Source organism: Microbacterium luteolum (genome assembly GCF_039533965.1).
Taxonomy (GTDB): Bacteria; Actinomycetota; Actinomycetes; order Actinomycetales; family Microbacteriaceae; genus Microbacterium; species Microbacterium luteolum.
In genome coordinates this window covers 168,546-226,216 of sequence record NZ_BAAAUN010000002.1, presented here as the reverse complement: position 1 = coordinate 226,216, position 57,671 = coordinate 168,546, and the positions used below count along the sequence as shown (strand labels likewise).

52 protein-coding genes (2 of these 52 cut by a window edge) are annotated in these 57,671 nt (G+C 69.5%); 27 read left to right on the top strand and 25 right to left on the bottom strand.

Annotation, left to right across the window (positions count from 1 at the left end; genetic code table 11):
- Positions 1-1,480: the 3' portion of a non-homologous end-joining DNA ligase gene (gene ligD, locus ABD648_RS19880; RefSeq protein WP_282216653.1), read on the top strand. The gene continues 494 nt to the left of window position 1, outside the view; 1,480 of the gene's 1,974 nt are visible here — the last part of the coding sequence; its start codon lies beyond the left edge, outside the window; it ends in the stop codon at positions 1,478-1,480.
- Positions 1,481-1,483: 3 nt separating this feature from the next.
- On the opposite strand, the gene ABD648_RS19875 is transcribed toward ligD, so the two are convergent.
- The 4 genes from ABD648_RS19875 to murI form a co-directional block, all read right to left on the bottom strand.
- Entirely contained in the window at positions 1,484-2,404 is a 921-nt protein-coding gene (locus ABD648_RS19875; RefSeq protein ID WP_282216652.1) for a cation diffusion facilitator family transporter, read from the bottom strand.
- 96 nt (positions 2,405-2,500) lie between these two features.
- A complete protein-coding gene (gene rdgB, locus ABD648_RS19870; protein WP_282216651.1) occupies positions 2,501-3,094 on the bottom strand; it encodes an RdgB/HAM1 family non-canonical purine NTP pyrophosphatase in 594 nt (197 codons plus the stop codon).
- Position 3,095: 1 nt separating this feature from the next.
- The gene (gene rph, locus ABD648_RS19865) at positions 3,096-3,842 is read right to left on the bottom strand and encodes a ribonuclease PH (protein WP_282216650.1); all 747 of its coding nucleotides are present in this window, start codon (positions 3,840-3,842) and stop codon (positions 3,096-3,098) included.
- 33 nt (positions 3,843-3,875) lie between these two features.
- Positions 3,876-4,712, bottom strand: a complete 837-nt coding sequence (murI, locus tag ABD648_RS19860; protein ID WP_282216649.1) for a glutamate racemase — start codon at positions 4,710-4,712, stop codon at positions 3,876-3,878.
- Positions 4,713-4,749: 37 nt separating this feature from the next.
- On the opposite strand from murI, the gene ABD648_RS19855 reads away from it, so the two are divergent.
- Positions 4,750-6,075 carry a nicotinate phosphoribosyltransferase gene (locus tag ABD648_RS19855; protein WP_282216648.1) on the top strand — a complete coding sequence of 442 codons (1,326 nt, stop codon included), beginning with the start codon at positions 4,750-4,752 and terminating at the stop codon, positions 6,073-6,075.
- 6 nt (positions 6,076-6,081) lie between these two features.
- Here the strand turns inward: ABD648_RS19855 and ABD648_RS19850 are convergent, their stop codons facing one another.
- The 3 genes from ABD648_RS19850 to ABD648_RS19840 are packed head-to-tail and all read right to left on the bottom strand — an operon-like array spanning position 6,082 to position 9,735.
- Complete coding sequence (locus tag ABD648_RS19850; RefSeq protein WP_028503536.1) at positions 6,082-6,348, bottom strand: DUF3039 domain-containing protein; 267 nt, start codon at positions 6,346-6,348, stop codon at positions 6,082-6,084.
- Between the two features lie 40 nt (positions 6,349-6,388).
- Positions 6,389-7,954 carry a hypothetical protein gene (locus ABD648_RS19845; protein ID WP_282216647.1) on the bottom strand — a complete coding sequence of 522 codons (1,566 nt, stop codon included), beginning with the start codon at positions 7,952-7,954 and terminating at the stop codon, positions 6,389-6,391.
- A complete protein-coding gene (locus ABD648_RS19840; protein WP_344709944.1) occupies positions 7,930-9,735 on the bottom strand; it encodes an ABC transporter ATP-binding protein in 1,806 nt (601 codons plus the stop codon). The genes ABD648_RS19845 and ABD648_RS19840 overlap by 25 nt, the downstream gene beginning before the upstream one ends.
- Positions 9,736-9,986: 251 nt before the next feature.
- Here ABD648_RS19840 and ABD648_RS19835 point away from each other — a divergent pair, with 251 nt between their 5' ends.
- The 4 genes from ABD648_RS19835 to ABD648_RS19820 all read left to right on the top strand — a co-directional run bounded on the left by ABD648_RS19835 (position 9,987) and on the right by ABD648_RS19820 (position 13,682).
- The gene (locus ABD648_RS19835; protein ID WP_282216646.1) at positions 9,987-10,679 is read left to right on the top strand and encodes a phosphocholine cytidylyltransferase family protein; all 693 of its coding nucleotides are present in this window, start codon (positions 9,987-9,989) and stop codon (positions 10,677-10,679) included.
- Positions 10,680-10,760: 81 nt separating this feature from the next.
- On the top strand, positions 10,761-11,762 hold the full coding sequence (locus tag ABD648_RS19830) for a hypothetical protein (protein WP_282216645.1): 1,002 nt from the start codon (positions 10,761-10,763) through the stop codon (positions 11,760-11,762).
- 91 nt (positions 11,763-11,853) lie between these two features.
- Positions 11,854-13,443, top strand: a complete 1,590-nt coding sequence (locus ABD648_RS19825) for an acyl-CoA carboxylase subunit beta (RefSeq protein ID WP_425561736.1) — start codon at positions 11,854-11,856, stop codon at positions 13,441-13,443.
- Positions 13,440-13,682 carry an acyl-CoA carboxylase subunit epsilon gene (locus tag ABD648_RS19820; protein WP_282216643.1) on the top strand — a complete coding sequence of 81 codons (243 nt, stop codon included), beginning with the start codon at positions 13,440-13,442 and terminating at the stop codon, positions 13,680-13,682. Before ABD648_RS19825 ends, ABD648_RS19820 begins: the two co-directional genes overlap by 4 nt.
- On the opposite strand, the gene ABD648_RS19815 is transcribed toward ABD648_RS19820, so the two are convergent.
- From ABD648_RS19815 to ABD648_RS19790, 6 genes are all read right to left on the bottom strand, one after another.
- Positions 13,670-16,705, bottom strand: coding sequence for an alpha-mannosidase (locus ABD648_RS19815; protein ID WP_282216642.1), 3,036 nt, complete (start codon positions 16,703-16,705; stop codon positions 13,670-13,672). The genes ABD648_RS19820 and ABD648_RS19815 overlap by 13 nt on opposite strands.
- An 89-nt stretch (positions 16,706-16,794) precedes the next feature.
- Complete coding sequence (locus ABD648_RS19810; protein WP_282217458.1) at positions 16,795-17,994, bottom strand: ROK family transcriptional regulator; 1,200 nt, start codon at positions 17,992-17,994, stop codon at positions 16,795-16,797.
- Positions 17,995-18,265: 271 nt separating this feature from the next.
- A complete protein-coding gene (locus tag ABD648_RS19805; protein WP_282216641.1) occupies positions 18,266-19,273 on the bottom strand; it encodes a hypothetical protein in 1,008 nt (335 codons plus the stop codon).
- Complete coding sequence (locus ABD648_RS19800; RefSeq protein WP_282216640.1) at positions 19,270-20,505, bottom strand: sensor histidine kinase; 1,236 nt, start codon at positions 20,503-20,505, stop codon at positions 19,270-19,272. Before ABD648_RS19800 ends, ABD648_RS19805 begins: the two co-directional genes overlap by 4 nt.
- Entirely contained in the window at positions 20,495-21,154 is a 660-nt protein-coding gene (locus tag ABD648_RS19795; RefSeq protein ID WP_282216639.1) for a response regulator transcription factor, read from the bottom strand. Before ABD648_RS19795 ends, ABD648_RS19800 begins: the two co-directional genes overlap by 11 nt.
- 44 nt (positions 21,155-21,198) lie before the next feature.
- Entirely contained in the window at positions 21,199-22,446 is a 1,248-nt protein-coding gene (locus ABD648_RS19790) for a class I SAM-dependent RNA methyltransferase (protein ID WP_282216638.1), read from the bottom strand.
- Between the two features lie 23 nt (positions 22,447-22,469).
- Here ABD648_RS19790 and ABD648_RS19785 point away from each other — a divergent pair, with 23 nt between their 5' ends.
- Positions 22,470-23,108 (top strand): Maf family protein, encoded by a 639-nt coding sequence (locus ABD648_RS19785; protein ID WP_282217457.1) that lies wholly within the window; start codon positions 22,470-22,472, stop codon positions 23,106-23,108.
- A gap of 78 nt (positions 23,109-23,186) precedes the next feature.
- A complete protein-coding gene (locus ABD648_RS19780) occupies positions 23,187-24,953 on the top strand; it encodes an acetyl/propionyl/methylcrotonyl-CoA carboxylase subunit alpha (RefSeq protein ID WP_282216637.1) in 1,767 nt (588 codons plus the stop codon).
- A 53-nt stretch (positions 24,954-25,006) separates the two neighbouring features.
- Here ABD648_RS19780 and ABD648_RS19775 read toward each other — a convergent pair whose 3' ends face one another.
- Complete coding sequence (locus ABD648_RS19775) at positions 25,007-26,455, bottom strand: NAD(P)H-quinone dehydrogenase (RefSeq protein WP_282216636.1); 1,449 nt, start codon at positions 26,453-26,455, stop codon at positions 25,007-25,009.
- A 48-nt stretch (positions 26,456-26,503) separates the two neighbouring features.
- On the opposite strand from ABD648_RS19775, the gene ABD648_RS19770 reads away from it, so the two are divergent.
- The 3 genes from ABD648_RS19770 to ABD648_RS19760 are packed head-to-tail and all read left to right on the top strand — an operon-like array spanning position 26,504 to position 29,270.
- Positions 26,504-27,337 (top strand): purine-nucleoside phosphorylase, encoded by an 834-nt coding sequence (locus ABD648_RS19770; protein WP_282216635.1) that lies wholly within the window; start codon positions 26,504-26,506, stop codon positions 27,335-27,337.
- Positions 27,334-29,004 (top strand): phospho-sugar mutase, encoded by a 1,671-nt coding sequence (locus ABD648_RS19765; protein ID WP_282216634.1) that lies wholly within the window; start codon positions 27,334-27,336, stop codon positions 29,002-29,004. Before ABD648_RS19770 ends, ABD648_RS19765 begins: the two co-directional genes overlap by 4 nt.
- Positions 29,005-29,006: 2 nt before the next feature.
- The gene (locus tag ABD648_RS19760) at positions 29,007-29,270 is read left to right on the top strand and encodes an HPr family phosphocarrier protein (protein WP_282216633.1); all 264 of its coding nucleotides are present in this window, start codon (positions 29,007-29,009) and stop codon (positions 29,268-29,270) included.
- 9 nt (positions 29,271-29,279) lie between these two features.
- On the opposite strand, the gene ABD648_RS19755 is transcribed toward ABD648_RS19760, so the two are convergent.
- Entirely contained in the window at positions 29,280-31,202 is a 1,923-nt protein-coding gene (locus ABD648_RS19755) for a BglG family transcription antiterminator (RefSeq protein WP_282216632.1), read from the bottom strand.
- Positions 31,203-31,371: 169 nt separating this feature from the next.
- Between ABD648_RS19755 and ABD648_RS19750 the strand changes: the two genes are divergently transcribed.
- From ABD648_RS19750 to ABD648_RS19705, 10 genes are all read left to right on the top strand, one after another.
- The gene (locus ABD648_RS19750) at positions 31,372-31,689 is read left to right on the top strand and encodes a PTS sugar transporter subunit IIB (RefSeq protein WP_282216631.1); all 318 of its coding nucleotides are present in this window, start codon (positions 31,372-31,374) and stop codon (positions 31,687-31,689) included.
- On the top strand, positions 31,686-31,967 hold the full coding sequence (locus ABD648_RS19745) for an HPr family phosphocarrier protein (RefSeq protein WP_282216630.1): 282 nt from the start codon (positions 31,686-31,688) through the stop codon (positions 31,965-31,967). The genes ABD648_RS19750 and ABD648_RS19745 overlap by 4 nt, the downstream gene beginning before the upstream one ends.
- Positions 31,964-33,649 carry a phosphoenolpyruvate--protein phosphotransferase gene (ptsP, locus tag ABD648_RS19740; protein ID WP_282216629.1) on the top strand — a complete coding sequence of 562 codons (1,686 nt, stop codon included), beginning with the start codon at positions 31,964-31,966 and terminating at the stop codon, positions 33,647-33,649. Before ABD648_RS19745 ends, ptsP begins: the two co-directional genes overlap by 4 nt.
- On the top strand, positions 33,646-35,184 hold the full coding sequence (locus ABD648_RS19735) for a PTS mannitol transporter subunit IIBC (protein WP_282216628.1): 1,539 nt from the start codon (positions 33,646-33,648) through the stop codon (positions 35,182-35,184). Before ptsP ends, ABD648_RS19735 begins: the two co-directional genes overlap by 4 nt.
- The gene (locus ABD648_RS19730) at positions 35,181-35,612 is read left to right on the top strand and encodes a PTS mannitol transporter subunit IIA (protein WP_282216627.1); all 432 of its coding nucleotides are present in this window, start codon (positions 35,181-35,183) and stop codon (positions 35,610-35,612) included. The genes ABD648_RS19735 and ABD648_RS19730 overlap by 4 nt, the downstream gene beginning before the upstream one ends.
- Positions 35,613-35,644: 32 nt before the next feature.
- Positions 35,645-36,802 (top strand): mannitol-1-phosphate 5-dehydrogenase, encoded by a 1,158-nt coding sequence (locus tag ABD648_RS19725; protein WP_282217456.1) that lies wholly within the window; start codon positions 35,645-35,647, stop codon positions 36,800-36,802.
- Positions 36,803-36,920: 118 nt separating this feature from the next.
- On the top strand, positions 36,921-38,213 hold the full coding sequence (locus ABD648_RS19720) for a flavin-containing monooxygenase (protein ID WP_282216626.1): 1,293 nt from the start codon (positions 36,921-36,923) through the stop codon (positions 38,211-38,213).
- The gene (locus ABD648_RS19715; protein WP_282216625.1) at positions 38,210-39,163 is read left to right on the top strand and encodes a bile acid:sodium symporter family protein; all 954 of its coding nucleotides are present in this window, start codon (positions 38,210-38,212) and stop codon (positions 39,161-39,163) included. Before ABD648_RS19720 ends, ABD648_RS19715 begins: the two co-directional genes overlap by 4 nt.
- Positions 39,160-40,134, top strand: coding sequence for an SDR family oxidoreductase (locus ABD648_RS19710; RefSeq protein ID WP_282216624.1), 975 nt, complete (start codon positions 39,160-39,162; stop codon positions 40,132-40,134). Before ABD648_RS19715 ends, ABD648_RS19710 begins: the two co-directional genes overlap by 4 nt.
- A 9-nt stretch (positions 40,135-40,143) precedes the next feature.
- Positions 40,144-40,890 carry an alpha/beta hydrolase gene (locus ABD648_RS19705; protein ID WP_282216623.1) on the top strand — a complete coding sequence of 249 codons (747 nt, stop codon included), beginning with the start codon at positions 40,144-40,146 and terminating at the stop codon, positions 40,888-40,890.
- 7 nt (positions 40,891-40,897) lie between these two features.
- Here ABD648_RS19705 and ABD648_RS19700 read toward each other — a convergent pair whose 3' ends face one another.
- From ABD648_RS19700 to ABD648_RS19655, 10 genes are all read right to left on the bottom strand, one after another.
- On the bottom strand, positions 40,898-41,761 hold the full coding sequence (locus ABD648_RS19700) for a carbohydrate kinase family protein (protein WP_282216622.1): 864 nt from the start codon (positions 41,759-41,761) through the stop codon (positions 40,898-40,900).
- 27 nt (positions 41,762-41,788) lie between these two features.
- Positions 41,789-42,916, bottom strand: coding sequence for a polysaccharide deacetylase family protein (locus ABD648_RS19695; RefSeq protein ID WP_282216621.1), 1,128 nt, complete (start codon positions 42,914-42,916; stop codon positions 41,789-41,791).
- A gap of 1 nt (position 42,917) precedes the next feature.
- The gene (locus tag ABD648_RS19690) at positions 42,918-44,033 is read right to left on the bottom strand and encodes an adenosine deaminase (RefSeq protein WP_282216620.1); all 1,116 of its coding nucleotides are present in this window, start codon (positions 44,031-44,033) and stop codon (positions 42,918-42,920) included.
- 49 nt (positions 44,034-44,082) lie between these two features.
- Positions 44,083-45,375 (bottom strand): thymidine phosphorylase, encoded by a 1,293-nt coding sequence (locus tag ABD648_RS19685; RefSeq protein WP_282216619.1) that lies wholly within the window; start codon positions 45,373-45,375, stop codon positions 44,083-44,085.
- The gene (locus ABD648_RS19680; RefSeq protein WP_046012982.1) at positions 45,372-45,770 is read right to left on the bottom strand and encodes a cytidine deaminase; all 399 of its coding nucleotides are present in this window, start codon (positions 45,768-45,770) and stop codon (positions 45,372-45,374) included. The genes ABD648_RS19685 and ABD648_RS19680 overlap by 4 nt, the downstream gene beginning before the upstream one ends.
- Before the next feature lie 27 nt (positions 45,771-45,797).
- The gene (locus tag ABD648_RS19675) at positions 45,798-47,081 is read right to left on the bottom strand and encodes an ABC transporter permease (RefSeq protein WP_425561738.1); all 1,284 of its coding nucleotides are present in this window, start codon (positions 47,079-47,081) and stop codon (positions 45,798-45,800) included.
- Positions 47,081-48,400 carry an ABC transporter permease gene (locus ABD648_RS19670; protein WP_282216617.1) on the bottom strand — a complete coding sequence of 440 codons (1,320 nt, stop codon included), beginning with the start codon at positions 48,398-48,400 and terminating at the stop codon, positions 47,081-47,083. Before ABD648_RS19670 ends, ABD648_RS19675 begins: the two co-directional genes overlap by 1 nt.
- Positions 48,397-49,911: an ABC transporter ATP-binding protein gene (locus ABD648_RS19665; protein WP_282216616.1), complete on the bottom strand. Its 1,515-nt coding sequence runs from the start codon at positions 49,909-49,911 to the stop codon at positions 48,397-48,399. Before ABD648_RS19665 ends, ABD648_RS19670 begins: the two co-directional genes overlap by 4 nt.
- Positions 49,912-50,019: 108 nt before the next feature.
- Positions 50,020-51,132, bottom strand: coding sequence for a BMP family lipoprotein (locus tag ABD648_RS19660; RefSeq protein WP_282216615.1), 1,113 nt, complete (start codon positions 51,130-51,132; stop codon positions 50,020-50,022).
- Between the two features lie 148 nt (positions 51,133-51,280).
- On the bottom strand, positions 51,281-52,396 hold the full coding sequence (locus ABD648_RS19655) for a mannose-1-phosphate guanylyltransferase (RefSeq protein ID WP_282216614.1): 1,116 nt from the start codon (positions 52,394-52,396) through the stop codon (positions 51,281-51,283).
- A 91-nt stretch (positions 52,397-52,487) separates the two neighbouring features.
- On the opposite strand from ABD648_RS19655, the gene ABD648_RS19650 reads away from it, so the two are divergent.
- The 6 genes from ABD648_RS19650 to ABD648_RS19625 form a co-directional block, all read left to right on the top strand.
- Positions 52,488-53,741 (top strand): CAP domain-containing protein, encoded by a 1,254-nt coding sequence (locus tag ABD648_RS19650; RefSeq protein WP_282216613.1) that lies wholly within the window; start codon positions 52,488-52,490, stop codon positions 53,739-53,741.
- A 152-nt stretch (positions 53,742-53,893) separates the two neighbouring features.
- Complete coding sequence (sdhC, locus tag ABD648_RS19645) at positions 53,894-54,328, top strand: succinate dehydrogenase, cytochrome b556 subunit (protein ID WP_282216612.1); 435 nt, start codon at positions 53,894-53,896, stop codon at positions 54,326-54,328.
- Positions 54,328-54,774, top strand: a complete 447-nt coding sequence (locus ABD648_RS19640; protein ID WP_282216611.1) for a succinate dehydrogenase hydrophobic membrane anchor subunit — start codon at positions 54,328-54,330, stop codon at positions 54,772-54,774. The genes sdhC and ABD648_RS19640 overlap by 1 nt, the downstream gene beginning before the upstream one ends.
- A 20-nt stretch (positions 54,775-54,794) precedes the next feature.
- Complete coding sequence (gene sdhA, locus ABD648_RS19635) at positions 54,795-56,621, top strand: succinate dehydrogenase flavoprotein subunit (RefSeq protein WP_282216610.1); 1,827 nt, start codon at positions 54,795-54,797, stop codon at positions 56,619-56,621.
- A gap of 2 nt (positions 56,622-56,623) precedes the next feature.
- Complete coding sequence (locus tag ABD648_RS19630) at positions 56,624-57,391, top strand: succinate dehydrogenase iron-sulfur subunit (protein ID WP_116636412.1); 768 nt, start codon at positions 56,624-56,626, stop codon at positions 57,389-57,391.
- A gap of 78 nt (positions 57,392-57,469) precedes the next feature.
- A protein-coding gene (locus ABD648_RS19625) for a YihY/virulence factor BrkB family protein (RefSeq protein WP_282216609.1) crosses the window boundary here: on the top strand, positions 57,470-57,671 show its start. Its footprint extends 1,004 nt past the window's final position; only the first 202 of its 1,206 coding nucleotides appear in the window; its start codon is at positions 57,470-57,472; the stop codon falls past the right edge of the window.

Sequence of the window (57,671 nt, the reverse complement as noted above, 5' to 3'; positions counted from 1 at the left end):
CCTCTCCCACATGGGGCTCGACCCGCTGCCCGTCACGAGCGGCAGCAAGGGCATCCACCTGTATGCCGCCCTTCCCGGTGAGCAGACCAGTCACGAGATCTCCGCTGTGGTGAAGGAGCTCGCGCGGCTCATCGAGAACGACCACCCCGACCTCGCCACGAGCGTCATGTCGAAGGCGGTGCGCGGCGGCAAGGTCTTCCTCGACTGGAGCCAGAACAACGGCAAGAAGACGACCATCTCGCCCTACTCACTCCGCGGTCGCGCACAGCCGTGGGTCGCCGCCCCCCGCACCTGGGAGGAGCTCGACGACCCCGACCTGGCACAGCTCGACCTCGACGAGGTGCTCGCCAGGGCCGCAGACGGCATGGACCCGCTGGCGACGTTGCGACCGGAAGACGTGGCATCCTCCGTCCCCGCGGCTGCCGTCGCCGAGGCTCCCGCACCTCCCTCGCACCGCGTCGGCCGCCATCCGCGGATCACCGCGGCACCGGCTTCGGGCACGACCGCCGCCACCGTCGCGCCAATGCTCGCCGAGAACGGCACCCCGGCGCTCGCCCGCGCACTGAGCGACCCGTCCTGGGTCGAAGTCAAGTGGGATGGCATCCGCGCCATGGGCACCTGGACGGACGGACGGATGCTGCTGCACGCGCGCCGCGGCACCGACATCACCGCGCGCTACCCCGAGCTCACCGCGGACGGAGCCCCGTTCCTCCCCGCCTCGGACGCCGTGGTCGACGGCGAGATCGTCGCTTTCGACGCGCACGGGCGCCCGAGCTTCTCGCTGCTGCAGAACCGCATGCACCTGACCCGGCCGCGGGAGATCGAACGGGAGGTGGTGCGCACCCCGATCGTCTACATGCTCTTCGACCTGCTGCGTCTGGACGGGCATGACCTCACGTCGATGCCGCTGCACCAGCGCCGCACCCTGCTGGAGGACCTCGTCGCCGACCTGGATGCGCCCGTCCAGGTGCCTCCGGTCTTCGACGACGTCGATGCCGCCCTCGCGGCGAGTGAGCAGTTCGGGCTCGAGGGCGTCGTCGCGAAGGACCCCGCGTCCCGCTATCGGCCGGGCCTGCGCTCGCCCGCCTGGTTGAAGCTCAAGCACACTCGCATGCAGGAGGCCGTGATCGTCGGCATCCGCCCCGGCAAGGGCGACAGGGAGAGCACGCTCGGCTCGCTGCTGCTCGCGGTGCCCGGCCCTTCGCCTGCCCGTGAGCTGCGCTACGTCGGACGCGTCGGCACGGGCTTCACCGAGCGCATCCTCCGCGATCTGCTCGCCCGCCTCGAACCGCTCCGGGTGCCCTCCGCCCCGCTCGACGGCGTGCCTGCACTCGACGCCTCGGACGCGCTGTGGGTGCGTCCGGAGCTCGTCGGGGAGGTCGAGTTCGCGAACTGGACGCCGGACGGCGTGCTCCGGCACGCGCGCTGGCGAGGCCTGCGGCCCGACAAGACACCGGACGAGATCGTCGTCGAGCCCTGACCGTCAGGCGTGGTGCGGCTCGCAGTCGGACTGCTCGGCCGGCTCGATCTGGAACGTCGAGTGCTCCACGTCGAAATGATCGGCGAGGCAGGCCTGCATCTCCGACAGCAGCTTCGCCGAGCGCCCGTCGGCGAGCAGTGCCGGATCGACGCTGACATGCGCCGAGAAGACGGGCGCGCCGCGAGTGAGCTGCCAGACGTGCACGTCGTGCACACCCGTCACGCCCTCATAGCCGAGCAGGTGCGTGCGGATCTCGCTCACCGCGGTGCCCTTCGGCGCGGATTCGGCCAGCACCGAGAAGACCTCGCGCAGCAGCGCGATCGCCCGAGGGATGATCATCGCTGCGATGAACAGCGAGGCGATGGCATCCGCCGGCATCCATCCCGTTGTCAGGATGATGACCGCCGCGACGATGACCGCCGCCGATCCGATCAGGTCGCCCATCACCTCGAGGTAGGCGCCGCGCACGTTGATGCTCGTGCGCTGCGCGCGGCTCAGAAGCCACATCGAGATCGCGTTGGCGATGAGACCCACGACGGCGACGACGAGCATGAGCCCGCCGGCGACCTCGACCTCGCTCGGATCGATGAGGCGCCCGATGCCCTCGACGGCGACCCAGGCGGCCAGCGCGATGAGGATCACGGCGTTGATCAGCGCGCCGAAGACCTCGGCGCGCTGATAGCCGAACGTGCGACGGTCGTCGGCCGGACGGGCCGCGACGGATGCCGCGATGAGCGCGATCACGAGCGCCGAGGCGTCGGTGAACATGTGGGCCGCGTCAGCCAGCAGGGCGAGGGAACCGGTGAGGATCGCCCCGACGACCTGCACGATCATGACGGTGGCCGTGAGCGACAGCGAGATCGCCAGGAGGCGTCTGCTGCTCGCGGAGCGGATGCCGCCGGCGGCGGGTGCGTGATCGTGCATGCCCCCAGGCTAGACCGGCAGACAGGGCTCAGAGGGCGATTCCGCCTAGTCGGGAAGGGTAACGAGAACCAGTCTCAGCTGTGCGGCCGACTCGGCTCAGAGCTGCGCGAGCAACGGCACCAGCTCGGCGAAGGCACGCGCACGATGCGACTGCGCCTGCTTCTCCTCCGCGGTGAAGTCGCCCACCGTGCGCTCCTCCCCCTCGGGCTGGCCGTCCGGGATGAAGATCGGGTCGTAGCCGAAGCCGCCCCCGCCGGATGCCGCGTGCGCGAGCCGCCCCGGCCAGAGGCCTTCGACGACCTCCTCGCGTCCCTCCGGCGTGACCAGAGCGATCGTCGAGGTGAAGTGCGCCGTGCGATGCGGGTCGGCGACGTCGCGCAGCTGATCCAGGAGGAGCTCCAGATTCGCCGCGGCATCTTTCTTCTGCCCCGCCCAGTAGGCCGAGAACACACCCGGAGAGCCGCCGAGCACATCGACGCAGATCCCCGAGTCATCGGCCAGCGCGGCGAGCCCGGTGTGAGCGGCCGCGGCGCGCGCCTTGATGAGCGCGTTCTCGGCGAACGTCACACCGTCCTCGACGGGCTCGGGGCCGTCGTAGCCGACGATCTCGAGATCCGGACGCGCCTGCGCGACGATCTGCTGGAACTCGGCAACCTTGTGCGGGTTGTGGGTCGCGAGGACGACCTTCATCTCACTCGCCCGCCGCAGCGGCCAGGGCTGTCAGCTGGTGATCCTTCAGATCGGCGCAGCCGGCGAGACCCAGCTCGAGCAGCGCGTCCAGCTCGCGCTTGTCGAAGGGAGCCCCCTCGGCGGTGCCCTGCACCTCGACGAACAGCCCGCGCCCCGTGACGACGACGTTCATGTCGGTCTCGGCTCGGACGTCCTCGACATATGCCAGATCGAGCATCGGCTCTCCGTCGATGATGCCGACCGAGACGGCGGCGACGGAGTCGAGCAGCGGCGTGGAGTTCTTGCCGATGAACTTCTTCGTGCGACCCCACTCGATCGCATCCGCGAGAGCGACGTAGGCGCCCGTGATGGCGGCCGTGCGGGTGCCGCCGTCGGCCTGCAGCACGTCGCAGTCGATGACGATCGTGTTCTCGCCGAGGGCCTTGGTGTCGACGACAGCGCGCAGCGCGCGGCCGATCAGGCGCGAGATCTCGTGCGTGCGTCCGCCGATGCGGCCCTTCACGCTCTCGCGGTCGTTGCGGCTGTTCGTGGCCCGCGGCAGCATCGAGTACTCAGCCGTGACCCATCCCTTGCCCTTGCCGGTCAGCCAGCGCGGGACGCCGTTGGTGAAGGATGCCGTGCACAGCACTTTGGTGCCGCCGAAGCTGATCAGCGCGGATCCCTCCGCATGCGCGCTCCAGCCGCGCTCGATGGTGATCTGGCGGAGCTGGTCGGTGGAGCGGCCGTCGGCGCGGACGATGTCGGTCATGTGCTTCTTTCGGGTAGGGGTTGTCGAGCCGGATCAGCGCGACTCGGAGACGTGCTCGGGAAGATCGATGACGCCGGTCTGCACCAGCTGCACGTCGCGGACCTCGCGGCCCATCAGCCGGTTGGCCAGCGCGGTGAAGTCGTCGGCCGAGGCGCCGGTCGCCTCGTAGACATAGGAAGCCGTCGCATCGGGTGAGGCCAGCAGGTCGCCGCGGACGAGCTGGCGGTAGACGTCGCCCGCCGTCTCGTCGTCGCTGGAGACGAGCGTGACACCCTCCCCCATGACATAGCTGATCGCGCCGCGCAGGAACGGGTAGTGCGTGCAGCCGAGCACGAGCGTGTCGACATCGGCGTCGCGCAGCGGTGCGAGGTACTCTTCGGCGACCGCCAGCACCTCGGGAGTCCCGGTGATCCCGGCCTCGACGAACTCGACGAACCGCGGGCACGCCGCCGTGAACACCTGCAGGCGCTCGTTCACCTCGAGCATGTCCTGGTAGGCCCGGGATCCGATCGTGCCGACCGTGCCGATCACGCCGACCCGGCCGTTGCGCGTCGTCGAGACGGCGCGGCGCACGGCCGGACCGATCACCTCCACGACGGGGATGTCGTAGCGCTCGCGCGCATCGCGGAGCATCGCGGCGGATGCCGTGTTGCAGGCGATCACGAGCATCTTCACACCCTGATCGACGAGCGTGTCGAGCACCTCGAGGGCGTAGCGGCGCACGTCGGCGATGGGCTTCGGACCGTAGGGCGAGTGCGCCGTGTCGCCGATGTACACGAACGATTCACGGGGCAGCTGGGCGCGGATGGCCCTGGCCACCGTGAGCCCGCCGACACCGGAGTCGAAGATTCCGATCGGCGCGTCGTTCATGACTCACCAGCCTACCGGGCCTCACTAAGCTGAGCGCATGACCACGTCGACGGCGCTGCTCACCGATCGCTATGAGCTCACGATGCTCGCGGCCTCGCTCCGGGACGGCACCGCCTTCCGGCCGAGCGTCTTCGAGCTGTTCTCCCGCCGCCTCTCCGGCGGCCGCCGCTTCGGCGTCGTGGCGGGCACCGGCCGCCTCCTCGAGCTGCTCCGCGAGTTCCGCTTCGGCGAGGACGAGCTGCGATTCCTGCGCGACGAGAAGGTCGTGGATGCCGCTTCGCTGAAGTACCTCGAGGACTACCGCTTCACGGGGTCGATCAGCGGCTACCGCGAGGGCGAGCTCTACTTCCCCGGATCGCCGATCCTCACCGTCGAGGGGACGTTCGCCGATGCCGTGATCCTCGAGACGCTCGCCCTGAGCGTCCTCAACCACGACTCCGCCGTCGCGACCGCCGCCGCACGCATGAGCATCGCCGCCGGAGAGCGCCCGCTCGCCGAGATGGGCTCCCGCCGCGCCGCAGAGCGGTCCGCTGTCGCCGCGGCGCGTGCGGCCTACATCGCGGGCTTCCGCGCGACCAGCAACCTGGAGGCCGGCCGCAGCTGGGGCATCCCCACCATGGGCACGGCCGCGCACTCCTGGACTCTGCTGCACGACTCCGAGGAAGACGCCTTCCGCGCGCAGGTCGAGAGCATGGGTGTGGGAACGACGCTCCTCGTCGACACCTACGACATCCGCGCCGGGGTCGAGACCGCGATCCGCATCGCGGGAACCGAACTGGGCGGCGTGCGCATCGACTCCGGCGACCTGCCGATCGTCGCCGGCGAGGTGCGCGCACAGCTCGATGAGCTCGGCGCCACCAGTACGCGCATCACGGTGACCAGCGACCTCGACGAGTACGCGATCGCGGCTCTCGCGGCATCCCCTGTCGACGCCTACGGCGTGGGGACGTCTGTCGTGACGGGTTCCGGCTACCCGACGGCGAGCATGGTCTACAAGCTCGTGGCCCGGCAGGATGCCACCGGCGCCTGGATCGGCGTCGCGAAGGCCTCCGCCGACAAGGCCTCCTACGGTGGACGCAAGGCGGCGTTCCGCACACTCGCCGACGGCGTCGCCGCCGCCGAGACCGTCGTGGTCTCGGACGGGTTCGAAGAGCTGGACACGCCCGCCGAGCATGCGGACGGACGACCGCTGCAGGTGACTTTCGTCGAGGCGGGCGACATCGACACGGCGCATGAAGGCACGGCCGGCACGGCATCCGCTCGCGCGCATCATCTGCGCGTGCGCGAGGAGCTCCCTGTGCGGGCTCTCGCCCTCAGCAAGTCGGACCCGGCGATCCCGACGGTCTACGTCGAAGCGAGCTGAGGTCGGTCAGCCGACCATCGACTCGTAGATCTCCTTGCATGTGGGGCAGATGGGGAACTTCTCCGGGTCGCGACCCGGAGTCCACTTCTTGCCGCACAAAGCGCGCACCGGCTTGCCGGTGATCGCCGACTCGAGGATCTTGTCCTTCTTCACATAATGCGAGAAGCGCTCATGGTCGCCCGGTTCGAGGTTCTCCTCGCGGAGGAGCTCTTCCAGTTCGCGATCAAGCGTTGCCACGCCGCCCTGATCGGGGCTGTCCAGCGGAGTACTCATCCCGTGAGTCTAGCCGCGTCGGGTCGCCTGCGGGCGGTCGTCACGCGGTCTCGACGAACTCCATCAGGCGCTCCCCGCTGCGCTCGAAGATGCGTCCGCCGATGACGGCGCCGAGCCAGAGGACGACGAGACCCGACAGCAGTCCGACCCAGAATGCGGCCGGCGCGTAGGACGAGCCGTCGATGATCGTCAGAGCGAACAGCCATCCCGTCGGCAGGCTCAGCACGAGCGCTCCGAGGAATGCGGCGGCGGGACCGTAGATCCCGCGCGACGTCGGTCGCTGCGGCTGCTGGAACGGACTGTCGCCCGGTCGCGACACCGCATACGGCGCCACGACGGAGACGATGCTCGAGATGCCGAGGGCGGAGAACAGCAGGCTGGCGGCGAGGCCGGTCAGCGGCAGCAGCAGGCGCCAGTCGCCGATCAGCAGCAGCGTGAGCGGGACGGCGATCGCGAGAACGGGGATCGCCACCAGCAGCACGGGAACGAGCCGGCCGAGACGATCGGGAAGACCGCGGATGCCGCTCGCGACGTGCGTCCACAGCGCGGTGGAGTCGTAAGCGACGTCGTTGTGCGGCAGCCACCCGAAGAACAGCGCCATGACCGGCACGGGGACGAGGGCGGCGATCTCGAGCGGGACGCCGGCGACGATCAGAGGAAGGACCGTCAGCACTCCCGCCACAGGCACCACGATGGTGTTCATGATGTACCGGCGGTCGCGCAGCCAGTACACGAGGCTCCGTGAGGCGATGGCGCCGAAGGCGTTGGAAGGCAGCAGGCCGAACCAGCCGAGACCGGTCCGCTCGCGGGAGGCGACGGGGCGTTCGGTGGTCGTCAGGAGACGGCGCACGAGCCAGGCCCACAGCACCCAGAGCAGGATCGCCGTGACCACGGCGACGATCCCGCTGATCCAGGCCATCGCCGTGGCGTCAGCGGCGACCGCGAAGAGGAATCCGGGTGACGCGGCGAGAGGTGTGAAGCCGACGCTCGTGGTCAGTGCCGCCAGAGATGCCGGAACGTGCCCGTCCCAGCGCATCGAGGCGAAGAAGACCGCCACGGGGAAGGCGATCACGATGAGCGCCAGGGCGAAGAGCGCTGTCAGCTCCCGAGAACGGCGCTCCGGCAGCAGCAGCGCGTTGACGGCCATGCCGACGCGAGCCGTGAGAACCGTCGTCACCACACCGACGATCGTCATGAGCACGGCCAGCGGCCACGGGGCGCCCAGACCGATGGCGACGACGCAGACGCTGATGTACACGGCGAGCAGCGCGAGGCTCGGCACGCTGATGAAGGCCGCCAACGTGAGCACCCAGGGCATCCGTCGCTCGTCGACGCCGAAGACGGCGAATCGACGCGGGTCGAGCTGGTCGACGGCGCCGACCAGGATCGGTCCGACGAGGAAGCCGAGGAGGAGGGCTGCTCCACCCAGCACGGTGACGGCACGGGCGACCGGCACCGGGGCGTCGGCGAGGCTGAAGACCGCGAGGCAGACGGCCACGGTGACCGCGACGATCGCGAGGAACGTGACGATCGTCCGAACCCGGCGTTCGCCGCGCAGCGATCCGATCAGCAGCGCGAATCTCAGTCGGAGAACGTGTGCAGCCACTCGAGCCCCTCCACCTCACCGCTGGATCCTGCGAGCTCGACGAAACGGGCCTCGAGCGTCTGGCCGGCCCTGACCTCATCGATCGTGCCCTCCGCGAGCACCTCACCGCCGACGACGATGGCGACACGGGAGCACACGCGTTCGACCAGATCCATCCCGTGGCTGGAGAGGATCACGGTGCCGCCGTGGGACACGTACGCGCGGAGGATGTCGAGGATGACCGCGGAGGAGACCGGATCGACCGATTCGAACGGCTCGTCGAGCACCAGGACGCGGGGTGAGTGGATCATGGCGCCGGCGAGCATGATCTTCTTGGTCATACCGGCCGAGTAGTCCGAGACGACGCGGCTGAGCGCATCGCCGAGGTCGAAGGCGCGCGCGAGGTCGGCGGCACGCTTCTCGATCACGTCGGCCGCCAGGCCGCGCAGCAGGCCGTAGTAGTAGAGGAGCTGACGGCCCGTGAGCCGGTCGAACGTGCGGAGCCGGTCCGGCAGGACGCCCATCACCCGCTTCGCCGCGAGGGGCTCCTTGGCCTGATCGATGCCGCAGATCACCACCGTGCCCGCATCCGGACGCAGAAGACCGGCGACGATCGAGAGGGTCGTGGTCTTTCCCGCACCGTTCGGACCCACGATCCCGTAGAAGGAGCCGGCGGGAACCGTGAGGTCGATCCCGGCGACCGCGTGGTTGTCGCCGAACTGCTTGACGAGACCTCGGATGCTGATCGCGACGGTCGCCGCGGCTTCGCCGAAGTCGCGGCCGGAGCGGGATGCCGCGTCATCGGACTCGGCGTCCGCCCCCGAGGCGGCCTCGGCCGGAGTCTCGACGATGACCTCCTCCGCAGCGGGAGGGTCGGCGATCGCCTCTTCCAGCGTCGCCTCCTCAGCGGACGCCTCCTCGACGACGAGCTCCTCGACGATCGGCTCGGCAGCAGGTTCCTCGACAGCAGGTTCTTCGACAGCAGGCTCTTCGACCTGAGGTTCTTCGACAACGGGCTCCGCAGCAGCGGGTTCCAGGACGATCTGCTCCTCCGACGACGGCAGTTCGGCCTCGGGAGCGGGAGCGGAGGTCGCCTCGTCGACGGCCGGGGCTCCCTCGATCACGGGGAGCACGGATACCTCGAGGCTCTCCGCCGCAGCTTTCTCCTCGGCGGCCTTCTCCGCGGCCGCCGCCTTCGCGGCAGCCGCCTTGGTTGCGGCAGCCTTCGCGGCAGCCGTCTTCGCGGAGGCCGAGCGCGCCGACGCGGTGCGGGCCGTCGTCTTCGCTGCTGCGGACTTCGCCGCGGCGGACTTCGCTGCGGCGGTCCTGGCCGCCGACGTCTTCGCGGTGGCCTGCTTGGCGTTCGGAGCCTTCGCTGCCGACGTCTTGGCTGCCGGCGCCTTCGCAGCCGCGGGCCGTGCGGTGGCTCGCGCCGCCGAGGTCGCGGGCTTGGCGGTCTTGGCCGACGCGGCCCTGGCGGCGGTGTTCTTCGCCGCTGCCGCGCGCGCGGCCGTGCTGGTGCGCGCCGCCGAGACGCCCTGCGCCGGGGCATCGATCACCATCTTGACGGCGGGCTCGATCACGACCTCGCCGGTCGGTGCTGCCGTCTCCGCAGAGGCCTTCGCCGTCGTCCGCGGCGCCGGCTTCTTCGCCGGAGCGCGCTTGACCGGCGGCTTCTTGCCGGCCGTCGTGCGTCCAGCGGAGCCCGGCTTCGATGCCGGCGTACGCGCCGGAGATGCCTTGGGCGGCGGGGTCTGGGAATCGTCCACCTGGTCGGTGCGGTCGTCAGGGGAAGAAGTCACCGTCCTACGGTATCAATGGGTTGCCCCCAACCGAGGGCGCGGCGAAACAATCCGCGCTCGGATCTCGCAGATTCCGCGCATATCCCGCCCCGTCGTCTAGCCTGTGTATTGCGTGTGTACTCGGTCACGAAATGACAACGGGGGCATCGATCCCCGGGCCTTCCCAGGCGGAATCGATACCATGAACGCGGCACGATGAGGTGTCTGGTCGGTGAACCGGCCGTGAACACAACTTCCCTTTAGGAGCACTCGTGACTCTTCAAACCGTCATTCTCGCCGCAGGCATGGGCTCACGCCTGGGCCGCGCGCTGCCGAAGCCGCTGACCGAGCTGAGCGACGGCCGCACGATCATGCGCCAGCAGCACGACAACATCCGGGCCGCCTTCGGCTCCGACGCACGCATCACCGCGGTCGTCGGATACCGCGCCGAGACGATCATCGAGGCGTTCCCGACCGTCAACTACGTCCACAACGAGCGCTACGACGAGACCAACACCTCGAAGAGCCTGCTCCGCGCCCTGGCCGCGACCGGCAAGAACGGCGTGCTGTGGATGAACGGCGACGTGGTCTTCGACCCGATGATCCTCGGCCGTGCGGCCGCGTACATCGAGCGCGACCAGTCGTTCGTCACGGTCAACACCTCCAAGGTCAGCGACGAAGAGGTCAAGTACACCGTCACCGCGGAGGGCTTCATCAACGAGCTCTCCAAGACCGTCAAGGGCGGCCTCGGCGAGGCCGTCGGCATCAACTACATCTCCTCGGCGAACAAGAAGGCGTTCATGCGCCAGCTGCAGCGCGTCGAGGACCAGGACTACTTCGAGCGCGGTCTCGAGCTCTCGATCGCCGAAGACGGCCTGCTGCTCGAGCCGATGGATGTCTCCGACCTCTACGCGGTCGAGGTCGACTTCGCCGAAGACCTCGAGCGGGCGAACCTGTTCGTCTGATCCCTCTTCCACGAAAGCCCGGCCCCGTCAAGGGTGCCGGGCTTTCGGCGTTTTCGCGGACTGACTTCGTAGGATCAGGCCATGGCCCCCAAGGTGCACAAGATCCACTCCCTGCCGGATGACTCTGCCTGGGACAAGGGCGTGCCGCCGGCAGGATCGCCGGAGCACCCGATGATGGTGCGCGGACTCGATCGCGTGCTGTCCATCCAGCGCCCCCTCGTGCTCGCCCACATCCGCAGCATCCGTCTCCGCAACCCGCAGGCGACGCCGGCAGAGATCATCCGGATCCTCGAGCGGCGGTACCTCGCCGCGGTCACGACGGGCGGCGCGGCCGTCGGCGCGACCGCGGTCGTCCCGGGCATCGGCACCGGGATCACGCTCGCCCTGTCGGGCGTCGAGACCGTGGGCTTCGTCGAGTCGACAGCTCTGTTCGCCCAGTCCGTCGCCGAGGTCCACGGCATCGCGATCGCCAATCCCGATCGCGCACGTGCGCTCGTGATGACCCTGATGCTGGGCAAGGAAGGCGTGGATCTCGTCGGACAGCTGGCGGGGCAGGTCGCAGGCCGCGGCGGCAGCAGATCGTCCTACTGGGGCGAACTGGTGACCAAATCGCTCCCGCGTGCGGCCGTCGGACCACTGGTCGATCGGCTCAAGAGCATGTTCGTCAAGCAGTTCGCAGCGAAGGGAGGCGCATCGGTCATCGGCAAGGCGCTCCCGTTCGGGATCGGCGCCGCGATCGGCGGCACCGGCAACCACATCCTCGGCCGCCGCGTGCTGACGACCTCGCACAAGGCGTTCGGTGCCGCTCCCGTGAACCTGCCACTCGAGCTCGAACCCGTCGAGGGCGCGGAGAAGCTCGAGCTCCGGATGCTGCGCGGCGCGCGGTTCGCCGGGAGTGCGGTCGCTGGGGCTGCCGGGACCGCCGTGCGCGGCGTCGGCTGGGCAGGCCGCAAGGTCGGCGAGGTGACCACGCGTCGTGGGCACCGGTCGGATGCTCCCGAGCTCGACGAGGGCGGCAGCGGGGCGCGGGGCGGTCACGACCTCTCCGGCATCGGGCCGCTCACGGACGAACCCAAGAACTGACCCTCACACTCAGGAGACCGCCAAAGGATCCGGCGGCCCGTTGTGCCGAGCATCCAACGGCCAGGGCCGACCCGGCGCTAGGGTGGAATCCGTGACGGACAAGCCCGACCTCTTTACCACCGCCGGCAAGATCGCGGATCTTCGCGCTCGCTACACCGAGGCCGTCGTCGACGCCGAGGAGAAGGCGAAGGAGAAGCAGCACGCCAAGGGCAAGATGACCGCCCGCGAGCGCATCGAACTCCTCGTCGACCCCGGCAGCTTCGTCGAATTCGACGAGTACGTGCGCCACCGCACGACCGCGTTCGGGATGGACCGGTCGCGCCCCTACGGCGACTCGGTCGTCACCGGCGTCGGCACCATCCACGGCCGCACCGTCGCCGTGTACTCCCAGGACTTCTCGACCTTCGGCGGCTCGCTCGGCGAGGTCGCCGGCGAGAAGATCATCAAGATCATGGAGTTCGCCCTGGCCGGTGGGATGCCGTGCATCGGCATCCTGGACTCCGGCGGCGCACGCATCCAGGAGGGCGTTGTCGCTCTCGGCAAGTACGGCGAGATCTTCCGGCTGAACACGCGGGCCTCCGGCGTGATCCCGCAGATCTCCATCATCATGGGTCCGGCCGCGGGTGGCGCGGTGTACTCCCCCGCCCTCACGGACTTCGTGATCATGGTCGACAAGACCAGCCAGATGTTCGTGACCGGCCCCGATGTGATCAAGACGGTCACCGGCGAGGACGTCGGCATGGAGGAGCTGGGTGGTGCCTACACGCACAACACGCGCTCGGGCGTCGCGCACTACCTGGCCGAGGACGAAGACGACGCGCTCGACTACGCGCGCACGCTGCTCAGCTTCCTGCCGGACAACAACATGTCCGAGCTGCCGTCGTACGAGGGCGTGTTCGAGTTCGAGACGACGGATGCCGACCGCACCCTGAACACGCTCATCCCGGACTCGGCGAACCAGCCGTATGACATCAAGACCGTCATCGAGCACGTCGTCGATCAGGGCGACTTCCTCGAAGTTCAGCCGCTGTTCGCGCCGAACATCGTCATCGGCTTCGGCCGCATCGACGGCCGTTCGGTCGGCATCATCGCGAACCAGCCCTCGCAGATGGCGGGAACCCTAAACATCCAGGCCGGCGAGAAGGCCAGCCGCTTCGTGCGCTTCTGCGACGCGTTCTCGATCCCGATCGTCACGCTGGTCGATGTGCCCGGCTACCTCCCCGGCACCGACCAGGAATGGGAGGGCGTGATCCGCCGAGGAGCGAAGCTGCTCTACGCCTACGCGGAGGCCACCGTTCCGCTCGTCACGGTGATCCTGCGCAAGGCCTACGGCGGCGCGTACATCGTCATGGGCTCCAAGCAGCTCGGCGCCGACGTCAACCTCGCCTGGCCTACCGCCGAGATCGCCGTCATGGGCGGTCAGGGTGCGGTCAACATCCTCTACCGCGGCGAGATCAAGAAGGCCGAGGAGGCCGGCGAAGACGTCGCCGCCGTCCGCACGCGCCTCGCCAACGAGTACACCTACGACGTGGCCTCACCCTTCCTCGCTGCCGAGCGCGGCGAGCTCGACGGCATCATCGAACCGGCGAACACCCGCGTCGCGATCGCGAAGGCGCTGCGCTCGCTGCGCGGCAAGCGCGCCGAGCTGCCGCCGAAGAAGCACGGGAACATCCCGCTGTGACCGAGTCGACCGCCTCCGCAGAGACGCCGGATGAGATGCCGCCGTCGCTCGAGATCACGCAGGGCGCCGCGACCGAGGAGGAGCTCGCCGCTCTCATCGCCGTGATCAGCGACGCCTACACGACAGAGGCGGCGGATGCCGTGGCCGACGAGCCGAGCGTGTCGGCGTGGACTCGCACGCAGCGCCCTCTCCGCAGGCCGCTGCGCCGCGACATCCCCTGGGGGCGCTACTCCGGCTGAGACACCGGAAGCGCCGGTGCGCGGAAGCGCAGCGTCACGAGCTGGAACGCACGAAGCTCCAGGTCGACCGCGCGCCCCTCGACGGCGCGGACCGCCGTGGCATCGATCTCCCGCTCGAGGAGGTCGGTCTCCGCGACCGCGGCGAAGTCGAAGGCCGCAGAGAGCCTCGCCGCCGCCCGCCCTCCGTGCGCCTCGTAAAGGCGCACGATCACGTCGCCGCTGCGGTCCTCGGCGAGCTTGACCGCTTCGACGACGACCGCATCCGATGACACGTCCAGCAGCGGCGCGACGGGCCCCGCTCCCGCGAGAGCGCGCACGGGCAGGTTCAGCCGGTACCCCTCGCGGATCGCATCGGCGATGGTCGCATCCGGCCGCACGCTCACCGTGAAGGTGTGCTCCCCCTGATCCGCATCGGGGTCGGGGAAGAGCGGAGCCCGGAGGAGCGAGAGCCGCACGGTCGTCGCGGTGCCACCGCCGCTGCGCGAGGTCCTCGTGATGTCGTGACCGTAGGTGGCGTCATTGGCCACGGCGACGCCGAAGCCCGGTTCACCCACGTGCACCCAGCGGTGCGCCACGGTCTCGAACCGGGCGGCATCCCAGGACGTGTTGGTGTGCGTGGGGCGATGCACGTGCCCGAACTGGATCTCGGAGGTCGCGCGATCGGTGTGCACGTCGAACGGGAAGGCGAGCTTCAGCAGCTTCTGGCGCTCGTGCCAGTCCACGGTGGTCGTGATGTCGAGTGCCCGCCCGCCGGAGGGGAGAGTCAGAGCCTGCGTGATCCGTGAGCCCCCCAGCGCACGGACCACGCAGACGATCGCCGCCGACGGATGCGGGACGATGTCGATCGAGACCACGTCCGTCACGTCGACGACGTGACGGCGGTAGTGCTCGTCGATATCCCAGGCATCCCATCGGCTGGGCGTGTCGCGATGCAGCTGGAGGAGGTTCCCCCGCTCCCCCGCCGCAATCGCATCCCTCCCGGTCGCGCGGGCGACGAGTGACGTCACCAGGCCCGCATCGTCGATCGAGACCGTCAGGTGCTCGTTCTCCAACACGAAGCCGCCCGTCGTCCGCGCGACCGCCGCAGGGACCCCAGTACCCTGCACGGCGGAGATCCCCATCGCCGCCGTTCCCTCCTTCGCGTAGGGTCCGGCGTCCGCGACCAGCTCGGTGTCTCCCGAGCCGGCCACGACGGCCAGCGCCCCTGCGATGATGCGCTCCGTCGAGGCGAGCACCTCGGCGTAGCGTCGTTCGGCCTCCCGGTGCACCCAGCCGATCGAGCTGCCGGGGAGGATGTCATGGAACTGCTGCAGCAGCACGGTCTCCCACGCGGCATCCAGCTCGTCGTACGGGTAGGGCTCGCCGCGCAACGCGGCGGCCGTGGCCCAGAGCTCGGCCTCCTTCAGCGTGTGCTCGCTGCGCCGATTTCCCCGTTTCGTGCGGGACTGCGACGTGTAGGTGCCGCGATGGAACTCGAGGTACATCTCGCCGGACCACACCGGCGGGGCGGGATATTCCGCCTCGGCGGCCTCGAAGAAGCGACGCGGGGTCGAGAGGGTCACGGTCGGCGAGCCCTCGAGCGACCGCAGCCGTGTCGCTGCCGCCACCATCTCCCGGTTCGGACCGCCCCCGCCATCGCCGTAACCGAACGGGACGAGGGAGGTGTTCGCCACGCCCTTCTCGGCATACTGCCGTTCCGCTCGCGCCAGCTCCTCACCGGTGAGCTGGGCGTTGTAGGTGTCGACCGGAGGGAAGTGCGTGAAGATCCTCGTGCCGTCGATGCCCTCCCACAGGAAGGTGTGGTGCGGCATGACGTTCGTCTCGTTCCACGACATCTTCTGCGTCAGCATCCATCGCGATCCCGCCGCCCTGGCGATCTGCGGGAGCGCCGCGGAGTAGCCGAAGGAGTCCGGGAGCCAGACGTCGAGCGGCTCGACGCCGAACTCCTCCAGGAAGAAGCGCTTGCCGCGCACGAACTGCCTCGCCAGCGCCTCACCGCCCGGCATGTTGGTGTCGGACTCGACCCACATTCCCCCGGCCGGCACGAATCGACCTGCGGCGACTGCCTCGCGCATACGTGCGAACAGCTCGGGCTGGAACTGCTTCATCCAGGCGTACTGCTGCGCAGACGACGCCGCGAAGGCGAAGTCGGGGTCCGCCTGCTGCAGGGACAGGACGTTCGAGAACGTCCTGGCGACCTTGCGCTGCGTCTCGCGGACGGGCCACAGCCATGCGGAGTCGATGTGCGCGTGGCCGACCGCGTGCAGGGAGTGCGCGGACGCGGATGCCGGGCGCGCGAGGACCCCGACGAGTTCGGCCCGCGCATCCACCGCGGTGCCGGCGACGTCCTCCGGGTCGGTCACGTCGATCATGCGCTCCAGCGCACGGAGGATCTCCGCGCGGCGAGGCGATTCCGCCGGAAGTGCGCCCATCAGCCCACGCAGCACCGCGACATCCTGCAGGAGCTCCCAGACGGTGACATCGAGGATGCCGATGTCGGCCCGCCGGAGCACGTAGAGCGGTTCCTCCCCCGCGGACTCCCATTGACCGAACGGCGTGGGCGCGAAGGTCCATCCCGCGGCGATGTCCGGATTCGCCGCGGCTTCGAGATAGAGATCGATCGGGTCCCCGGCGGTCCCCTCCAGCGGGACATGGGCGTTCCTCGGCTCGACGGCTTTCACGATGGATCCGTCCGGGCGGTACACGGTGCCCTCGGCCTGGAAACCGGGCTCGGCACCGTTGAACCCGAGATCGAAGATCAGCTCGGCCCGCTGCCCGTCGTCGACCGTCGGCACGACGCCGATCACGTGCAGCCACATCGTGCTCCAGGCACGGCCCCACGAGCTGCCGACGGAGAAGGGCACGAAGGTCTGCACCACGGCCTCGGCGAACGGCACCGGCTCGCCCGGAGCGCTCCACGACCGGAGCTCCAGCTCCTGCGTCCGCGCATATACGGCGGGGTGGAGACGCTCCTCCGCGAAGCGCTGGATGCGCGCTTCCACGAGGGACGAGTTGTCATGCATCGGTGATCCGATCGCTGGGGGTGATCCCAGATAATACATCGATTGGACTTAATCCGACAAGGCTCCCCTGCGCTCTCCGCGTCCGGTGCTCAATGCTCCAGCAGCAGATCCGTCGTCCGAGGCGTGAGCACCGAGTCCAGGACCACGCAGGCAGCCCCCACAGCGCCGACGTCGACTCCGACGACCGTGCCGGCGACCGGAAGCGTCCGCACCGCGCGTGTGGCGCTCAGGCGCTCGAGCCGTCCGGGGATCTCTCGCAGGTACACGTCGGAGAGCCGAGGCCAGAACGGGCCTCCGAACACGACGCGGTCCACATCCAGCAGGTTGGTCAGCACGGCGGTCAGCACGGCCATGTGACCGGCCGCCTGGCGGAGCACCCGTGCGGCAGGGCCGTCGCCGGCCGCCGCACGCTCGCACAGCTGCGTGAAACGCGCCTCGACGGCCTCGACATCACTCGCCTCTCGGTCGTCCGGGAACACTCCGGCATGCTCCGCCTGCTCGACGATCGCCTGCGGCGTGCACACGACCTCGACGCAGCCGCGCGATCCGCACAGGCAGGCGGGACCATCCGGGTCGACGACGATGTGGCCGATCTCCCCGAGGTTCTGCGTGTTCCCGCGGACCACGTCGCCGTCTCTGGCGAGGGCGGCGCCGATCCCGGTGCCGAGGTAGACGAAGACGAACGAGTCGTCCGACGAACCCGGGCGGGTCCAGAGCTCGCCCACCGCCGCCGCTGTCGTGTCCTTCTCGAGGGTCACCGGGAGCCCCGTCGCCTCCGCCAGGACCGAGCGCAGCGGCACGCGGTGCCAGCCGAGCAGCTTCGGCGGATCGATCACGGTCCCCATGGCCGGATCCAGCGGCCCGGGGGCGGCCACCCCCACCCCCGCGATGCGCGAGCGATCCACCCCGGCGGCGGTTATCAGTGAATCGATCGTGGTCGCCATGGCCTCGACGATCCGGCGCGGGTCCTTCTTCGGGGTCCGCACCGCCATGCGACGCACGACGGCTCCCGACAGGTCGAGGAGCACGAAGGTCATGATGGCGGGGTCGAGGTGCACGCCGACCGAGAAGCGGCTCTCCGCGATGAGGCGCAGGGTCACCCGGGGCTTGCCCGGGCCGTTGATCGTGCGTCCGGCCTCGCGGATGAATCCGTCATCGAGCAGTCTGCGGGTGATGTTCGTGACGGTCTGGGCGGAAAGGCCCGTCGCCTCGACGAGCTCGATCCTGCTCAGCCCTTCGCCGGAGCGCCGGATGGCCTCCAGGATCACGGACTGGTTGAAATCGCCCATCCGCGGGAGGTTGGTTCCGCGACGCATTCCCATCGTCTTATGATCCCTCATCGCCGGTGATTCCGTGTCCCCCAAAATACCTACAGACAAGTTCTCCATGACCCACCAGACTGAAGGAGACGCTTCGCGTTCGGCTGGTCTCTCTGTCCCAGGGTAGACAGACGCTGATCGGCCACCAGCGGACGGTTTTCGGGTAACTGTCCGCACGGCGAGGGGCAGGCGGCACAGCCGCCGCCCCTCGCCCACTTCCGTCCTGCCTTCGGGACCCCGGTCATCCGGTCGGGGCTTCGCGCAGGATCTCGTGCCAGAGTTCGACGGAGTCGTCATCACCGGAGGACCGGGCGCCCGCGCGGCCGACGACGGTGACCGCGACGCGCGGATCCTTGGCAGAGCGGATGATCAGGCGGCCGGCCTCGGCGCGGGCCAACGTCACCGCGAGCTCGTCACGGATCTCGACCCGCCGCTCCTCCTCCACCCCATCGAGACCGCCTTCGTCGAACACGGTCACGGTCACGCCGCGCCGCCGAGCAGCCTCGATCGCGTCACGCACCGCGTCGTTGAGCAGATCCGCGCCGCGCAGCTCATCGCGCAGCCGCCCTTCGGCGAGCCGCGCCTCCAGCTGCTCCCGCTCGTCGAGGGCACCCCGGGACGCGACGACGCGACTCAGCACGGGCCCCGCCACGGCGAGGGCGAACTGCGTGCGCAGGCGTCGTTCACGCTGGCGGACCAGCTGCGTGGCGTGCCAGGCCGACACGGCCTGCTGGATCTCGGCCAGACGCTCGGTGTCCCGGACCGCACGATCCCAGAACATCACGAGCAGCTGGGCGATGAGGACCCACATGATCGATCCGACCAGCCCGAGGTTCAGCGAGACCACCATCCCCAGGTACGCCGACGATGTCGCGACGAGCATGGCCAGGGTGAACCATCCGATCAGCGCCCGACGACGGACGACGCACACCACGCCGAGCAGGCCCAGTCCGCCGATGTACCAGGTGGCGAACGGCTCCGTGCGGTCCGCAGGATCGAGCGAGAACGTGACCAGCACGGGGATCAGCACGCTGGCGACCGCGGACAGCACCGCCGTCCACAGCGGCATCCGCACCGACGCGGCATCCGCCAGGATCGCGATGTTCACCACGGCGAGGTACAGCCCGATCGCCAGCACCATCAGCAGCGGCGCGGTGGGCTGCTCGATCCACCACACGCCGCGGGCGACGAAGTACATGGCGAAGCCGACGGCGAGTGAGGTCGCGACACTGCGGACGGTGCGGTTCACGCGCGCTCCCACCCGAGGGTCACGGTCGTCCCGTGCTCGTCGGAGTCGATTCCCGCCGTGCCGGCGACACCGGCCATCCGCGCGAAGATCGATGCACGGATGCCGAGGCGATCGGCTCCGATCTCGTCGATGTCGAAACCGGATCCGGTATCCGAGATCGTGACGCGGATGCCCTCGTCGCCGTGCCCCTCGGCGACGATGTGCAGCCCGCGCCCGCCGGCGTGCGACACCGCGTTGCCGATGGCCTGACGGGCGGCCAGCACGAGTGCGCGTGCGGCGCGGCCCGGGATCAGGCCGATCCCGCCGCGCTCCTCCACGATCGCGTCGGCACCGAGCTCCGAGAGCGAACGGCGCAGCTCGACGACGATCTGCGCCGTCCCGACCGGCTCGTCGCTCCCCTCCTGCGCCACCGCACCCTCGGTGTTGGCGAGACGGGTGAGCGCCTCGCGCGCCATCGCGACCGCGAGCTCCCGCGCTCGCTCGCCCTCGGCGCGCTCCCCGGCGATCAGGGCCGCCAGCACGCTGTCGTGCATGAGAGCGGACATCGCCACGCGCTCCTCCTCGGCCGCGGCGGCCGCGGCAGCAGCGGCATACGACGCGACGGCCCGTCCGCGCGCCTCGTCGACACCTGCGGCGACCGAGCGGAACATCCACCCGAGCGAGATGATGACCACGCCGAGGATGAGCGTGAAGGAGACGTCGAACGCCGTCGTCACCCAGAACTCACGGGAGAACTCGCCCTGCACCAGCCGCACGTACCCGTAGACGAACGGCATCCCGAAGGCCCAGGCGAACTGGACGCGCACCGGGAACGCGAGCATGGCGGCGACGACGCCGACGTTCACGAGGAAGAAGATCCACGGCTGGTCGTCCGCGACCTTGTCGGACGGATCGACCACGAGCGGCCACGCGGCGAGCGCGAGCACGTAGGCGACGGCGAAGACGCCGGACGCGACGCGCACGCCGCGCCCGATCACGCAGGCCAGCAGCATCGCCGCCAAAGGCGCGAACACCACCACGAGCGTCGTGACATGCGCCGCGTCGGCAGCGGAGATCGTGCTGATGGCCGCGATCAGGGCCTGTGCACCGAGCGCCGCGGAGCCGATGGCGACGACGATCGCGAGGATCCGTTCCATGCGCTTGCCCGTGAAGCGCTCGAACTCGGTCTCCGCAGCGCCCGGAGAGGGGATCTTGCTCCAGGCGTCACGGATGCTGAGCGGGTCAACGGGCACTCGTGGCCCCGTCGGCCGCGACGATGCCGTCCTCCATCGCCCGGCGGAGGAGGTCGACCTTGGTCGGAGCGGGGCGGCCCACCTCGACGTACTTCACCCGGATCCGCGTGATGTTTTCCTTCGCCGTGGAGTACGCGACTCCGAGCCGCTCGGCGACCGCCTTCAGCGGCAGACCGGTGGCGTAGAGCCGGAGCACCTCGCGCTCGCGCGTCGAGAGCTGTGCGTCGGCGAAGGCCCGATCGCCGTCGACCGCACTCGCCCACTCGACGTTGTTGAGAGCCTCCCCCTGCGCGACCGTGCGGATCGCGTCGAGCACGTCATCGAGCGCGGACGACTTGCTGACGACTCCCGCCGCTCCGGCGGACAGCGCCTCGCGCACCGCGGCAGGGCGGTCGGCGACGCTGTGGATCACGACGCTCGCGCCGTCACCGACGAGCGCGCGCACGTTCTCGGTCACGGTGGTGCCGTCGCCGAGGGTGAGGTCGAGGACCACGACATCTGCCGGGGGCGCACCCGTCGCACGCCGCCACTCGAGATACGAGCCGACGGTGCTCCCGGAGAACACCACGTTCTGCGCATCGCGCGCGCACGCGGCCTCGAGGCCGAGGCGAACGGACTCGTGATCGTCGATGAGTGCGACCGTGCTCATCCGCCCAGCCTAGTGAGTCCCCGACCGGGGGCCCGCGAGCAGGGTCACCGCGTCAGCAGCGCGACGACCTCGAAGTGGTGGGAATGGGGGAACAGATCGAAGCCGCGCAGGCGGTCGACCTTCCACCCCAGGGTCCGGAAGGTCCCGAGGTCGCGGGCGAGTGCGACCGGATCACACGCGACGTAGGCGATCGCCTCGGGCGCAAGGGCGTGCACCGCGTCGACCACCTGACGCCCCGCACCCGCGCGCGGCGGATCGAGGATGACGGCACCGGTGCGGCCCGCGCCCTTGCGGGACGAGAGGAATGCGTCGACGCGTGCGGTCACCGCGGCGACCTCGAGCGGAGCGAGGTTCGCGGCCGCGTGCTCGGTGGCCCGCGCGCTCGACTCGACCGTGACGATGTCGGTGCCGCCGAGGTCGGCGAGGGTCGCGGCGAACAGTCCGACGCCGCCGTAGAGGTCGTAGTGCGTCCTGTCCCCGTCGACGTGGCCGTCGAGGATGCCGTACACCGCGGCGTCGAGCACGGATGCCGCCCGCGGATGCACCTGCCAGAACCCCGTCGAGTCGACCTGGAAGCGCCGATCGCCGACGACCTCGTGGATCACCTCGGGGGTCGGGCGGCGCCGGAAGCCGCGTGCGACGCGGGCGGGGCGCTCGGTCTCCTCCCGGCGGATGATGCGCACCTTCCCGTCGGCGGGCTCGACGAGCTCGATGCGGCCTGGTGCCTCGCCGTGCAGCGCGAGCGCGGCCTCGGCGATGGCCGGGCGGGAGAGCGGATACGAGGAGACAGGGATGACACGGTGGCTGCGAGCCGCGAACGGACCCACCTCGCCGGCGTCGTCCACGTGCAGCGTCACCCTCGTGCGCCAGCCCGTGCCGTCGCCCGACTCGACGGCCTCGATCTCCGGAGCCTCGAGCCCCGTGCCGGCGAAGCGGTCGAGCGCCTCGGTCAGCACCTGGCGCTTCAGCGTGCGCTGGTGGGTCAGATCGATGTGACCGAGATCGGCGCCGCCCGGACGGTCGGCCGGATCGCGCGCGACGTCGGCCTCCGGCCAGATGTGCGGACGGCGGTGCTCCGAGGCGTCGAGCACCTCGATCGTCTCCGCCCGCCAGAAGCTGCGAGTCGAGGCATCCGCTCCCTCCTGCGGCTCGAGGAGTCGCGCACGGACGCGCTCCCCCGGAATCGCGTCCGACACGAACACCACCCGGCCTTCGTGGCGGGCGATGAACGTGCCACCGTGCGCGATCCCGGTGATGTCGAGTTCGAGCACGTCGGCTGGGGAGGAAGTCATCCTTCGAGGATACGGTGGTGAACATGCGCGTCTGCCTCGCCTCGACCTCGCCCGCCCGTCTGATGCTGCTGCGACAGGCCGGCATCGAGCCCCTCACCCTGTCGCCCGACGTCGACGAGGATGCCGTCGCTGCCGCGGCCGCAGCCGAGCGGGGTGCCGAACTCGCTCCCGAGGAGCTCGTGCTGCTGCTCGCCCGCGCCAAGGCAACGGATGTCGCCCGGCGTCTGTCCGAGGAGGGCGAATTCGACGGCCTCGTCATCGGCGGAGACTCGATGTTCGCGCTCGGCGGTCGCGTGTACGGCAAGCCCTACACGCAGGACGAGGCGACCAGGCGGTGGCAGGAGATGCGCGGTGCCACCGGCATCCTGCACTCCGGGCACTCCGTCTTCCGCGTCTCCCCCGGTGCCGCGCCCGTCGAGGCGACGGCGGTCGCGGCCGCATCCGTGACCTTCGCCGACGACATCGACGACGAGGAGATCGCCGCCTATGTCGCATCAGGAGAGCCCCTCCACGTGGCCGGCGCCTTCACGGTCGACAGCCTCGGCGGTGCCTTCATCACCCGCGTGGACGGCGACCCCTCGACCGTGGTGGGCATGTCGCTGTCGACGATCCGTCGTCTGGCGGGCGAGCTGGGCGTCCGATGGACCGATCTCTGGTCGTAGACTCTCGTCGACGTTTTCCCGGCTTTCTTGTGGAGGGTCGTCAAATGGATCGAGGGCCTTCTCGCTAGGCTGGCAACCATGCCTGCTATCGCCAAGGTGCTCATCGCCAACCGCGGCGAGATCGCCGTCCGCATCATCCGTGCCGCTCGCGACTCCGGGATCGCCTCGGTCGCCGTATACGCCGATCAGGATCGGGACGCCCTGCACACGCGGCTCGCCGACGAGGCGTACGCGCTCGGCGGTGCGACCAGCGCCGAGACCTACCTCCAGATCGAGAAGATCCTCTCGGTGGCCCGCCGCGCCGGCGCGGACGCCGTGCATCCCGGTTACGGATTCCTCGCCGAGAACGCCGAGTTCGCCCGTGCCGTGATCGACGCCGGCATGATCTGGATCGGCCCGTCGCCTGCCGCCATCGAAGCACTCGGCGACAAGGTGACCGCCCGCCACGTTGCCGAGAAGGTCGGCGCGCCGCTGGCTCCCGGCACCCCTGGTCCGGTCGAGACCGCCGACGAGGTCGTGGCGTTCGCGAAGGAGTTCGGCCTGCCGATCGCCATCAAGGCCGCATACGGCGGCGGCGGTCGCGGTCTCAAGGTCGCCCGCGAGCTCGACGAGGTCGCGGAGCTCTTCGAATCCGCGACCCGCGAGGCTGTCACTGCCTTCGGTCGCGGCGAGTGCTTCGTCGAGAAGTACCTGGACAAGCCGCGGCACGTCGAGACCCAGTGCCTGGCGGATGCCGCCGGCAACGTCGTCGTGATCTCGACGCGCGACTGCTCGCTGCAGCGCCGCCACCAGAAGCTCGTCGAGGAGGCGCCCGCGCCGTTCCTCACCACGGAGCAGAACGATCTGCTGTACTCCGCGTCCAAGGCCATCCTGAAAGAGGTCGGCTACGTGGGCGCCGGCACCTGCGAGTTCCTGATCGGCGCCGACGGCACCGTGTCGTTCCTCGAGGTGAACACCCGCCTGCAGGTCGAGCACCCGGTCTCGGAGGAGGTCACCGGCATCGATCTCGTGCGCGAGCAGTTCCGCATCGCGGCCGGCGGCACGATCGACTACGACGACCCGACGCCGCAGGGGCACTCGATCGAGTTCCGCATCAACGGCGAAGACCCGGGCCGCGGGTTCCTCCCCCAGCCGGGTCCGATCCACGTCTTCAAGACCTTCGGCGGCCCCGGCATCCGTCTCGACTCCGGCGTCACCGCGGGTGACTCGGTCTCCGGCGCCTTCGACTCGCTGCTCGCGAAGATCATCGTGACCGGCAAGGACCGCGCCGAAGCCCTCGAGCGCTCCCGCCGGGCCCTCGACGAGTTCGAGGTCGCCGGGATGCCGACCGTCCTGCCCTTCCACCGCAAGGTCGTGCGCGACCCCGCCTTCACCGCGGAGAACGGCGAGTTCGGCATCTTCACCCGGTGGATCGAGACCGAGTTCGTGAACGACATCCCCGCCTGGGACGGCGAACTCGAATCGCCGACGTCGACCGGCTCACGCCACACGGTGGTCGTCGAGGTCGCGGGCAAGCGCCTCGAGGTGAGCCTCCCGGATCGCGTGGCCGCCCCGGCCGGCACGACCGGTCGTCCGGCGGCTGTGCCGCCGTCGCGTCGCAGCCACGCCACGACCGTCAACGCCGGCGCTTCCGGCGACGCGGTGAAATCGCCCATGCAGGCGACGATCGTCAAGATCGCGGTCGAAGAGGGCCAGCAGGTCGTCAAGGGCGACCTCGTCGTCGTGCTCGAGGCGATGAAGATGGAGCAGCCGCTGCAGGCGCACAAGGACGGCGTCGTGGGCAACATCAACGCGGATGCCGGGGCCACGGTCTCGGCGGGGCATCAGCTGCTCACCATCAGCTGACGATCGACACGAGAAAGGGCGCCCCGCCGAAGCGGGGCGCCCTTTCTCGTGCGTCAGGAGATGTAGCCGAGGTGCATCGCGCGGCTGGCGTCGGTGATGCTGCTCGACAGCGACGGGTACGCCGCGAAGACCCGGGAGACCTGGTCGACCGTGAGCCGCCGCTCGACGGCGACCGCGATCGGGTAGATGAGCTCCGAGGCCTTCGGCGCCACGATGACGCCGCCGATCACGGTGCCCGATCCCTTGCGGGCGATGATCTTCACGAAGCCGTCCTTGATCCCCATCATCTTCGCGCGCGGGTTGGCGGCGAGGGGGAGCTTGTAGACGAGGCCGTCGGCGACGCCGTCCTCCACGTCCTTCTCCGAGTAGCCGACCGTGGCGATCTCCGGGGCGGTGAAGATGTTCGAGGTGATCTTGATCAGCTCGAGCGGGATCACGATGTCGCCGAGCGCGTGGAACACCGCGGTGCGTCCCTGCATGGAGGCGACCGAGGCGAGCGGGAAGAAGTTCGTGCAGTCGCCGACCGCGTACACGTTCGGGACCGAGGTGCGTGCGACCTTGTTGACGCGGACGTGGCCCGACTCGTTGAGCTCGACGCCCGCCTCCTCGAGGCCGATGCCGGCGGTGTTGGGGATCGAGCCGACCGCCATCAGGCAGTGGCTGCCCTCGACCGTGCGGCCGTCGGACAGCGTGACCGTGACGCCGTCCTTGGCCGCCTCGACCTTGTCGGCGCGGGACTTGGAGAGCACGGTCATGCCGCCGCGTTTGAAGACCTTCTCCAGGACGCTCGCCGCGTCCTTGTCCTCCCCTGGCAGCACCTGGTCGCGGCTCGAGACGAGCGTGACCTTCGCACCGAGGTTCATGTAGGCGGAGGCGAACTCCGCACCCGTCACGCCGGAGCCGACGACGATGAGGTGCTCCGGGAGCGCCTTCATGTCGTACAGCTGCGTCCACGTCAGGATGCGCTTGCCGTCGGGTTTCGCGGAGTCCAGCTCGCGCGGCGCGGCGCCGACCGCCACGATGATCGTGTCGGCCTCGACGCGGTCGAAGTCGGTCCCGCCCTGGCCGGTCGACACGATGATGGCGTTCGCTCCCTCGAGCCGGCCGTGTCCGGAGAGTATCCGCACGCCGGCGTCCAGGAGAGTGGAGCGCATGTCCTCCGACTGCTGACCGGCGAGCGCGAGGAGGCGCTTGTTCACGGCGGCGAGGTTGATCGCGATCTCGGGCTTCAGCGGCTTGCCGTGGTCGCCCTTCGCGTAGAAGTTCACGCCGAGGTCGCTCGCCTCGGAGATCGCGACGGCCGCGTCGGCCGTGGCGATCAGGCTCTTCGACGGCACGACATCCGTCAGGACGGCGGCTCCGCCGACGCCCACGCGCTCGATCAGCGTCACCTCGGCTCCGAGCTGAGCGGCCGCCAGGGCCGCCTCGTATCCGCCGGGACCGCCGCCGAGGACGGCGACGCGCTGAGTGCGCTCGAAAGGGGTGGAAGTCATGGAATCCATTCTTCCGCAATCCTGGCCCCGGAGCCTGCACCTTCCTAGAGTGGATCCATGCCCGAAAACCACAGCAACCCCCTCGACGACCCGACCGCGAACCCGTTCGACGTGGCCGCGCAGGCCGCCGCCGACATCGCGCGCCTGACCGGCGTCGAGAACCACGACATCGCCCTCACACTCGGCAGCGGCTGGGGCAAGGCCGCCGACATCATCGGCGAGACCGTCGCGACCATCCCCGCCACCGAGGTCACCGGGTTCTCCAAGCCCGCCCTGGAGGGCCACGTCGGAACGCTCCGCAGCATCCGCACCCCCGGCGGGAAGAACGTGCTCGTGATCGGCGCACGCACGCACTACTACGAGGACCACGGCGTGCGCCGGGTCGTGCACAGCGTCCGCACCGCCGCCGCCACGGGAGCGAAGATCATGGTGCTGACCAACGGTGCCGGCGGCATCCGCGAGACGTGGAAGCCCGGCCAGCCCGTGCTGATCAGCGACCACATCAACCTCACGGCCGACTCGCCGCTCGAAGGGGCGACGTTCATCGACCTCACCGACCTGTACGCCCAGCGTCTGCGGGACATCGCCCGCACCATCGACCCGAGCCTCGACGAAGGCGTCTACACGCAGTTCCGCGGCCCGCACTACGAGACCCCGGCCGAGGTGCAGATGGCGAAGCACATCGGCGGCCACATCGTCGGCATGTCGACCGCTCTCGAAGCCATCGCGGCGCGCGAGGCCGGCATGGAGATCCTCGGCTTCTCGCTCATCACGAACCTCGCCGCCGGCATCCAGAAGACTCCTCTCAGCCACGCCGAGGTCATCGAGGCCGGGCGCGAGGCCGAGCCGGTGATCTCCGCCCTCCTGGCCAGGGTGGTCGAGGCCCTGTGAACGACGAGCGGCTCGCCGAGGCCCGTGCCTGGCTGCGACAGGACCCCGACCACGAGACCCGGGATGAACTCGCCGGTCTGATCACCCGGGCCGGAGGCGGCGATGCCGCGGCCCTCGCCGACCTGGACGACCGGTTCCGCACGCGACTCGCCTTCGGAACCGCCGGCCTGCGCGGAGAGCTCGGCGCCGGCAGCAACCGGATGAACCGCGTGCTCGTCGCCCAGGCCGCCGCCGGTTTCGCGGCCTATCTCCGCGAGAAGTCGACGGGCGGCACGCCGACCGTCGTGATCGGCTACGACGGTCGCCGCAACTCGCGGGTCTTCGCCACCGACTCCGCCGAGCTCTTCGCCGGAGCCGGGCTCCGCGCGATCCTGCTCCCCCGACTGCTCCCGACGCCCGTGCTCGCCTACGCCGTGCGCCATCTCGGCGCGGATGCCGGCGTGATGGTGACCGCGAGCCACAACCCGCCGAACGACAACGGCTACAAGGTGTACCTCGGCGGCCGCGACCAGGGTTCGCAGATCGTCGCCCCGGCAGATGCCGAGATCGCCGCGCACATCCAGCGGATCGCGGATGCCGCCGACGCGGCCGCCCTCCCCCGCTCGACCGCCTACGAGACCGCGGGCGAGGACATCGTCGAAGCGTACGTGGCGGCGACCGCGGCCGTGGCACCGGCTCCCGAGGGCGCCTCGGAACTCCGCTGGGTCTACACCGCGATGCACGGGGTCGGGTGGGAGACGCTGTCGCGCATCCTGCACGCTGCCGGCTACCCGCAGCCCGCTGTCGTCGACGAGCAGCTGACCCCCGACGCCACGTTCCGCACCGTCTCGTTCCCGAACCCGGAGGAGCCGGGCGCGATGGATCTGTCCTTCGCGACGGCCCGCCGCGCGAAGGCCGACTTCATCCTGGCGAACGATCCGGATGCCGACCGCCTCGCCCTGGCCATCCCCGATGCTGCGGCACAGGGCGGCTGGCGGAGGCTCACCGGCAACGAGGTCGGACTGCTGCTCGGCGCTCGCGCGGCACGCGCGGCCGCCGGTGTTCCCGGTGCGTCCCTCGCGTGCTCGCTGGTCTCCTCGCCCGGGCTGGCCGCGATCGCCGCGCATCACGGACTCGACTTCCACGAGACGCTCACCGGGTTCAAGTGGATCTCCCGCGCACCCGGCATCGCCTTCGGCTTCGAGGAGGCCCTCGGCTACCTCGTGAACCCGGAGACCGTCCGCGACAAGGACGGCATCTCCGCAGCGATCGCGATCCTCGGACTCGCCGCAGAGGCGCACGGACGCGGGGCCACGCTCGCCGACCTGCTCCGCGAGCTGGGCGAGACCTACGGCCACTTCGCCAGCGGGCAGGTCTCCGTGCGCGTCGAGGATCTCGCGGTCATCGGCAACGTCATGCTGGCCCTGCGCACGCTGCCCCCGACGCAGATCGCCGGGCGCTCGATCGCCTCCGCCGAAGACCTGCTGCAGGGCGCTCCCGGGCAGCCCTCGGGCGATGTCCTCCGGTACCGCCTCACCGACGGCTCCCGGGTGATCGTGCGCCCGAGCGGCACCGAGCCGAAGCTCAAGGTCTACATCGACTCCCGCGCCGAATCCGCCGAGGGCGCCCTGGCGGCCGTGGCAGAACTCGAGGCGGGCGTGCGCGCACTGCTCGACGAGCGCTCCTGACCATGCCGACCCGCCGGATCGTCGTCAGCGCTCACAACGGGGTGCATGCGCGCCCTGTCGCCGAGCTCGTGCGCCTCGCTCAGGCGCACACGGCGACGATCACGCTCCGCACCGCCGACGGCTCGGTCGTGGATCTCAGCAGCGTGCTGGCGGTGATGGACCTCGCGATCGGCACCGGCGACGCGGTCGTGCTGGAGACGACGGACTCCGCGTCATCGGATGCGGTGCTCGATCAGCTCGCGGAGGTGCTCGACCCGCGGTCGTGATCGCCGCGCTCAGCCGTCGATGACGGCGACCAGCTCGTCGAGGAACGCCTCGAACGTCGTCCCGCGCCGCACGATGCGCTGCACGCTGTCACGTTCGCTGAACACCTCGACGAGCTGCTCGAAAACGGTCTGGAACGCCGCACGATCGCTCTCGCTGAACGCCGCGAGCGCGACGACCTGCACCCGGCCACCGCCCCAGGCGGCCGAGCCGTCGGTCACCCCGATCGCGATCGCCGTGCGGCTCGCGGTCATCTGCAGGGCGTGCGGCACCGCCAGGGCATCCGTGAAGGCGGTCGAGGACATCCGCTCGCGGGCGATCGTGTTCTCGACGTAGTCCTCGCCGATCAGGCCGGCCGTGACCAGCAGCCCGCCGAGGCGACGGATGATCGCCTCCTCGCCCTCGTCGGGGAGCGGGAAGACGTAGGCGTCGGCGTGGAAGTAGCGGGCGAGCTCGCCGCGGAGCCTCGTGAGCCGCCGACCGCGGCGGAGACGCGCAGCTGCCTGCTGGATGCGGTCGACGTCCGCGTCGGTGAGGAACGGCTGGATGCGCACGAAGCGGTCCCCGGCGGATCCGGGCTCGATCGTGCTGAGCACCAGATCCGTGTCGAACGACGCCCAGTCGGGGTCGACGTTCGTGACGACGCTCGTGACCTCGATGGCCGATCCGAGCGACCTGTCGACACTGGAGCGCAGCAGTTCGTGCAGCTCGTAGTAGCCGGGGCAGACGATCGTGGCGGTCAGGATGGACTCGGCCTTCCTGCTGCGCTCGAGCCGTCCGCCGACGTGCATCGCGATGTACGCGATCTCGTCGTCGTGGATCGGCGTGCCGACCCGGTCGTGCAGCCCGCTCGCGATCGAGACGGCGACCTCGAAGATCATCGGGTACGACGTCTTGAGCGACCGCGTGAGCGGGTTGCGGGTCAGCGCGCTCTCCTCGGCTCGACGCAAGAGGTTCTGCACGTGCAGCGCGAGACGGAGCACGAAGGTCTCGTCGACGAGATCGACCTGGTAGTCGTCGGCTGCCCGGGTGATCTCGGCCCGTACGGCGGCCTCCACGGCAGGATCCACGCCGCTGCGTGCGACGTCCCCGGCGGCGTCCTCGCCGGGGGCGACGATGCGCGTGAGCACGAGCGAGGCGAGGTGACCGCTGTCCCCCTCGCCGAGCACGACGCCGAAGTTCTCGTCGGCCAGGCGGGCGATGACCGCCCCCACCCGGGGGATCTCCTCCCGAGCTCCGGCGGGCGAGGAGTCGAGCGCGTGGCCCGCGGCGACGCGCTCTGCCGCGATCGCGATGTGCAGCAGCACGTCGGCGATCGCCAGCTCGTTCACGTAGTAGCCGAGCTCGCCCAGCTCGCGCACCAGCGCGGTCTTGAACGGACCGACGGCGTGCGCCGCGACCGCGCTGCCGGAGAGGGCCCGGCGGAAGGTCTCGGGATGGAACGATGCATCGTCCATCTCGTCGTGCGCCAGCCGGCTGAGTAACCGGCGCTGAGCCGCTTCGTTCCCGCGCAGCCGCACCGTCTCCCGGTCGCGCTCCAGAGCGAGGTCGGTGCCGTCGAGCAGCCCGCGCACCCGCACGAGGTCCGCCTCCAGGGTCGCTTCGCTGACATGCAGCTCGTCGGCGGTGTCGAAGACGTCGATGCCGTCGGGCAGATCCAGCAGAGTCCGCACGAGCGCGTGCAGCCGGTCGCGCGGCGCCGACTCCCCCGTCTGCCGCATCCGGATGGCGCCGCGGGCGCCAGGCCCCGCGCGGTAGCCCGCCGGTCCCGACTCGATGACGCCGGCGCCGGGCGTGCGCGCGTTCAGCGCGGCGACATAGGAGCGGATGCTGCGCGGCGTGACGCCGAGAACGTCGGCGAGACTCGCCGCGGTCGCCCAGCCCTCCTGACGGAGCAGGGTGGAGAGGAGCTGGTCCTGACGCTGTCGCGACATGATCCCTCCGACTTCCCCACGTGCTGACTGCACTGTCCTGGCGTGACCTCCATGATGTCAGCTACCGGGGTGGCCGTGCGCGGAAGCCGCTGTTCCGCGGGGGCGGAAAGGAACCTGTTGGCGCAGCACACCCGTTGGTTCACAGACTGTTCTCAGGAAGGTGGAATCAATGAGGATCCTCGTGGTGTGCGGCGCCGGTGCGTCCAGCACGTTCGTCGCCCAGCGGCTCCGGCGCGCGGCGACCAATGCCGGGCTCGACTGGGATGCTTCGGCCGGCATGGAGCATTCCGTCTCCGCCAGCGACCACGACCTGATCCTGGTCGGTCCCCATCTCGCCGACCGTCTCGACGCGATCCGCGATCACGCGCATTCGCCCGTCGCCGTGCTTCCGGACGACGTGTTCGCCGACCACGACGGCGCTCTCACCCTCGCGTTCGCACGATCCTTCCTCGACGACCTCAGGAACTCCCCGAAAGGAACATCATGACCGCCACACGCACCGTTCGGATCGGCTCCTCCCACGGCCTGCACGCACGACCCGCGAAGCTCTTCGCACAGGCCGCGAAGGAGTCGGGCCTCGCCGTCACCATCGCCAAGGACTCCGGCAAGCCGGTGAACGCCGCCAGCATCCTGGGCGTCATCTCCCTCGCCGTCGAGCACGGCGACTATGTGACCCTGACCGCGGACGGCGACGGCGCGGAAGACGTGCTCGACACCCTCACCGAGCTGCTCACGACGGACCACGACCAGGACGCCGCCGGATGAGCGAGCTGCGCGGTGTGGGAATCGGCCTCGGTGTCGCCCAGGGGCCCGTCGTCCGGATGACCGAGGCCATGCCCGCGCCCGACGAGACCCCCAGCAGCATCGGCGCAGAGGCCGAGCGCGCCAGGGTGCGCGAGGCGATCTCGGTCGTCGCCCAGGAGCTGACCGCGCGCGGCGAGACCGCGGGCGGCTCGGCGCAGGAGGTGCTCGAGGCGCAGGCGATGATCGCGGAGGACCCGACGCTGCAGGACGAGGTCGACGGACGAATCGACGCGGGAGCGACCGCCGAGCGGGCCGTGCACGACGCATTCGCCGGTTTCCGCGCGACCCTCGAAGCCGTCGGAGGCTACCTCGGCGAGCGCGCCGCCGACCTCGACGACATCGCCCAGCGGGTGCTCGCACGGCTGCGCGGTGTCGATGCCCCCGGCGTCCCGGACCCCGGGCATCCGTTCGTCCTCGTCGCGCGTGATCTCGCGCCGGCGGACACGGCGCTGCTCGACCTGGACAAGGTGCTCGCGCTGATCACCGTCGACGGTGGGCCCACCTCGCACACGGCGATCCTCGCCCGCGAGAAGGGCATCGTCGCGATCGTGGGCGTCGCCGACGGATTCACGCTCGCGAACGGCGACACGGTGATCGTCGACGCGGCCGCCGGTGTCGTGACGGTCGACCCGACGGCGGACGAGAAGGATCGCGCCGCTCAGCGCGCGGCCGCTCGCATGTCGGCCGATGCCGCACCACTGACTCCCGGCGCCCTCGCCGACGGCACGCCGATCGCGCTGCTGGCGAACCTGGGGAAACCCGCGGACGCGGCCGATGCGGTCGAACGGGGGGCCGAGGGCGTCGGGCTCTTCCGCACCGAGTTCCTGTTCCTGTCGTCATCGCAGGCGCCGACGATCGCGCAGCAGCGCGAGTCGTATCGCGAGCTGCTCGAAGCGTTCCCCGGCAAGAAGGTCGTCGTGCGGATGCTGGACGCCGGGGCCGACAAGCCGCTCGCGTTCCTCAACGACGCGCACGAGGAGAATCCGGCACTGGGGCTCCGCGGCATCAGGGCGCTGCGCGCGAGCGAGGACATCCTGCGCGAGCAGCTGACCGCCCTCGCAGAGGCGGATGCCCAGACCGACGCCGACCTGTGGGTCATGGCGCCGATGGTGGCGACCGTGGAGGAGACGGTGTACTTCACCACCCTCGCCCGCGACTACGGGCTGAAGACCGCCGGAGTCATGGTCGAGGTGCCCGCCAGCGCACTGCTCGCGGACAGGGTGCTCGCGCACGCCGACTTCGCCTCGATCGGCACGAACGACCTCACGCAGTACACGATGGCCGCCGATCGGATGCTCGGCTCGGTCGCCGGGCTGCAGGATCCCTGGCATCCCGCCGTCCTCCGCCTGGTGCGCGAGGTCGGAGATGCCGGGTCCCGTCTCGGCAAGCCGGTGGGGATCTGCGGCGAGGCCGCCGCCGACCCCATGCTCGCGGTCGTGCTCGTCGGTCTCGGCGCGACGAGCCTGTCGATGGCTCCGTCCGCTCTGGCGGACGTCAGGCACACCCTTTCCGAACGCACCCTCGACGAGGCCCGCAGCCTCGCACAGGTCGCACTGGCGGCGGACGACGCCGCCGGTGCCCGCAAGGCCGTAGCCGATGCCACAGCCGCCCTCTCCCCTCACCAGAAAGAGACGACATCATGACGACGACGTCACCCGCCGCCCAGAGAACGGGCGGCCTCCGAACAGGCGTGCAGCGCTTCGGCACGTTCCTGTCCGGAATGATCATGCCCAACATCCCCGCGCTGATCGCATGGGGGATCATCACCGCGTTCTTCATCCCGGTGGGCTGGACACCGAATGATCAGCTCTCCACTCTCGTGGGCCCGATCATCCACTACCTGCTGCCGATCATCATCGCGTACACGGGCGGCACGATCGTCTACAAGACCCGAGGCGGCGTCGTCGCGGCGATCGCCGTCATGGGCGCCATCGCCGGTTCGGATTACCTCATCGCCCAGGTGAACGCCACGCTCCCGGCCGACAACCAGCTCGGCCAGATCCACATGTTCATCGGCGCGATGATCATGGCGCCGCTCGCGGCGTACTCCATGAAGTGGCTCGACTCGCTGTGGGACGGCAAGATCAAGGCCGGCTTCGAGATGCTCGTGAACATGTTCTCGGCCGGCATCTGGGGATTCGTCCTCGTCGTGATCGGCTTCTACCCGGTGGCGTGGCTCGTCAACGGGCTGATGAACGTGCTCTCCACCGCCGTGAACTGGCTCGTCGAGACGAACCTGCTCCCTTTGACGAGCATCCTCATCGAGCCCGCGAAGGTGTTCTTCCTGAACAACGCGATCAACCACGGTGTGCTCACCCCGCTCGGCACGCAGCAGGCGGCCGAGAGCGGCAAATCGATCCTGTTCCTCCTCGAGGCGAACCCCGGCCCCGGCGTCGGTCTGCTCCTCGCGTTCACGATCTTCGGCATCGGCGCCGCGCGCGCCTCGGCCCCCGGGGCCGCGGTCATCCAGTTCGTCGGCGGCATCCACGAGGTGTACTTCCCGTTCGCGCTGATGAAGCCCGTCCTGATCCTCGCTCTGATCGCGGGCGGCATGACCGGTGTCACGACGAACATGCTGTTCGGTACCGGTCTGATCGCGCCAGCCGCGCCAGGAAGCATCATCGCCGTTCTCGGCCAGACCTTCCGCACCGACTATCTGGGAGTCATCCTCTCGGTCATCCTGTCGGCAGCGGTCACCTTCGTCATCTCGATGATCATCCTGCGGGCGAGCCGCAAGAAGGACCTGGCGAAGGAAGACGCCTTCGCGGCAGCCGTCGCCCAGACCGAGGCGAACAAGGGCAAGTCCTCCGACGCGCTCAGTGGACTGGCGGCGAAGGCGGCCGGCGCGGCGGCAGCCGGAGCAGCCGTGGCGACCGATCGTCGGATCGAGAACGTCGTGTTCGCCTGCGACGCCGGGATGGGATCGTCGGCGATGGGTGCGAGCGTGCTGCGCAACAAGTTCAAGAAGGCCGGGGTCGAGGGCGTCACCGTCACGAACCAGGCCATCGCGAACCTCGACGGCACGGCCGACCTCGTGATCACCCAGCAGCAGCTGACGGATCGCGCGAAGGCCCAGTCGCCGAACTCGATCCACGTGTCCGTCGACAACTTCATGAACTCTCCGAAGTACGAAGAGGTCGTCGAGATGGTCCGCGACCAGCGAAAGGAAACCCCATGAGCGTTCTGACCCTCGGCCAGGTCCGCATCCACTCCGGCAGCAGCACGCAGGAGGCTGCGCTCCAGGAGGCCACCGACATCCTCGTCTCCGCAGGAGCCGTCACACCCGCCTACGTCGACGCGATGCGCCAGCGCGAGGAGACCGTCTCGACCTACATGGGCAACGGCCTCGCGATCCCGCACGGCACGAACGACACGAAGGACGCGATCCTCGGTTCCGCGCTCTCGGTGGTCCGCTATGACGGCGGCGTCGACTGGGCCGGCGAGCCCGCGACGTTCGTGATCGGCATCGCGGGGCGGGGTGACGAGCACCTGGAGATCCTGTCGCAGATCGCGATCCTCTTCTCCGACGAGGACGACGTCGAGAAGCTCAACGTCGCGCAGACTCCGGACGAGCTGTTCGCGCTGCTCTCCGCCGTGAACGAGTGAGCCGTGATCGAGCGATGAGCGACGGACGGGCGATGAAGGCGGTCCACTTCGGCGCCGGCAACATCGGGCGCGGCTTCGTGGGCCTGCTACTGCACGAGGGTGGCTACGAGGTCGTGTTCTCCGACGTCGCCGACGCCCTCGTGGACGCCATCAACGCGGTCGACGAGTACACCGTGCACGAGGCGGGCCCCGGCGGCGTCGACCATGTCGTCACCGGGTTCCGCGCGGTGAACAGTCGCACCGACCCGGAGGCCCTCACCCAAGAGGTCGCGACGGCGGACGTCGTCACGACCGCAGTCGGACCCACCGTGCTGCGCTTCGTGGCACCGGCGATCGTCGCGGGTCTCGCGCAGCGCTCTCCCGACGCCCCACCACTTCAGGTGATGGCGTGCGAGAACGCGATCGGCGCGACGGACCTGCTCCGTTCGGAGATCCAGACGGCGGCCGGGGCGGATGCCGGAGACCTGATGTCGCGCGCGGTCTTCGCGAACACCGCCGTCGACCGCATCGTGCCGGCACAGCCCCCCGGCGGGGGTGTGGACGTCACGGTCGAGCCGTACTTCGAGTGGGCGATCGAGTCCGTCCCGTTCGGCGGCGCCCTGCCGAACATTCCCGGGGCGCACTTCGTCGAGGACCTCGCGCCGTTCATCGAGCGCAAGCTCTTCACGGTGAACACGGGACATGCCGCGACCGCCTACTTCGGTGCCCGCGCCGGTGTCGAGCGCATCTCCGACGCGCTGGCCGATCCCGACATCGCCGCCCGCGTGTCGGCGGCGCTCGAAGAGACATCGGCAGTGCTGGTCGCCGAGCACGGGCTCGATCCCGAGGATCTCGCGGACTACCGGGCGACGATCCTCGACCGGTTCCGTAACCCCTCCCTGGTCGACACCGTGCAGCGCGTCGGGCGACAGCCGCTCCGCAAGATCTCGAGGAACGAGCGGTTCATCGGGCCGGCGGCCATGGCCGCGGAGCGGGGTCTGCCCGCTGACGCCCTGGTCGCCGCTGTCGCCGCGGCGCTCGAGTTCGACGACGCCGACGACGAGCAGTCGGTCGAGCTCCAGAGGCTGTTGCGCTCCGAGGATGCGCGGGCGCTCACCGCGCTCACCACGGGACTCGACCCGGAGCATCCGCTGTTCGCCGCCGTCCGCGACGCCGTCGAGAAGCGACAGCAGGCACTCCGCGACGCCTGATCCCGCGCCGTGCCGAAGCGCCCCCGCCCACCCGATACGATCGGGAGCGGGGGCGCTTTCCCGAGCGCCGCCCTTTCGAGCATCGCCTTTTCGAGCACAGTGACGTGCGGGGAGCAGCATGAACAGATACGCCGTGATCGGCGCGGGCCCGTCGGGGCTGGCCACGGCTCGCGCGCTGCAGAAGCGCGGCATCGCGGTCGACGGGTACGAGGCGTCACACGGCGTCGGCGGCCTCTGGGACATCAGCAATCCACGCAGCACGATGTACGAGTCGGCGCACCTGATCTCGTCGCGCACGACGACCGAGTTCACGGAGTTCCCGATGCGCTCCCGCGTCGACTATCCCGGCCACCGGGTGATGCAGGCGTACTTCCGGGACTACGCGGAGCACTTCGACCTCGCCGGCCTGTTCCGGTTCGAGACGAGGGTCACGCGTCTCGAACCGCGTGACGGCGGATGGGACCTCGCGAGCGACGGGCCCGACGGCGCGCAGACGCGATGGTACGCCGGCGTCGTGCTCGCGAACGGGACGCTCGCGGAGCCAAACGTCCCGGACTTCCCCGGAGCCTTCGCGGGCGAGCTTCTGCACACCAGCGCCTACAAGTCGGCGGGGCAGCTCGCCGGCAAGCGGGTGCTCCTGATCGGCGCGGGCAACTCCGGCTGCGACATCGCGGTGGATGCCGTGCACCACGCGGCATCCGTCGACATGAGCGTGCGGCGCGGGTACTACTTCGTCCCCCGTTACCTGTTCGGCCGGCCCAGCGACACGCTCAACCAGGGGCGTCCGCTTCCCGCGAGGATCAAGCAGGCGGTCGACAGCCGCGTCCTGCGGGCCTTCACGGGCGATCCGGTCCGCTTCGGTTTCCCGAAGCCCCGCTACCGCATCTACGAGTCGCATCCCATCGTGAACACCATGGTCCTCAATCATCTGGGTCAGGGTGACCTGCGGATCCGGGCCGACGTCGAGCGCTTCGACGGGAGCACCGTGCACTTCCGCGACGGCAGCGCCGACGACTACGACCTCGTGCTCCTGGCGACCGGATACACGCTCGACTACCCCTTCGTGGACCGGGAGCACCTCCACTGGCAGGGCGCATCGCCACGCCTGTTCCTCAACCTGTTCCCCGCGTCGTTCAACGGGCTGTACGTGATGGGCATGATCGAGGCATCGGGCATCGGCTGGCAGGGCCGCTACGAACAGGCCGACCTCCTCGCCGCCTATCTCGACGCGGTCGAGCGCGATCCGGCACGTGCGGCACGCTTCCGTGACCGCGTCACCGCGGCGCCCTGGCCGGACCTGACCGGCGGATACCACTACCTCGGACTCGACAGGATGGCGTACTACGTGAACAAGGACGCCTACCGCGGTGCCGTCCGTCGCGAGAAGAGCGCCCTGGAGGCATCGGCATGAACGTCGACGACGTCGTCCTCTCGTTCACACCAGGAACCCTGACCATCCTCAACGTGGTGCTCGGGCTGATCATGTTCGGGATCGCCCTCGACACCGCTCCGAGCGACTTCCGCGTCGTGGCGAAGCATCCGAAGCCCTTCGTCATCGCCCTCCTCGCTCAGCTGCTCCTGCTGCCGATCGCCACCTTCCTGCTGACGCTGGTGCTCCCGGTCCCGCCGTCGATGGCGCTCGGCATGCTGCTCGTGGCGTGCTGCCCGCCCGGCAACATCTCCCAGGTGCTCACGCACCGGTCCGGCGGCAACGTCGCGCTCTCGGTGTCGCTGACCGCGGTGGGCAACCTCCTGTACATCGTCGCGATGCCCCTGAGCATCACGTTCTGGGGGTCGCTGCATCCGACCGCGCGCACGCTGCTGCGCGACGTCGCCCTCGACCCGTGGCGGATGCTGCTGGAGATCCTGCTCATCGTCGGCCTCCCCTTCGCGCTCGGCCTCCTGCTGCGGGCGAAGGCCCCCGGCCTGTCCGCCCGCGTGCAGCCCGTCGTGAAGTGGTTCAGCCTCATCGCCCTGCTCGGCTTCATCGTCGCAGCGCTCGTCGGCAACTGGGCGGTCTTCGTGCAGGTCCTCGGCGTGATCCTCCTGGTGGTCGCCGTGCACGACGCCGTGGCGCTGGCTCTCGGATACGGCACGGCGGTCGTCGGCGGCCTCGGCACCCGCGAACGGAAGGCGATGACGTTCGAGGTCGGCATCCGCAACGCGGGTCTCGGCCTCGGCCTGGTCTTCCTGTTCTTCGACGGGCTCGGCGGCATGGCCATCGTCGCCGGCTGGTGGGGCATCTGGGACATCATCGCCGGCCTGGTCCTCGCGGGGCTCTGGGCGCGGCACACGAAGAGACGCACCGGCTCGACGACCGGCGATGCCAGCGGACGCACCGCGACCGAGGCCGCTCCGTGACGCGGGTGCTGATCACCGGGGGCGGCGGGTTCCTCGGATCCCACGTCGCACGCGCACTGGCCGCCAGAGACGACGTCGAGCTCGTCGTCTCCGCGGATCTGCGCACCGGCGTCGCACGACGCGGAATCCTGGACGTCGTGCTCGACGTGCAGGACGCCGATGCGATCGCTCCCCTGTTTCGGGAGCACCGCATCGACACCGTCGTGCACCTCGCCGCTATCGTCAACCCGGGGCGGGACGTCGACCGGGAGTACCGCGTCGACGTCGAAGGATCGGCGAACGTCCTCGCGGCGTGCGTCTCGGCCGGTGTGCGGCGGATCGTGGTCTCCAGTTCCGGCGCCGCCTACGGCTACCACGCCGACAACCCGGAATGGATCGACGAGGACCAGCCGCTCCGCGGCAACGACGCCTTCCCGTACTCGCGGCACAAGCGCCTCGTCGAGGAGATGCTCGCCGAGCATCGCACGACCCACCCCGAGCTGGAACAGGTCGTGTTCCGCATCGGCACGATCCTGGGGCCCTCCGTGCGCAATCAGATCACCGCACTGTGGGACGGCCGCCGCATCCTCCGCATCGCTGGCTCCGACTCCCCCTTCGTGTTCGTCTGGGTGGACGATGTCGCGGACGCCATGGTGCGGGCGGCGACCGACGGCCCGGCCGGAGTCTTCAACGTCGCGGGCGACGGGCGGATGACGGTGCCCGAGATCGCGGCGCGGCTGGGCAGACGCCAGCTCGTGCTCCCCGCCTGGGCGCTCGCCTCTGCGCTGCGGATCGGACGGATGCTGCGCCTCACCGAGCATGGTCCGGAGAAGGTGCCGTTCCTGCGGTTCCGGCCCGTCCTGGCGAACAGGCGGCTCAAGGAGGAGTTCGGCTTCGTCCCGACGCGCACCACCCGCGAGGCGTTCGAAGAGTACCTCGCCACCCACCCATCGGTCGGCGGCGCTGCCGGAAGGCGTCCTGCGGCGGAGTAGCGTTGACCTGTGCAGAGGAAACGGGGTCGTCGCGTCCTGAAGTGGGTGCTCTGGAGCCTCGCGATCGTGCTGGTGCTCGGTGTCGGCGGGATCGTCGCCTGGAGCCAGATCGGCGTCATGCCCGCCGAGCCGGGACCGCTGGCCGGTGTCCGCGAGAACGCCGCGATCACCGTCGAGGACGCCGAACAGGGGATCGTCCTCGCTCCGGCCGACGGAGAATCCGAGCTCGGCCTGGTCTTCATCCCCGGCGCGAAGGTCGATCCCTGGGCATATGCCGCGATCCTGCAGGGACTCGCGGAGGACGGGGTCACGGTGGTGATCACCCGCCCCTGGTTGAACCTCGCCTTCTTCGATCCGCGCGGGCTCGACTCCTTCACGTCGGCCGCGCCGGGCGTCGATGTCTGGAGTGTGGGCGGGCACTCCCTCGGCGGCGTGCGCGCCTGTCAGCTCGCGGCCGATGCGGATGCGCTCGTGCTCTTCGGCTCGTACTGCGCGACGGATCTCTCCGCGAGCGAGCTGCCGGTGCTCAGTCTCGCCGGCAGCGATGACGGGCTCTCCACTCGGGAGAAGATCGATGCCGCGCGAGATCAGCTTCCCGCCGATGCGGAGATGGTCGAGATCGAGGGCGCATCGCACGCGTCCTTCGGCGACTACGGTGCACAGGCCGGCGACGGCACGCCCACGATCTCGATGGACGACATGCACGCCGAGGTCACGGAGCGCGCGGGCGCCTTCCTCGGAGAACTCGTCCGCTGATCCGCGCTCACCGGGAGAGCGGTCGCACGGCGTCCAGCAGCGGATGCAGATGCCGCGTGCGCAGCACGGCGGACGCTGACGCCGCTCCCGCAGCGAGAGCGGCCGCGACACCGGCCCCCGAGAGCCGGGCGTCGAGGACGCCGGCGAAGAAGGCGTCCCCCGCACCGTTCGTATCGGTGACCTCGACGGGGACCGCCGCCACACGGTGCTCGGCGCCGTCCTCGTCGATCGCCACGGCTCCGTCCGCCCCGAGCGTGCAGACGGCGAGGCGGGATCCGGCGGCTATGCATCGGCGGAGGAACGCCACCGGGTCGTCGAGCCGATCGGCGTTGCAGAAGATCGCATCCGCGGCGGCCAGGAACGGCCGATGGAACTCGGCTTCCCCGTCGTAGTCGTGCACGTCGACCCAGATCGGCGTACCGACCGCGCGCGCCAGCGGCAGCAGCCGCTCGGACTCCGCTCCGAGATCGAGCACGACCACGTCGGCCGCGGCCATCGCAGCCCGCACGGCGTCGTCGAGGGCGCCCGCCGTCGCCCGCGGGGCGGCGAGGTACAGCGAGACCCGTTCACCCCCGCGGGTCATCAGGTTGAGATGCCGCTCCGTCACTCCGTCCGCCCAGCGCACGTTCACCCCGGCGGCGCGCAGTGCATCGCGGAGCCTGTCACCCTGCTCGTCGTCTCCCGCCTGCGCATACAGCGTCGTCGCACGCCCGAGCGCCGTGAGGCTGAACGCCTTTCCGGCGCTCGTCCCGCCGACCGTCTCCCACGTCTCCTCCGCGAACTGCATGTGCGGGACAGGCTCAGGGAGCCGGTCGAGGACGACGATGGTGTTCCACGAGGCGGGGCCGACGATGAGCACGGAAGCAGGCATGCGACCATCCTGCCGGGACATCGGGCGTCAGCCGATGCGCTTGATCAGCGCGTCCAGTCCCATCCCGTAGTCGATGCGCACGACGGGAAGCGCGAGCTTGTCGGTGCCGATCGTGACATAGCCCGGCTCGATCGTCCGCGCCATCTCATAGCCGGCCTGCAGGACGCCCTGCTTGGCCGTGTCGTTGTAGTGCCCGAACGGGTAGGCGATGACCTCGCGGACGCCGAGGATGTCACCGGACATGTTGAGGTCCGCGGCGATCTCGTCGGGCGTCCAGTTGACGATGCGACCCTGGCCGTTGGCCCCGGCCTGGTGCATGTCGTGCGTGTGCGAACGCCGGAGGACGTAGATGGACGGCGGCGGGTCCGAGCGGTACGCCGTGATCATGAACGAGGTCGTGAGCAGCTCGTACTTCTCCACGAGCGGCACCGCGAGGTCGAACCAGGTCTGATCCGCATCGTCGTCCGTGATGATCACCGAACGGGCGGGAAGGTACAGACGCCCGTCGATGAAAGCACTCAGCTCGTCCCACGTCGGCAGGTAGAAGCCCGTCGTGGCGATGTGGTTCATCTGGGCGTCGAAGTCGCCGATGTACGCGTAGTTCCCCCGCAGCCACCCGGACTCGCCGTCGGGGTTCGTCGTGAACTGGTGGTACATCAGGATCGAGACCTGCGTGTTGGCGGCGACGTTCTCCTCCGGCGTCGTCCAGGCGCCGTGGAGCTCGATCTGCTGGTCGGTGCACGTCACCGGATCGGCGCCGTTGACACGGGCCTCGGGGGTGAGAGCCGCGGCGTCGTCCGGCGTCGCGTACCAGCCGGCGAAGACCTGCCCATCCGACGCAGGGATCGGCAGCGCCACGTAGAGGCCGTTCTGCCACTGCAGCATGGGATCCTGCACGATGCCGTCACCGGCGAAGGACACCGCGCAGGCCAGCGGATTGTCGGCGTCGGCGAGGATCTGCTCGGCGGCCGAGAGCGGTTCGGGCTCGGGCTCCGGCGTGGGAAGGTCCGACGCCGTCGTCGTCGGCTTCTTCTCCGCGTCGGGCGTCCCGTTGGTCCAGACGAAGGCGGCGACGGCGCCCCCGCCCAAGAGAACGACGGCGGCGCCCACGATCACGGCGAGAACGCTCGCCCGACGTCGAGTGGTGCGGGACATCTCAGTCGTTGAATCCTTCGGCGATCATCTCGACGAGCTCTTCGCGCTCTTCGACTGGCAGGAAGGCGGCCGCGGCCGCGTTGAACTGGAAGGTCTCGAGGTCGTCGAGGTCGTACTCGAATGCCTCGACGAGCAGGGCGAGCTCGCGGGTGAGGGACGTGGCGCTCATGGTGCGGTTGTCCACGTTGACCGTGACCGCGAAGCCGAGCTGGTAGAGCAGGTCGAACGGGTGGTCGGCCAGCGTGGTACCCCATGCGGCGATGGCCCCGGTCTGCAGGTTCGACGACGGGGAGAGCTCCAGCGGGATCTCGCGATCGCGCACCCAGCGGGCCAGCTCACCGAACTGCACCTGCACCTCGTCGCCCTCCTGGGTGACGACCTGGAGGTCTTCCGCGATGCGCACGCCGTGGCCGAGGCGCAGAGCGCGACCGTCGAGCAGTGCCGAGCGGATCGATGCGGGTCCGGCGGCCTCACCGGCGTGCACGGTCACCGGGAAGAAGTTCTCGGCGAGGTAGTCGAAGGCCTTGCGGTGGTTCGACGGCGGGAAGCCGTCCTCGGGCCCGGCGATGTCGAAGCCGACGGCACCCCGTCCACGGAAGTCGACCGCGAGCTCGGCGATCTCCAGAGAGCGATCCGTATGGCGCATCGCGGTGATCAGCTGGCCGACGCGGATGCTGCGACCGTCGCGGTCCGCGGCGTCCTCGCCCTCCTCGATGCCCTGCTGCACGGCCTCGACAGTCTGCTCCAGCGTGAGGCCACGGCTCAGATGCTGCTCCGGAGCCCAGCGCACCTCGCCGTAGATCACGCCGTCCGCTGCCAGGTCCTGGACGAACTCGCGCGCGACGCGCGTGAGTCCCTCCTGCGTCTGCATCACGGCGGTGGTGAGGTCGAAGGTCTTCAGATACTCCACGAGCGAGCCGGAGTCGCTCTGCTTCGCGAACCAGCTGCCGAGCGCGGCGGGCTCCGCCTCCGGCACCTCGAGGCCGATCTCGTCCGCCAGCTCGATGATCGTGGCCGGTCGCAGGGCGCCGTCCAGGTGGTCGTGCAGCGACACCTTGGGCAGGCTGCGGAGGGAGATCCCCTGGATGGTGACGTCGCCGTTCGCATCGATCGACATGGTGATCCTCTCGGTGGCGGAAGTGCTGAGTTCAGGTTAGCGGTCGCCGTCAGGCGGTGATGCGCTCGCGCACGATGGGACCGGCGGCCGGCGCCTTGTCCCCGATCGCCCACGAGCCCTCGAGCGCCTCGATCGCCCGCGGGAACCGCGCCTCGTCCGCCGCGGACAGCGTGAACAGCGGCTGCCCGGCGTCGACACGATCGCCCGGCTTGACGTGCAGGTCGATGCCCGCCTCGAAGACCACCGGGTCCTCGGCACGGGCCCGGCCCGCCCCCAGACGCCAGGCGGCGATACCGAACGGCAGCGCGTCCATGCGGGTCACGACGCCGTCGGTCGGAGCCGTGACGACGTGCGTCTCACGAGCGGTCGGCAGCTCGGCATCCGGGTCGCCGCCCTGGGCGCGGATCATCGCCTTCCAGCTGTCCATCGCACGGCCGTCGTCGAGGGCGGCCTCCACGTCGGCATCCGGCTTCCCGGCGAGGGAGAGCATCTCCTGCGCGAGCGCGATGGTCAGCTCGCGCACGTCGGAGGGGCCGCCGCCGGCGAGGATCTCCACGGATTCGCGCACCTCGTTGGCGTTGCCGATCGCGAACCCCAGCGGGACGTTCATGTCGGTCAGCAGCGCGGTCGTCGCGACACCGGAATCGGTGCCGAGCGCGACCATCGTGCGGGCCAGCTCCCGGGCGCGATCGATGTCCTGCATGAAGGCGCCGGAGCCGAACTTGACGTCGAGAACGAGTGCGTCGGTGCCCTCGGCGATCTTCTTCGACATGATGCTCGACGCGATCAGCGGGATGGCCTCGACCGTTCCCGTCACGTCGCGCAGAGCGTAGAGCTTCTTGTCGGCGGGTGCGAGGCCCGACCCCGCCGCACAGATGACCGCTCCCACGTCGCCCTGCATCTGCGCGAACATCTCCTCGTTGCTGAGCGCCGCGCGCCAGCCGGGGATGGACTCGAGCTTGTCGAGCGTGCCGCCGGTGTGACCGAGGCCACGACCGCTCAGCTGCGGCACCGCCACGCCGAACGACGCCACCAGCGGCGCGAGCGGAAGGGTGATCTTGTCACCGACGCCGCCCGTGGAGTGCTTGTCGACGGTCTTCTTGCCGAGCGAGGCGAAGCTCATCCGCTCCCCCGACGCGATCATCGCATCGGTCAGCACGCGGATCTCGTCGCGCTCCATGCCGCGCTGGAAGATCGCCATCGCGAACGAGGCCATCTGCGCGTCGGAGACGTAGCCGCGGGTGTAGGCGTCGACCATCCACCGCAGCGCCTTCTCGGGCACGGCGCCGCCGTCCCGCTTGGCGCGGATGACATCCACTGCATCGTAGGGCTCGACGGTCATCGTGCATCCTCCAGGTCTCGGGGCCCGAACGCGTCGGGCAGCACCTCGTCGATCGTGCGGATGCCGGAGACGGTCTCCAACAGCATCCCGGGCATGGCGTGCTCGAAGAGCAGCTGGCGGCAGCGACCGCACGGCATGATCGTCTGCCCGTCGTTGTTGACGCACACGAACGCGACCAGCTGGCCGCCGCCCGACATGTGCAGGTCGCCGACGAGCGCGCATTCGGCGCACAGCGTCACGCCGTAGGAGGCGTTCTCGACGTTGCAGCCGGCGACGATGCGTCCGTCGCCGACGAGCGCCGCTGCGCCGACGCGATACCGCGAGTACGGCGCGTACGCCTTCGTCATGGCATCGGTCGCGACCTGACGGAGCTCGTCCCAGTCGATGTCAGTCATTGTGGAGCTTCCTTCTTCGGGACACGGCTAGGACTTGATGTACGGCTTGCCGTCTGCCGCGGGTGCCTTGATCTGTCCCGCGAATCCGGCGACCGCGAGCAGCGTCACCAGGTACGGGAGCATCAGCATGAACTCGCCGGGAATCGGCGTCTTCAGGATCGAGAGCAGGTTCTGCAGGTTCGTCGCGAAGCCGAACAGCAGCGCGGCGAGCGTCGCACGGATCGGGTCCCAGCGACCGAAGATCACGGCGGCGAGGGCGATGAAGCCGAGACCCGCCGTCATGTCCTTGCCGAACTGCGGCACCGAGACGAGCGTGAAGTACGCACCGCCCATGCCCGCGATCGCACCGGCCAGCAGCACGTTCCAGAACCGGGTCGGGTTGACCTTGATGCCCACGGTGTCGGCGGCCTGCGGGTGCTCGCCGACGGCGCGCAGGCGCAGACCCCAGCGGGTGCGGTACAGGCCCCAGGCCACGACGGCGACGGTGACGAACATCAGATACCCGATGAACGTCTGGTTGAAGAGCACGGGGCCGATGATCGGGATGTCGCTCAGCACGGGGATCTCGATGCGCGGGAAGCGCACCGGGGTGTTCAGCGTCGCCTCGTTCGGAGCGAGCAGTGCCCCGTAGAGGAAGCCGGTGAGACCGGTGACGAGCACGTTGAGCACGACGCCGACGATGACCTGCTCGACGAGGTACTTGATCGCGAAGGCGGCGAGCACGCTGGCCACCAGAACGCCGCCGATCATCGCTCCGACCAGCCCGACGAACGGGTTGCCGGTGATGCTGGAGAGGAGCGCAGCCGAGAAAGCGCCGAGCAGCAGCTGTCCTTCGATGGCGACGTTCACGACGCCGGCGCGTTCGCCGATGACGCCGCCCAGGGCGCCGAACACGAGCGGTACCGACAGCGACACCGCGCCGAAGAGCAGGCTCGTGACCGGGACGAGTCCGCCGGCGGATGCCCAGACGAGGAACGCGAAGACGGCGAGCGTGCTGAACGCAACGACCAGCCACAGCGAGGGCTTGCGATACGTCCATGCGCGGAGGAATGCTCCGACCGTCAGGACGACGAGGATGCCGAACACGACCCAGAAGGTCGAGGCCGTCGGGAGGGCGACGTCGGGCAGCGCGAGCGCCGACGACTTGTCGGAGAGTCGGAAGGTGCTGGTGCCGTCGCGCGGAACGAACACGAAGAGGATCGCGAGGAGCGCAGCGGCGACGGCCAGCACGATCGGCGCCTTGAGGTGCCGCTGCTTCACGGTCGCGAGCTGCACCGTGCCGTCGGCTGCCTCGGTGTGCACGAGAGACATCATGCCGTCACCGCCTTCTTCGCGGCCTTGGCTCGGAGCCGGGCCGCCTTCTCGATGTCGGTCTTGGGCAGGAAGAACACGGCGCGCAGCAGCGGCGGCGCGGCGATGAAGAGCACGACCAGGGACTGCACGACCAGCACGATGTCGACCGGGATGTCCTGCGCCTGCATCGAGAACGATCCCGCCTTGAGTGCGCCGAACAGGATGCCGGCGGCGAAGGTGCCCCAGGCGCGGCTGCGTCCGAGGAGCGCGACGGTGATCGCATCGAAGCCGATGCCGGCGTCGATCGTCTCGGTGACACCGGTCGTGACCGCACCCTGGATCTGGTTCATGCCCGCGAGGCCCGCGAGGCCTCCGGCGAACAGCATCGCGTAGACGTAGACCCGCTGCACGCTGATGCCCGCCGCACGCGCCGCGTGCGGGTTCTCGCCGACGGCGCGCATCCGCATGCCGAGCGACGATCGCTCGATGAGCCACCAGACGAACAGCGTCGCCACGACCACGACCACGAATCCGAAATCGAGAAGGGGGAACTGCGGCCCGAGCAGCGTCGGGAACTGCGCGCTCTCCGGCGTGGCCGACCCCAGTGCCTGGTTCGTACCCGGCTTCTGCAGGAGGCCCGGTGTGCGGATCATCCAGAGCAGCAGGTAGTACGCGATGTAGTTGAGCATGATCGTGAGGATCACCTCGTGCGCACCGGTGCGTGCCTTGATGAGGCCGGCGATGGCACCCCAGAGCGCGCCGCCTGCGATACCGGCGATCAGCGTCACGGGGATGTGCAGCCACAGCGGCAGGTCGAGCGAGAAGGTCAGCAGAGCGGCGACCGCGACACCGATGAGCATCTGGCCGCGTGCACCGATGTTGAACAGTCCCACACGGAACGCGAGTGCGACACCGAGGCCCGCGGCGATCAATGGCGCTGCGAAACCGAGGGTGTTGGTGAGCGGACGGATCTGCGCCGCGAAATCAGCGCCGCGCGCGTTGAAGATCGCACCGCGGAACAGCGCCTCGTACCCGTTGTACACCGCGTTCCAGGCGGCGGCGATCGTGTCGCCGGGCTTCGCGAAGAAGTAGCCGGAGGCCTCCTGCACGTCTTCGTTGGTGGAGGCGATGAGGATGCCGCCGACGATGAGCGCCAGGACGATCGCGAGGACCGTCGTGACGGCGCTGCCGCGCAGCATCTCCTTGAGGATGACGTTGCCGCGGGGCGGCGGCGGCACATCGGAGGAATCGCGGGGAACCGTGCCGGTCGGCGTGCCGAGCTGCTCCGGGGGGATGCCCTTGGTCACGTCTCCCGCGCCGGGCGTCGATCCGCTCACGCCGCCACCTCTCCTTCAGCCGCTCCGGCCATCATGAGTCCGAGTGTCTCTCTGGGGGTGTCGCCCGGCACGATGCCGACGATCGCTCCGCGGTACATGACCGCGATCCGGTCGGCGAGGGCGGCGACCTCGTCGAGCTCGGTGGAGACGACGATCACGGGGACGCCCGAGTCGCGCGTCTCGATGATCCGTTTGTGGATGAACTCGATCGAGCCGACGTCGACGCCGCGAGTCGGCTGTGCGGCGACCAGCAGCCGCAGTTCGCGGCTCATCTCGCGCGCGATGACGACCTTCTGCTGGTTGCCGCCCGAGAGCGTGCCGGCCGGAGTGTCCGGCCCCTGCGTGCGGATGTCGTACTCGCGGATGCGCTCCTTGGCGAAGGCGTCGAGCACACCCCGCAGGATGGTTCCACCGCGGCTGAAGGTGCGGTCGTCTGTGCGGTCGAGGATCAGGTTCTCCGCGACGGAGAAGCCGGCGACCAGTCCGTCTTCGGTCCGGTCCTCGGGGACGAAGCCCACGCCGGCGTCGAGGATCGCGCGCACGCTCTTGCCGACGAGTTCCGTCCCGTCGAGCGTGATGCTCCCCTCCACGCGTGCGGCGAGGCCGACGATGGCCTCCACCAGCTCGGTCTGGCCGTTCCCCTGCACGCCCGCGATCGCGAGGACCTCACCGGGGCGCACCGCGAAGTCGATGCCGTCGACGACGATCGCGCCGGCGGGTGTGAGCACCCGCAGACCCGAGATCTCGAGTCCTCCGTCGCCGAGACGGGGCGCGTCCTTGTGCACCGTGAGCTCGACGGCGCGTCCGACCATGAGCGAAGCGAGCTCGGCGTTCGTCGCCGAGGGCGAGGCCTCGCCGACCACGCGTCCGAGACGGACGATCGTGATCTTGTCGGCGACTTCGCGCACCTCGCGGAGCTTGTGGGTGATGAAGACGATCGCCGTGCCCTCGTCGCGGAGCTGGCGCATGATGCCCATGAGCTCGTCCGTCTCCTGCGGGGTCAGCACGGCCGTCGGCTCATCGAAGACGAGCACCTTGGCATCGCGGGAGAGAGCCTTGATGATCTCGACGCGCTGCTGGACGCCGACCGGGAGGTCGCCGACGAGCGCGTCGGGGTCGATGTCGAAGCCGAACCGCGCTGCCACCGATCGCACGTGCTCTCGCGCCTTCGCGATGTCGAGCGTGCCGAGGGCCTTGGTCTGCTCGTGGCCGAGCATCACGTTCTCCGCCACCGTGAAGACGGGCACGAGCATGAAGTGCTGGTGCACCATGCCGATCCCGGCCGCCATCGCGTCACCGGGGCCGCGGAAGCGCTGCACGACGTCGTCGAGGAGGATCTCGCCCTCGTCGGCCTGATAGAGGCCGTACAGGACGTTCATCAGCGTGGACTTGCCTGCGCCGTTCTCACCGAGCAGCGCGTGGATCTGCCCCGGTTCGACCACCAGATCGATGTGGTCGTTGGCGACGAGAGTACCGAATCGCTTGGTGATGCCGCGAAGTTCGAGCTTCATATCTGCACCTTATCCAGAAGAGTCGTCCAGAAGGATCTTCGTCCGATCACAGTGCGGGGCGAGTGGCATCCTGCACACCACTCGCCCCGCACTTGGACCGGCTGCGACTTACGGGGAGTTCTTCGACTCAACCTTGATGTCACCGGAGATGATCTGCTCCTGGAGCGCCGCGATCTCGTCGAGGAGCCCGTCCGGGAGCTCGGCTTCGAAGTCGCCGAAGCCGGAGAGCTTGACGCCCTCGTTCTCGAGCGTTCCGACGTACGGAGCCGGGTCGAAGTCGCCGGCGGCGGCAGCGGTGGTCGCGTCCTTCACGGCGACGTTGATCGCCTTCATGATCGAGAACATCGTGACGCCCGCGACGCTCGGGTCGGCGACCGCGAGGTCGCTGTCGACACCGATCATCAGCGTGTCCTTGCCGCTGTCGGCGATCGCCGCCGCAGCGCTCTGGTAGACGGGGCCACCGACGGGAAGGATGACGTCGACACCCTGGTCGAGCACGCCCTGAGCGGTCTGCTTGGCGGTGTCGTTCGCGTCGAAGCCGCCCGTGAAGGAGCCTTCCTGCGTGGCGACGTCCCAGCCGAACACCTGGACGGCGGCCGACTTGTCCTCGTTGTACTTGTCGACGCCGAGCGAGAAACCGTCCATGAACACGGCGACGGACGGGATCTGCATTCCGCCGAAGGTGCCGACCTTGTTCACGCCGCTCTGCGCGGACCAGCCGGCCGCGGCGTATCCGCCGAGGTAGGCGGCCTGAGCCGTGTCGAAGACGAGCGGCTTGATGTTCGGAGCATCGGTGGTGCCGTCGAAGTCGGTGTCTGCGTAGTCATCGATGATCGCGTAGTCGATCTCGGGGTTCGCGAGCGCCGACTCGACCGTCGCGGCGGCCAGCTTGAAGCCGACGGCGACGATGAGCGAGCAGCCCTCGGAGACCGCGGTCTCGAGGTTCGGCGCGTAGTCGTTGTCATTCGCCGACTCGAACTCGAGCGGCTTGACGTCGAGCTCCTCCGCGGCGGCGTCCATGCCTTCCTTCGCCGACTGGTTGAACGACTTGTCGTTCCAGCCGCCCGCGTCGGAGACGAGGCAGGGGAGGAAGTCGGAGTCCGCAGCGCCCTCCGAACCGCCGGCGTCATCGGTCGGGGCCTGGCCGCAGCCGGCAAGTGCGAAGATGACGCCCGCGGCGATTGTCGCGCCGAGCAGCTTCTTGGTGGTGGAGATGGTCAACTGATGCCTCCCTCAACGAAACCGCGGCCATCGCGGATCGATCAAAGTTACCTACTGTTTCAACTTTTGTACGCGCTCGCCCCGCACGTGCTGGCGAAAGGTTACAAAGCTGAAACCAACCCAGCCGATGAGCATCCGGCGGCGCTCATCAGAGCACGTCGCCCTGCCCGTTCAGCTTGAGGGACTCCACGACGCCCTTGACGCGCTGCGCGTGCTGCACGGTCGTGACCAGCAGGGCGTCTGGGGTGTCGACCACGACGATGTCCTGCACGCCCACCAGGCTGATGACGCGGGAGGTCTGACTGACGAGGATGCCGCTCGCGGCATCCGAGAGCACGCGTGCGTTGGGGCCGAGAACGGCCAGATCGTTCTTCCGCCCGTTCGTGATGAGCTTGGTGAGCGAGGCGAAGTCGCCGACGTCGTCCCAGTCGAAGTGTCCTGGCACGACGGCCAGTCGGCCGCGCCGGGCTGCCGGCTCCGCGACCGCGTAGTCGATCGCGATCTTCTTCAGGCGCGGCCAGATCCGGTCGACCGCAGGTCCGCGGCGATCGCGGTCGTCCCATGCCTCGGCGAGCTCGAGCAGTCCGGCGTGCAGCTCGGGCTCGTTGGCGGCGAGCTCCTCCAGCAGCACGCTCGCCTTGGCGATGAACATGCCGGCGTTCCAGAGATAGCCGCGATCGGCGAGATAGGCCTTCGCCGTCTCCAGGTCCGGCTTCTCGACGAAGCTCTCCACGAGGGCGGCCTCGCGGGCACGCTCGACGACGAGCTCCGGGCCCTTCTTGATGTAGCCGAATCCGATCGCCGGTTCCGTGGGCGCGATCCCGATCGTGCAGATGTACCCCTCGCGGGCGACCTTGACGGCGTCGCGGACGGCGAACTCGAACACGCGCGTGCCACGGATCACGTGGTCGGCGCTGAACGATCCGATGATCACGTCGGGGTCGCGGCGGTGCAGGATCGCTGCGGCCAGTCCGATCGCGGCGGCCGACTCGCGCGGCTCGGACTCGAGGAACACGTTGAGATCGGCGATGCCGGGGAGCTCCGCCTCGACCGCGGCACGGTGCGCGCGACCGGTGACGACCGCGATCCGGTCAGGACCCGTGAGGGGCACCAGCCGATCCCACGTGTCGCGCAGCAGCGAGTGCCCGGAACCCGTGAGGTCGTGGAGGAACTTGGGGGCGTCGGCGCGCGAGAGAGGCCACAGCCTGCTGCCGATGCCGCCGGCGGGGATCACCGCATAGAAGTCCTGGATGGGCGAGGTCATCGAGCCAGCGTAGCGGGGGGCCCTTCGACCGAGCCGGATGCCGCCGCCGATATTCTGCGCCGCGACCTGCGCAGCCGCTATGGTCGTCGCCATGCGCCAGTCCCCCCGACGAATGCTCGTCCGTGCCGGTCGCATGATCGCCGCGGCGATCGCTGTGACGCTCGGGGCGGCGCTCCTCGCACCCGCCGCCGCGTCCGCGGCAGGCGGACCCGCCGGTGAGGTCTTCACGCTGACGAACGCCCAGCGCACGCAGGCCGGCCTCCCCGCGCTCGTGTCGGACGCCGCCCTCGACGCGGCCGCGGCGGAGTGGGCGCAGCACCTGGCGTCGACGTGCACGTTCGAGCACAGCACCTCGTCATGGCGGAGCTCGCGCGTCGCCGCGTTCGGCTGGGTCTCGACAGGCGAGAACATCGCGGCGGGTCAGCCGGATGCCGCCGCGGTGGTCAGCAGCTGGATGAACTCCAGCGGCCACCGCGTCAACATCCTCGACGCGCGGTACACGGGCCTCGGCGTCGGCTATGCGACCGGCACCTGCTACCGGACGTACTGGGTCCAGATCTTCGCCATCGGCTCCCCCGTGAAGCGTCTCTCCGGCGGCGCCGGCGATCTCACCGGCGACCGAGCCGCGGACATCCTCGCCCGGACGTCGACGGGCGACCTCCTGATCTACCCGGGCTCCGGGACCGGCGGGTTCCAAGGCGCCGTCACGGCCGTCGCGGGCTGGGGAGACCGCCCCTTCACGACACTCGGCGACTTCTCCGGCGACGGCATCCCCGACACCGCGCGCACCGAGGCCGACGGCAGACTGATGCTCTACGCCGGGAACGGTCGGGGCGGCTTCCTCGCCCCCGTGCAGATCGGCAACGGCTGGACGTTCTCGCAGCTGATCGGCGGCATCGACTTCTCCGGCGACGCGATACCCGATGTGATCGGGCGCACATCGGGCGGCGACCTCTTCCTCTATCCGGGCAACGGGCGCAGCGGCTGGCTCGCCGGTGGCACGAAGATCGGAAACGGGTGGCAGACGATGGACACGATGTTCCACGCCGGCGACTTCAACGGCGACGCACGCGGCGACCTCATCGCCCGCAGGGTCGACGGGACCCTTTGGATCTACCCGACGACCGGACGCGGCAGCTGGGGCACGCCGTCGCAGATCGGTGTCGGGTGGGCATCGCTCACTGCGGTGTTCGGGGCGGGCGACTTCAACGGCGACGGCACCCAGGACATCGTCGCCCGGACCTCGGCCGGAGCACTCCTGCTCTACGCTGGCAACGGCCGTGGCGGATTCCTCGCGTCCAGGACCATCGGCAGCGGCTGGAACGGGATGAGCCAGATCGGGTGACCGGCGGCGGCGCAGCTCTCTCGACGTCGAGATAACTTAGGGTCCCCTTCGTCGCTCCCCCTCCGCAGACGGGAATAGGATGGACAGCGATCGGGCGTGCCTGACACTTGCGCAGCACGCGACCGAGTCACATCGATCCAGGGAGGACGACCGTGTCCACAAGCGCTCGCTTGACACCGTCGATTTCGGAAACCACTTCCAAGACCCCCCGCGGCACCCTCTACCGGGGTCGCGAAGGCATGTGGTCGTGGGTGCTTCATCGCATCACCGGAGTCGCCATCTTCTTCTTCCTGTTGGTGCACGTGCTCGACACGGCGCTGATCAGGGTGTCGCCGGAGGCGTACAACGCCGTCATCGGCACATACAAGAACCCGATCATGGCGCTCGGCGAGGTCGTGCTGGTCGCCGGCATCGTGTTCCACGCGATGAACGGCCTCCGCATCATCGCCATCGACTTCTGGTCGAAGGGCGCCAAGTACCAGCGCCAGCTGTTCTGGGGCGTGCTCGCGGTCTGGGTCGTCATCATGGCCGGCTTCGTGCCGCGCCACCTGATGCTCGCCTTCGCCGGGTTCGGAGGGGGGCACTGATGTCCGCGCAGACCGTCGCCGCTCCCGCCCGCCGTCAGCGCGGATTCAACCTCGAGAAGTGGGGCTGGCTCTTCATGCGCCTCTCGGGCGTCGTGCTCGTGGTGCTGATCTTCGGCCACCTCTTCATCAACCTCATGGTCGGCGAGGGCATCCACGCCCTGGACTTCGCCTTCATCGCCGGCAAGTTCGCCACGCCGTTCTGGCAGTGGTGGGACGTGCTGATGCTGTGGCTCGCACTGATCCACGGCGGCAACGGCATGCGCACCATCGTGAACGACTACGTGACCACTGAGAAGGCGCGCAAGGCTCTCGTCTGGGCGATCGGCCTGGCCGCCGGCCTCCTCATCATCCTCGGCACGCTCGTCGTGTTCACGTTCGACCCGTGCCTGGGCGTCACAGAGGACAGCACCCTCTGGACCGAATGCGCCGCGCTGGTCGGGAACTGAAGAAGAAGGCTGAAGAACAAGTGACTACCGAGACCCAGGATTCCGTCGTCCGCGACGGCATCCACTACCACCAGTTCGACATCGTCATCGTGGGCGCCGGCGGCGCCGGCATGCGCGCGGCGATCGAGGCCGGACCCGGCGCGAAGACCGCCGTGATCTCCAAGCTCTACCCGACCCGCTCGCACACCGGTGCGGCGCAGGGCGGCATGGCGGCGGCGCTCGCGAACGTCGAAGAGGATTCCTGGGAGTGGCACACCTTCGACACCGTCAAGGGCGGCGACTACCTCGTCGACCAGGACGCGGCGGAGATCCTCGCCAAGGAGGCCATCGACGCGGTCATCGACCTCGAGAACATGGGTCTGCCGTTCAACCGCACCCCCGAGGGCAAGATCGACCAGCGCCGCTTCGGCGGTCACACCGCCGAGCACGGCAAGACCCCGGTCCGCCGCGCGTGCTACGCCGCCGACCGCACGGGTCACATGATCCTGCAGACGCTCTTCCAGAACTGCGTCAAGCTCGGCATCAACTTCTTCAACGAGTACTACGTGCTCGACCTGCTGACGGTGAAGGATGCCGACGGCAAGACGCAGGTCTCCGGCGTCGTCGCCTACGACCTGGCCACCGGCGAGCTCCACGTCTTCCAGGCGAAGGCCGTGATCTTCGCCACCGGAGGCTTCGGCAAGATCTTCAAGACGACCTCGAACGCGCACACCCTGACCGGTGACGGCGTCGGCATCGTCTGGCGCAAGGGCCTCCCGCTCGAGGACCTCGAGTTCTTCCAGTTCCATCCGACCGGACTCGCCGGACTCGGCATCCTCCTCACCGAGGGCGCGCGAGGCGAGGGCGCGATCCTCCGCAACGCCTCGGGCGAGCGCTTCATGGAGCGCTACGCCCCCACGATCAAGGACCTCGCTCCGCGTGACATCGTCGCCCGCTGCATGGTCCAGGAGGTCGCGGAAGGTCGCGGCGCCGGCCCGCACAAGGACTACGTCCTCCTCGACTGCACCCACCTGGGCGCCGAGGTGCTCGAGACCAAGCTCCCCGACATCACGGAGTTCGCCCGCACGTACCTGGGTGTCGACCCGGTCGTCGAGCCCGTGCCCGTGATGCCGACCGCGCACTACGCGATGGGCGGCATCCCGACGAACAACGACGCCGAGGTGCTGGCCGACAACGACACCGTCGTGCCGGGCCTGTACGCGGCCGGCGAGTGCGCCTGCGTGTCGGTGCACGGCGCCAACCGCCTGGGCACCAACTCCCTGCTCGACATCAACGTGTTCGGCAAGCGCGCCGGCCGCAAGGCGGTCGAGTACGTGAAGACGGCCGAATTCGTGCCGCTCCCCGAGAACCCGGCCGCCTTCGTCTCCGGCATGCTCGAGGGCCTGCGCAACAACCAGGGAACCGAGCGCATCGCCGTGCTCCGCAAGGCCCTGCAGGACGAGATGGACAAGGGCGCGCAGGTCTTCCGCACGCACGAGTCGCTCGAGCACGTGCTGGGCGTCATCAAGGAGCTGCGCGACCGCTACATGAACGTGCACGTCGACGACAAGGGGCAGCGGTTCAACACCGATCTGCTCGAAGCCGTCGAGCTGGGCTTCCTCCTCGACATCGCCGAGGTCGTCGTGTACGCCGCACAGAACCGCCAGGAGAGCCGCGGCGGTCACATGCGCGACGACTTCCCGAAGCGCGACGACGAGAAGTACATGAAGCACACCATGGCCTACCTGACCGGTGACCCGCACTCCTCGACGCCGAGCGACCACATCAAGCTGGACTGGAAGCCCGTCGTGTTCACGAAGAACGAGCAGGGCGAGTTCAACTACCCGCCGATGGAGAGGAAGTACTGAGCATGTCCACCGCCATCGCAGAATCCCCCGCGAGCACGACCGAAGAGACCGGCATCCAGTCCTTCATCGTCACGTTCAACATCCGGCGTTTCGACCCCGAGGTCGACGCCGAGCCGCACTGGGTCGACTACGACGTGGAGCTCTACTCCACCGACCGCGTGCTCGACGCGCTGCACAAGATCAAGTGGGAGGTCGACGGCTCCCTCACGTTCCGCCGCTCCTGCGCCCACGGCATCTGCGGGTCGGACGCCATGCGCATCAACGGCCGCAACCGCCTCGCCTGCAAGACGCTGATCAAGGACCTCGACATCTCGAAGCCGATCTACGTCGAGGCCATCAAGGGCCTGCCGCTCGAGAAGGACCTCGTCGTGGACATGGAGCCGTTCTTCGCCTCCTACCGCGAGGTGCAGCCGTTCCTCGTCGCGAGCTCCGTGCCGGAGAAGGGCAAGGAGCGCGTCCAGACCATCGCCGACCGCGAGATCTTCGACGACACGACCAAGTGCATCCTGTGCGCCGCGTGCACCTCGTCGTGCCCGGTCTTCTGGACCGACGGACAGTACTTCGGCCCGGCGGCCATCGTGAACGCGCACCGCTTCATCTTCGACTCGCGCGACGACAACGCGGCCGTGCGTCTCGACATCCTCAACGACAAGGAGGGCGTCTGGCGCTGCCGCACGACCTTCAACTGCTCCGAGGCATGCCCCCGCGGCATCGAGGTCACCAAGGCCATCGCCGAGGTCAAGCAGGCCGTCCTCCGCGGCCGTCCCTGATCCGACGCATCGACGCACGAGAACGGGCGGACTCCTTCGGGAGCCCGCCCGTTCTCACTGCTTGGATAGGGTGAGCACGTGTCTGATCCCGATCGCGCCGCGGCCGAGCCCGGTCGCTTCGATGCGGCCGTCGAGCGCGCGACGGCGCTGACCCGCCGCACCCTCGGCCTCTTCCCGGTGCGGGTGTGGCGTCATTTCCTGCAGCACAACGGCTTCCTCCTCGCCGCCGGCGTGAGCTATCAGGCGCTGTTCGCGATCTTCGCGGCGATCTATCTCGCCT

Bases quoted from the DNA above. Each gene is read 5' to 3' on its own strand.
- ABD648_RS19875 (WP_282216652.1), bottom strand. From the start codon at position 2,404: ATGCACGATCACGCACCCGCCGCCGGCGGCATCCGCTCCGCGAGCAGC.
- ABD648_RS19745 (WP_282216630.1), top strand. From the start codon at position 31,686: ATGACCGCCACACGCACCGTTCGGATCGGCTCCTCCCACGGCCTGCAC.
- ABD648_RS19690 (WP_282216620.1), bottom strand. From the start codon at position 44,033: ATGTCGATCGATGCGAACGGCGACGTCACCATCCAGGGGATCTCCCTC.
- ABD648_RS19795 (WP_282216639.1), bottom strand. From the start codon at position 21,154: ATGAGCACGGTCGCACTCATCGACGATCACGAGTCCGTTCGCCTCGGC.
- ABD648_RS19750 (WP_282216631.1), top strand. From the start codon at position 31,372: ATGAGGATCCTCGTGGTGTGCGGCGCCGGTGCGTCCAGCACGTTCGTC.
- ABD648_RS19665 (WP_282216616.1), bottom strand. From the start codon at position 49,911: ATGAAGCTCGAACTTCGCGGCATCACCAAGCGATTCGGTACTCTCGTC.
- ABD648_RS19760 (WP_282216633.1), top strand. From the start codon at position 29,007: ATGCCGACCCGCCGGATCGTCGTCAGCGCTCACAACGGGGTGCATGCG.
- ABD648_RS19720 (WP_282216626.1), top strand. From the start codon at position 36,921: ATGAACAGATACGCCGTGATCGGCGCGGGCCCGTCGGGGCTGGCCACG.
- ptsP (WP_282216629.1), top strand. From the start codon at position 31,964: ATGAGCGAGCTGCGCGGTGTGGGAATCGGCCTCGGTGTCGCCCAGGGG.
- murI (WP_282216649.1), bottom strand. From the start codon at position 4,712: ATGAACGACGCGCCGATCGGAATCTTCGACTCCGGTGTCGGCGGGCTC.
- ABD648_RS19855 (WP_282216648.1), top strand. From the start codon at position 4,750: ATGACCACGTCGACGGCGCTGCTCACCGATCGCTATGAGCTCACGATG.
- ABD648_RS19650 (WP_282216613.1), top strand. From the start codon at position 52,488: ATGCGCCAGTCCCCCCGACGAATGCTCGTCCGTGCCGGTCGCATGATC.
- ABD648_RS19655 (WP_282216614.1), bottom strand. From the start codon at position 52,396: ATGACCTCGCCCATCCAGGACTTCTATGCGGTGATCCCCGCCGGCGGC.
- ABD648_RS19715 (WP_282216625.1), top strand. From the start codon at position 38,210: ATGAACGTCGACGACGTCGTCCTCTCGTTCACACCAGGAACCCTGACC.
- ABD648_RS19755 (WP_282216632.1), bottom strand. From the start codon at position 31,202: ATGTCGCGACAGCGTCAGGACCAGCTCCTCTCCACCCTGCTCCGTCAG.
- ABD648_RS19730 (WP_282216627.1), top strand. From the start codon at position 35,181: ATGAGCGTTCTGACCCTCGGCCAGGTCCGCATCCACTCCGGCAGCAGC.
- ABD648_RS19810 (WP_282217458.1), bottom strand. From the start codon at position 17,994: ATGGGCGATTTCAACCAGTCCGTGATCCTGGAGGCCATCCGGCGCTCC.
- ABD648_RS19675 (WP_425561738.1), bottom strand. From the start codon at position 47,081: ATGTCTCTCGTGCACACCGAGGCAGCCGACGGCACGGTGCAGCTCGCG.
- ABD648_RS19770 (WP_282216635.1), top strand. From the start codon at position 26,504: ATGCCCGAAAACCACAGCAACCCCCTCGACGACCCGACCGCGAACCCG.
- ABD648_RS19790 (WP_282216638.1), bottom strand. From the start codon at position 22,446: ATGACTTCCTCCCCAGCCGACGTGCTCGAACTCGACATCACCGGGATC.
- ABD648_RS19680 (WP_046012982.1), bottom strand. From the start codon at position 45,770: ATGACTGACATCGACTGGGACGAGCTCCGTCAGGTCGCGACCGATGCC.
- ABD648_RS19780 (WP_282216637.1), top strand. From the start codon at position 23,187: ATGCCTGCTATCGCCAAGGTGCTCATCGCCAACCGCGGCGAGATCGCC.
- ABD648_RS19815 (WP_282216642.1), bottom strand. From the start codon at position 16,705: ATGCATGACAACTCGTCCCTCGTGGAAGCGCGCATCCAGCGCTTCGCG.
- ABD648_RS19785 (WP_282217457.1), top strand. From the start codon at position 22,470: ATGCGCGTCTGCCTCGCCTCGACCTCGCCCGCCCGTCTGATGCTGCTG.
- ABD648_RS19630 (WP_116636412.1), top strand. From the start codon at position 56,624: ATGTCCACCGCCATCGCAGAATCCCCCGCGAGCACGACCGAAGAGACC.
- ABD648_RS19685 (WP_282216619.1), bottom strand. From the start codon at position 45,375: ATGACCGTCGAGCCCTACGATGCAGTGGATGTCATCCGCGCCAAGCGG.
- ABD648_RS19850 (WP_028503536.1), bottom strand. From the start codon at position 6,348: ATGAGTACTCCGCTGGACAGCCCCGATCAGGGCGGCGTGGCAACGCTT.
- ABD648_RS19695 (WP_282216621.1), bottom strand. From the start codon at position 42,916: ATGTCCCGCACCACTCGACGTCGGGCGAGCGTTCTCGCCGTGATCGTG.
- ABD648_RS19830 (WP_282216645.1), top strand. From the start codon at position 10,761: ATGGCCCCCAAGGTGCACAAGATCCACTCCCTGCCGGATGACTCTGCC.
- rdgB (WP_282216651.1), bottom strand. From the start codon at position 3,094: ATGAAGGTCGTCCTCGCGACCCACAACCCGCACAAGGTTGCCGAGTTC.
- ABD648_RS19640 (WP_282216611.1), top strand. From the start codon at position 54,328: ATGTCCGCGCAGACCGTCGCCGCTCCCGCCCGCCGTCAGCGCGGATTC.
- ABD648_RS19700 (WP_282216622.1), bottom strand. From the start codon at position 41,761: ATGCCTGCTTCCGTGCTCATCGTCGGCCCCGCCTCGTGGAACACCATC.
- ABD648_RS19725 (WP_282217456.1), top strand. From the start codon at position 35,645: ATGAAGGCGGTCCACTTCGGCGCCGGCAACATCGGGCGCGGCTTCGTG.
- rph (WP_282216650.1), bottom strand. From the start codon at position 3,842: ATGACCGACATCGTCCGCGCCGACGGCCGCTCCACCGACCAGCTCCGC.
- ABD648_RS19735 (WP_282216628.1), top strand. From the start codon at position 33,646: ATGACGACGACGTCACCCGCCGCCCAGAGAACGGGCGGCCTCCGAACA.
- ABD648_RS19775 (WP_282216636.1), bottom strand. From the start codon at position 26,455: ATGGATTCCATGACTTCCACCCCTTTCGAGCGCACTCAGCGCGTCGCC.